Source organism: Brevibacillus panacihumi W25 (assembly GCF_000503775.1).
GTDB lineage: Bacteria > Bacillota > Bacilli > Brevibacillales > Brevibacillaceae > Brevibacillus > Brevibacillus panacihumi_A.
In genome coordinates, this window is sequence record NZ_KI629785.1 from 1,155,858 (window position 1) to 1,213,528 (window position 57,671).

Sequence of the window (57,671 nt, forward strand, 5' to 3'; positions counted from 1 at the left end):
CTGTTTTAGCAGCGTGCAGGACGGTTTCCAGAGGAATTTCCAGCTGCAGCAGCACTGCGTCCGCTGCGGCAATCTTCGCTGTTTGCGCTTCCAGATCCATCGGTAGACATGCGGCATTGGCACCGGGAACGACAATGATCTGATTATCACCCTCGGCTAAGACGATGGACGCGACACCTGTATGGCCGTCTTGCACCGTCTTGACTCCTGCCACATCAATCCCTTCGCGGTTCATGGCACGCAAAAGATCTTCCCCGAAGCTGTCGTTGCCAACAGTACCAATCATGGCGGTCTTGGCGCCAAGGCGTGCCAGGGCAACAGCTTGGTTGGCACCTTTTCCCCCGGGGATAAAATGAATCTGTTCACCCATGACGGTCTCTCCGAGAGCAGGCGGGCGATTGGCTTCTACGACGATGTCCATATTTAAACTGCCGATGACGACAATATGTGGCGAGCGATTCATGAATCTCTCCCTTTCTATGAAAACGTCTCTATCTTGGCGGATGTGGATAAACGCCGTTCTACCCGCCAAAAGACGAAACTAACGACGATCAGTAAACGGTTACATATATTAACAAAAGAGTAGACAAACTCTGTATGAATTTATCTGTAACCGGTTACATATATTCATGCGTATAATATACTCCTGGGACAAAAAACTTGTCAAGAAAATTCCCGCTGGAGAACTTCGGAATATAAAAGGAGCCAAGGGATATTCCCTCGACTCCTTATGTCTATGAATGAACAAGCAGCTTATTCTGGCGCGCGATACACTTCTTTTCCTGCTACGATGGTCTGTCTGCAGGTAAAGTTCGAAGCCAGCACGATAAGATCTGCATCGTATCCGCTTTCCAGCTTGCCTTTTTTCGCATCCAATCCCAGCAAGGAAGCTGGGGTCTGGGAAGCCATTTGCACTGCTTCCGGAAGAGGTACCCGGCTTAGCTTCACCATGTTCTCCACTGCCCGGTTCAGCGTCAGTATGCTGCCCGCAAGCGTTCCGTCCGCCAGCTTGGCTTCCTCGCCTTTTACGGTGACTTCTTGTCCCCCGAGATCGTACTTGCCCTCTCCCATGGCTGCGGCACGCATCGAGTCGCTGATCAGAGCCAGTCGGTCCGCTTTCTTCACCCGATACAGAATCCGCATTACCGCAGGGTGGACGTGAATTCCGTCCGCAATCAGTTCGGTGCTGAGGTGTTCGTGGTACATCGCGGCCCCGACAACACCTGGCTCGCGATGATGCAGCCCGGTCATGGCATTAAAGCAGTGGGTAAAATGACCGACACCTGCCTGCACAGCCTGCGCAGCCTCATCGAAGCTGGCCCCGGTATGGCCCGCCGAGACGAGGACTCCTTGCCCGTTCAGCCAACGAATCGCTTCAGCGGCGCCGGGCTGTTCAGGTGCAATGGTCACGACTTTCAGCATCCCGTCCGCCAATTCGTGCATATGGCGCACCTCTGCAAGCGTTGGGAACGAAATGTCCTGTTCATTTTGCGCTCCCTTGTAGCGCGGATTGATCCAAGGGCCTTCCAGATGGATGCCGACTGCTTCTGCTCCTTCCAGTCCCTGCCTGCTTGTAGCGACGATATTTTTCAGGGCCTGCTCCAGCTTTTCATAGGAAGCTGTCATGGTCGTGGCGAGAAAGGAAGTGACACCGTAACGCGCCAAGGCTGTCGAGATCGCTTGCAAGGATTCCGGTGTCGCATCCATCGTATCGTACCCTGCGATGCCGTGCATGTGTATATCGAGAAAACCCGGGCATATCCAGCCATCTCCCACGTCAGTGACGCGCTCCGGCAGCCCTTGATGCCAATTGGCGGCCGGGCCGGCATACAGGATCTTGCTTCCCTCGACGATCACCAGCCCATCAGGCAGCTCCTCTCCGTGCGTGATGACTGTTCCCCTTAAAGCAAATGATTCCTTCAATCTGTTCCCCTCCGTCTTGCGTGTCCGCCTGTGTCATGGAATGTGGCTACAAACGACGCCGTACCTCCTCTGCCTCTTCGACCAGTCGGTGCAGCAGTTCTGCAGCCGACACATCCTGGCTCAGCGAAGCCGCCTGTCCCGCCCATAGCGACAGATACTCCTTGTTTTGCTGTTTGGCTGCTGCCGCGCGGATATCCCTTGTCAAACCATTTTGAACCGGATAAGTCGGCAGCTCCTGCTCCATTGGCTCGAGCAGGCTGATGAACGCATTGGTCACCCCTCGTGCTGGTTTTCCCGAAAAAGCGCGGGTCAACACCACCGACTCGTCGCTTGCTTCCCGCACAGCTTTTTTGTGCAAGGGATGCGCGCCGCTCTCCACGCAAGTCAGGAATGCCGTACCCAGCTGCACGCCTGCAGCGCCCAGGGCAAATGCTGCTGCGATTCCCCGGCCGTCCATGATGCCCCCGGCAGCGATCACCGGAATCCGAACCCGATCCACTACTTGCGGCACCAAAGCCATCGTCCCGATCAGATTGCTTGGCGAATCCGGCAAAAAGGAGCCGCGATGCCCTCCTGCCTCGCTGCCCTGTGCCGTCAGCATGTCGACACCGCTCTCCTCCAACGCTGCGGCCTCGCGCACGGTCGTCGCCGTACCGATTACGGTGGCTCCCTGCTGTTTCAATGCCCGGATCCACTTTTGATCGAGCATGCCAAAAGTAAAGCTGAAAACGGGCACCTTCTCTTCCAATACCACGGTGATCTGCTCTTCGAACGATTCTGTATATCGGTTCACTGCTGGATCAGGGGGAAGCTGCAAGCTCTTGCGCACGTCGTTCATCGCCTGACGCACGGCTTCGGATACAGGCTGGTCAGGATCAAAAGGCTCGGGAATAAACAAATTGACTCCAAACGGCTTGTCTGTTTGTTTACGGAACGCCCCAAACGCTGTCCGAATCTGTTCTGCTCCCATGTAGGCCGCCCCCAGCGTTCCCAGCCCGCCTGCCTGAGAAACGGCCGCAACCAGCTCAGGCGTGGTCGTTCCACCTGCCATTCCGGCCTGTATAATCGGCCATTCGATCTGCAATCGCTTCGCCACTTCTTTCTTGGTCCACATGCTGATTCCCCGCTTTCTCTCCTATTTCGGTTCGATGCCCAACTCATCAAGCAATGCGATAAAATGGGCGAGCACTCGAGCTGTCAAGCCCCAGATGACCCACCCGTCAATTTCATAGAAGAGGTGCTCCATCTGTCCGGTACGCCATGGAGATTGTCTGCCGCCCGGTATCAAGTGAAACGGAAAATCCTCATCGGCCTCCGAATACATCGAGACCTTGTGACGGGACGGCGGTGTATTCCGCAGGGTGTCGAGCGGAATGATGAACACTTCTCCGACTTCATCCGGATTGGGATTCATTTCGCTGATGTCATGCAAGTAGCCGACGAAGGGGTAGATACAGGAAAAACCTGGTCCAAGCAAAATATCCAACGCCCCTATGTAGTCAATCTGCGACTCTGGAATCCCCAGCTCTTCGCTCGTCTCCCGCCGGGCGGTCGCCCAATGCGTAGGATCGTCCTCTTCCCTGCGTCCTCCGGGGAAACAGACTTCTCCGGCTTGCCGCCGCATCGTAATCGCCCGTTTTTCAAACAGGACGCCCAAACGTCCGTCCTCCATGGTGACCAACGGCAGCATCACGCTGTAAAAGCCAAGGCGCTGCTCGCCCATAATCCCCTGTTTTCTCTGGTGAAATGCTTCGGCTACTGCTGCAACACCCGGGTTAGGCGTTGTCAATGCGGGCAGTTGATTGGAGATTTCGATCAGATTGTCGTCAGGGTCTCGCAAGTAGATGGAAAGCAAGGGGCCGACCGCTCCAGTCCGCTGTACGGGACCTTCCACGATCTCTACTCCGCAGTTTTTCATATGCCGGATCAATTGTTCCATCGGCCAGGAGGAGAGCAGGCACAGATCTGCTGAACCGGGGACGGGATGCTTTGCTTTTGGCTCCCACTCGCGCCCTGCTTGATGGAGGTTGATTTTCTGTCTGCCGAACTGCAAAGCGCGTCTGTTCTCACCAAACGTGATTACGGTCATCCCGAGGACGCGTTCGTAAAATTGGCAGGTTGCTTCCATATCTCGGACCGTTAACACCAGATGATCCAGACTGTCGATCATGCCCATCATCTCCCCTAACTGCTGCTTCTTCTATTATAGCAAAGTCGCAGGGAGCTTGGTTCGACTGGAGTGCAGGAGTATGAAAAATGCGGGGTAGAAATTTGGTGGTCTTCCAACTGTAGAGGCGGTGAGGAAACCAGCTAATATTTTGTCAAGAGTATCCTTATTATTTTCTTTGAAGTTGTGCTATATTGTTGAAAAGCATGCAAAATAACCTCTCTAAAGGGAGAGGTTATGGAAATTCATTCCATTACGCTGACTGAAAGTCAGCCTTATAAGGTTCGCTTCTCGTTAAAATGCAGTATATCCAGCGGATTAGCTTATTCACACAAGCAATCACAACCTGTTTGTGGGGCTTTCCTTCCCCCTTTTTCACGTCATAATACTCACGTAATCGCTGATTTACTGAGCTTTGTAAGAGACACCCCTTTCGTCTTCTTACTCCGCATTGTACAGCTTGGTACAGCGCTCTTCGCAAGCGTTTGGAACCCCGTTTGGTAATTCGGTTTGTGCTTGCTGTGAACTTTCCGGAGGATGTGACACTTGGGTCAACCCCAGCGAATGCGACCAATTTCTTTGCGTGGTCAAACCGTTCGATTTCCCCAATTTCGGCCAGGATTGTGGCAGCAATCTTGTTTCCCACGCCGGGAATCGAACGGAGTAGATCATATTCTTTTTTTTCTTCAGCCAGGGCATCTATTTGTTTTTCAAGCTTGGATAGATGCTCCTGGTATTGAAGTAGCAACGTGATGAACATACGTAAACTAAGCACATAACTCTCATGGACCCCTTCTTGAAAGGGGCTTTTTTCTGCCGCTGCCATCATATCTATTGCCTTTTCCTTTGCCCACTTCGGTGACCGTCCACGAACAAGCTTTGTGTTCATACACTCCGCTAGCTTGTCCACTCCTGCCGTTTTTACCGCCCCTGGTGTTGAATACATTTCCAACACTCCCAATGATACCGTTGAATACAAATCCCCAAACACACCTTCATACGTGGGAAAGACCTGGTCTAGGACAGCCCGAAATTGCAATTTTGTCTGAACATACATATCCGTCATTGCCTCATGTTGTCTCGTGAGATGACGTAAATGAAGCCAGTGCGTTTCCTGCTTTTGGTACGGTTCAAACTCCTCTTTGTAATAAAGTTCTCCTAAATGAACCGCGTCCAATTTATCGGTCTTCACTTTTCTTAGGTGCGTTTTCTTAGCCCGCTGGGCTAATAAGGGATTAAGGATATACAGGTCATAATTTTTCTCCTCTGCCCACTCTACAATGGGAAGGTGGTAGTGACCTGTAGCCTCAAGAATAATTGCTGGACGACAACCGCTGTCCTTTTCTACTTCCTTTAGCCTTCCATGAAGCCATTCCAAATCTGTTATGGTATGCGAAAAACGAAATCCTTTTCCGTATAATTTGTTCCGATCCAGAAAGATCTGTGCTTGGCTTTCTCCTTTTGCCACATCGATTCCTACAACTGGATTCACGTTCTTCCTTCCCCTCACTTCTTTTACCGGCAGCCCCTTTAGCACTTGTATGCCATAGCTTCGCATGTGATACGGGATCTTGTCCCAACCAGCCCAAACATAGTTGTACAAGTAGGGGGTGAACAGTTTCCTCCACGGGTTTTTCCCAAAAAGGGGATCGTTCTACCCGGCTACCAATAGAGTAAAGCCATTTCCATGAAAAATGGCCAGCCAGTTTTTTCTGGCTGACCTCATAATACGAAAAAGGGAAGAACGCTCAGGCGGGTTGGGATCTTCGCTGGGGGTCATCCCTGGCCGCCTTCATTGCAAAGGCGGAACCGCGGCCAAAAGCAGCCCACTTCGAAGAAGTGATTCAGGGTTGCCCGCTAAATGCGTGTTCCGCCTTTTCCATTACGGCTTGGTCAAGATCCCAAATGCCTTCGCTTTTCTTCCCTTTTTCCTCGACCAGCTTCGCTCGATCTCCATGCTAATGGGGTGTGGGTTTCTCAGGATGTAGTGGAGAACGCTCAGGCGGGTTGGGATCTTCGCTGGGGGTCATCCCTGGCCGCCTTCATTGCAAAGGCGGAACCGCGACCAAAAGTAGCCCACTTCGAAGAAGTGATTCAGGGTGTAGAGTAGAGAACTGACGCTTTCTGGCGACCGTTTGGTCGCCTTACTCCTTTCAGTTCCCCCTCATCAAACCGTACGTGAGGTTCTCCCTCATACGGCTTTCCGATGTTCTTCTTTCCTTGGCATTCGGTTATCGCGTACGGCAAGCTTCACAAGAATTCCTCTTGTAGCTTTTGCTATCTCTCTCATCCGCGCATGTCTCGCTTGTTTATTCCTTTTCTTGTTGTTAAAGAGCACAAGTCTTGTCAGAACATACCAGTCGATGCGACATAACCACTTAGCTCCTATGGGTGAAAGTGAATAATAATTCTTGAAACCTTGAAGTTTTCGATTCAGCCCTTGTATCAGCTCGTCTAGTGACCAGTACAACTTGTTGCGCGGTTTGGTATACTCTTTGATTTTCCTTCTCATTTCCTTCATAGCCTTCTTGCTCGGAATGTGTGACATGACGTACATTTTCTTTCCACCCTTGAGAAGAATGGGAAATTTTCGATGGTGTAAACCAAGGAAGTCAAAGCCCGTCGTATTGTCCCAGATATTAACCAGTCGAGACTTTTCTTTACTAAGTGTAAGGTCCAGTTTGTTTAGTACCGCTTTTATGACTTGTATACTTTCCAAAGCGTCTTGTTTCGATCTACACATGATTACAAAATCATCCGCATATCGGATCAGCTTCCCAAGATGAGTGAATTGCTTCTCCCAAATCGTGTCCATGTAGTCCAAATAAATATTTGCCAACAGTGGAGAGATTACCCCTCCTTGCGGAGTGCCCCATTCGGTTTCATGAAACTGTACATCTTCCATGACGCCCGCACGGAGCCAGTTCCGAATCAGCTTTAGTATCCTGCGATCAGAAATCCTTTTCTCTACTAGCTTCATGAGCTTTTCCTGATTAATGTTGTCAAAGTATCCTTTGATGTCTACATCGACTACCCAGGAGGCCGTCCTGCTGGTTTTCTTGATTTGTGTAATCGCCTGGTGGGCATTTCGTTTGGGACGGAATCCGTATGAGCAATCTTTGAAATCGGCTTCAAAGATAGGCTCAATAACCATCTTGGTTGCCATCTGAACAACACGATCTCGGATGGTCGGGATACCAAGCGGTCTTTGTTTCCCATCCGCTTTCGGGATGTACGTGCGCCGCACAGGAGATGGATGATATTGCTTACCCTTCAGGTCGAGATAAATTTCGTTGAGAAATTTACTTTCCCCATACTCCTGAACGATTCTTTCAATTGTCTGTCCATCTATCCCGCCGCTACCTTTATTGGCTCGAACTCTACGCCACGCTTCCGCAAGAATATCTGGCCGGTACACTTTGTCATACAGAGCATGAAATCGCCGTTTTGGATTTTCCTTGGCACAAAGATATAGGGTTGTCCAAAGTTGTCGAGCTTTTACATTGGTGTAGTTAGCAAGTTTACTTGCATTCACTCACTCTTACCTCCTTTCAACCCAAGAACAAAGCAGGGTTCCTTCCCTCCACAAGGTTGTGTTGTCCTTATGTTCAACGGTACTATAAACCCCTCCGACTCCCTCTCTGCCGTCCACCCTTTCGCATGTGCTTATAGGTTTTCGCTTTACACCCCAACGGGGTGTGCAGAGTAGGGTCTCCCCAGTTCCGTTAACTACTTTCTCAGCGTACCGCTCCCCATACTCCGGGAGGTTCCCTGATGCTGTCTCCAAGTTCTACACATCGTCCATGGACTTCGCCTGCGGCCACCGGGCTCGTCTCCTCCTTGTCCATCCACTGATGGTCCCTTTAACGAAGCGGCAGGATTCACTTTATGTTACGGTCCGCTGATTTGCTCGCTCCCTTACGGGATACTTTGTCACAGGGCTTCAACCTTAGGATCTCTCCACCAGTTGCCTGTCAGCTACGAGGCGACTTGGCTCTTACCTCGGTTGGACTTTCACCAACTAGCAATTAACGGCTTGCTGGGCGCGCTGGCCGCTGAAACCGTGTTCCGCCTTTTCCGTTCCAGCTTGGTCAAGATCCCAAAAGCCATTCGCTGGTTTTCCCCTTTTTCCTCGACCGACTTTTTCTGTTCCCCTCCACTTCTTTTGTGGGATTCTCAGGGTGGATCTGATAAAACAGCGGCGATTCTAAGACTTTATTTCAGTCTTAGGTCGCCGCTGTTTCCAGTCTAGTACTTATTTTCTTGGATTCCTTATTCGACTTTGAAGCGTTTTACCATTTCGTCAAAATCGTTGATCATCTGATCCAGCTCGGTCACCGACTGCGCCAGTCTGTCCATATCCAGAAGCGTCGTCTCCGCTGTCGCACGGACCTGTTGGGAGCCGGCCGATGTTTCTTCCGAGAGTGCCGTTACTTCCAGGACGGAATCAACCATCTTTCTGGACAATTGCGTTTGATCATCCATCCGCTGTTTAATGCTGTCAATTGAACCAACGGTATCTTTCACTCGCTCTACGAATTCTTCGAGAATTTCTCCCGTTTTACCGACAATATCGACTCCCTCGGCAATAATCGCTTGTCCTTCCTGCGATGTGTACACAAATTGGTTGATTTGTGACTGGATGTTGCCGATAATTCCTCCGATCTCTTCTGTCGAATGAGCAGTCTGTTCCGCTAATTTGCGGATCTCATCCGCGACCACGGCAAATCCTCGCCCTGCTTCCCCCGCTCTTGCCGCTTCGATCGCCGCATTCAGCGCGAGAAGATTGGTCTGGCTGGAAATCGTGGAAATCATGTTTGATATCTCGCCGATTTTTTCGGATTGAATATGGAGCTCGTTCATCGAATCCATACTTTGATTCATGAACCCCTGAACGGTATTCATCTTTTCGGAGGCTTCGGCTACCGCTCCTTTTCCTTCCTGCGATGCTTCCATCATGACCAGAGATGCCGATCTGGTCTGTTCCGTAAAACGATGGATCTCTTCCGTCAAGTTGTTCAGATCGTTGATGCCGTTTGTAATTTGATCCATATTGCTGCTCGTTTCTTCGGAGCCCTTTGAAATTTCCACAATTGTCGCCGCCACTTCATTCATGGCACTGCTGGTAATGGAAGTTGACTGTCTGAGCGAGCTGGAAAATTGCTGCAACGATTGGCTGGACACCTTCAATTGGTTGACCATCTGCCGCAAGCTGCCCGTCATGATACCGTAAGCATTGCTCAACGTCCCCAGTTCATCCGCCCGCTTTAATTGGACTTCGTAAGTCAGATCTCCTTTGGACGTTTGATCGAGCGCCGCCACGATGGTGCGAATCGGTTTGATCAGCGAACGGGCCAAAAGGATGCTGAGCACGACTGCGGCAGCTAGGCTGAGCAGCGCAGTAACAAGGGTTGTATTGCGGCTTTTATTGATCGTAGCCAAAATGTCGCTGTAATCTTCTTCCACGATCAATCCCCAGCCCAACTCTTCAAGATAGGCATATGCTGAGATACTGTCCGCTTGGTTATAGCTTTGATACGGTTCCATGATCAAACCTTTGGCTTTTGTCTGAACCGCTTCCGCTACAGGCGGGGAATGCATCATCGATAACTGCGGGAAAAGCTCCACTTCCTTAAGGGCATTTTCCGCTGCTTCGATTTGCTTGGGATCGCCGCCCTGTTTCGCCTTGTTCAACTCCTCTTCCAGAGGAGCCAGCTTTGCTTGCAACTGTGCTTGATACCACTCGCTGCTCAGCAAATCTGTAGAACCGGCAAGCAGATTCCCTTGTTCGTCTACGAGGTACGCTCTGCCTGACGTACCGATTTTGAACGTACTGATAAACTCGGTAATCGCATCGAGGAATACGGCCTGCTGGACGACGCCTGACAAGTTTTTGTTCTCGTCATATACAGGAGTGGAGAAAGGCAGCTTTACTTTCCCGTCTCCCGTTGAGACAAATGGCGAGCCGATAATCGATTTTTGTTCTTCAATCGCCTTGTAGAAATAATCGCGGCCAGACAAGTCCTGAAAGCGAAATCCTCTGGATGGATTGATAATGGCCTTCCCGTCATTGCGCAAGAGCGCTGTCGTTGTATTCGGATTTGCTTCCGCCAGCCCTTTGCTAACCTGAATCCAATACTCGATTTCCGGAGCTAACGGTTCATCTGCTGTCTGTGGAAACGGAATCTTATTTATGTTTGGAAGGGAAGCAACCTGTGCCAATGAAACCTGCCGTTCCTTCACCCAGGTGTCAATCTTCTCCTCCGCATTTTGCAGGGAGTAGTTGAGCAACGTGGTATGATCCTCCATTACGAGCTGTTGCGTGTAATAATAATTGGTTCCGGCAATACCGCCTACAATCATCAGCGTAATGGCCAGTAACGCGGTAAGAAAACGGGTAAACAAATTCATGGGAGCACCTCTGTTCCTTTCTAAAAATATTATACATTAATTTATACAATGTTTATTTACCCGGGAATTTATGTTACAAACATACTTTTTATGAAAATTTTGTAATGGAAATGAATGGAGAGGATGCTTCCAAAAGCACCCTCATCATGTAGCTTGATTATTGTGAAATGGACTGGTCGGACTTTTCCTTTTTCCGGGAGAAGTATTTTGCCAGCAACGGGTAAAAAATCGCCAGGACTGCCAGCAAAAGAATGGTAGCCGATATCGGTTTTGTAATAAACGACATGTAGTCGCCGTTCGTAATGAGCAGCTGTCTGCGGAACGTTTCTTCCATCAATTTGCCCAAAACTAGTCCCAATACCAATGAAGCTGGGGAGAAGTGATACTTTTTCATATAGTATCCGATGACGCCGAAAGCCAGCATGACCCAGACGTTAAACATACTGTTGGAAACGGCGTACGACCCGATGATGGACAGTCCGATGATGAACATGGCCAGGGTGGAATAAGGGAGATTAAGCAATAAGCTGAAGCTCTTTACACCTATACGTCCGCCGATAAATGTAACGATGCTGGCGATCAGCATGGAAAAGAAAATGCAGTAGAGCAGCAATGGTTGCTCGGACATCAACTGCGGTCCAGGCTGCAATCCTTGCAAGGTCAGCGCAGCGAGAATGACAGCGGTCGTAGGGCTTCCGGGAATACCCAGGACCAAAGTGGGGATCATCGCTCCTCCAGCCGCAGCATTGTTCGCCGATTCCGGCGCGACAACCCCTTCTTCCGCTCCGTGGCCGAATTTTTCCTTGTTTTTGCTGGAGCGCAACGCTTCGCCATAACTGACGATGGAGGCGATGGATCCGCCTGTTCCAGGCAAAATCCCGATCGCTGTCCCGATCGCAGATGCTTTTAACGCAACCCATTTGTACTTCAATATATCTTTCAGCTTGTAGCCTTCCAGCTTGATTTTTTCTGATGTTGAGAAATTTTGCGCTTCCGACCGCTCGGTGATCTGATTCAGCACTTCGCCCAAAGCAAAGGCGCCGATCATGATCGGAATAAACTCGATTCCGTTCATCAGCTCAATATGGTCGAATGTAAAACGTTCTGCAGCAGAAATCGGGTCAATTCCAATCATGGCGATGGTGATCCCAAGCATACCTGAGATGACCGCTTTCGTTACATTCTTTGTGCCGACTGCGGAGATGACTGTAATTCCCAACAGCGCGAGCGCGAAATATTCCGCACTTTGAATTTTCAAGGCTACTTCAGAGAGAGGAGGGGACAGAAAAAGCATCACAAATACGGAGAAGATACCGCCGAATGCTGAGGCGCTGATCGCCAACCCCAAAGCTCGTCCTGCTTTCCCTTGCTTTGTCATCGGGTAACCGTCAAAAGTCGTAGCCACCGCTTCCGGCGTACCCGGCGTATTGAACAAAATCGCTGTAATCGATCCGCCGTATGCTGCCCCTGCATAAATCGCCACCAGCAATATAATAGAAGGAATGACTCCCATATAATAGGTAAATGGAAGCATCAGAACAATGGCCATCGAGGAACTGATGCCGGGTAATGAGCCGAACAGAACACCCAACAGCATCCCGAGAAAGACAAGCACCAGGTTGCCGGGCGACAGTGTAGTCAACAGCCCGTCAAGTAACAGATTGAAGTCCATGTGCAATCCCCCCCTTTAATAGAGATAGTAACTAAGCAGTTTTAGGATCTCGACACCTCTTGGCAACGGTACGCTGAGCAAGTTGCCGAACAGCAGCGCGAACCCGAATGAAACAGCCACCGATATGCCGGCCATCTTGCCGTATTTTCGCTCGCCTAGAAGCAAGAGCAAGCCGAACGTAAACAGAATAAATGCGACGATAAACCCGAGCGTATCGACCAGCAAAACAAACAGAATGATGCTGGCGAGCAAACCGATAAACTCCTTCGTTAATTCATTGGGTTTATGTGGCGTATCGGCAGCGGGCTCCGCTTTTCGCTTCCGGATCGTCTGAAAGAGGGAGATGACCGTTAACACGATCGTGATGATCATGATTCCTTGTGGAAAGCCAGCAGGACCTATCGGATCAGTCGTACGTTCCATATCAATCAGCAAAGACTCTTTGAAAAATACACCCAACACTACGAGAAGCAGTACGTGAAAAATAATATCACCCATGATGTCACCTCCATTCAGGCAGCGGTCGATCTGCTGCCCGAATTTTTTTGCATTCCATCGTTTTTGTAATTTTAAACGGTTTACTTGAGGCCAATTTGCGTTGAGATTTTATCGAAAATCTCGTATTGATCTTGCCACTCTTTGCGGAACTGTTCCGGATCCTGGTAGCCTTCTACGAGATCGGCCAAGTTCTGCTCAGCAAATTGCTTGTATTCTTCCGTCTCGTATACAGCCTTCATTTTATCGACCAAATATTGCCTCACTTCTTCAGGCGTATCTTTTTTGACAGCAAAACCGCGCCATGAACCAATCGTGACATTTACGCCTTTTTCCACAGTAGTAGGGACATCCTTCATTTCATCGATTTTGGTGATGCGCTCGTCATTAAGCACGACGATTGGCTTCACTTTGCCATCCTTGATAAAGCTGATGGCTGAAATCATCTTGTCGAGATAGACGTCAACCTCGCCACCCAGCACAGCAGCTTTCACCTCAGAACCGGACTTGTACGGAATGAATTTAATTTTGATGCCTGCCGCATCAGCGATTGCATTCAGCGTAAGATCATCCAAACCGCCAGGGCTTACACCGGCAAAGGAAATTTCTTTTTCCTTCCCTTGTTTGAGCAAATCATCAAAATCGGCAATGCTGCTGCCGCTCGGAACGGACAAGACATAAATATCGCTCTGAACACGGATCAGCGGATCGAAGTTTTCCATCAATTTTACGTTTTTCGATTTGCCCAGGACATCTGCGATGACGTGCGATGGGGTGATTTCCAAAATGGTGTAGCCGTCATTTTTTTGCTGATAGGCGTGCATCATCCCGACCAATCCGCCGCTGCCGTCTTTATTGACCGGCTGGACTGGCTGACCTGTTTCCTTGCTCAACATCTCGGCGAACTTGCGGGCGAATGTGTCGCTGGCGCTTCCTTCACCGAATGGAACGACCATTTCGATCGGCTGCTTCGGGTAATCGATTGCCGACTCACCGGAACCTGTCGACTGTTGGCCACAGCCAACGACTCCTAATGCCAGTGTCAAAGCCAATGCAGCAAATACAACTGCTTTTCTTTTCATGTTGGTACCTCCTGTTTATACTGTGAAATTTTGTGAAATATTTTAGAAATCGCTTACAAAAGGCAGAAAACATATCGTTGTCATTCTTGCAGGGGAGCGCCATTACTAGCCACTCCACTGCAATCTGGCAACTTGATGTCCCTATGCCATTCTGTTATGAAGCATCCGTTGCTCGCTTACGAGAGGACGGATGTAGGTACCAATGTGTAGCCTTCCATCAATCTTCTTGCCGTGCGGCCAATGGCGGCGCGGTTCGCCTTCCACTCCGACTCTTTCTTGTCTACCTGCACTTCAACATACAGCGTTCCGCTTGGATGCCCGATCCGCAATTGCGATTTTTTCATCGCAACAACTTGATTCGGCAATGTTCCATCAATATTGGAAGCCGCTCCAAGGGCAATCGCGCCGCTTACAGCGAGGGCTCTATGTAATGTCCCCATGGAAATGTAGCGGCAAATCATATCCGTGTCCGCCTTTTCGACCTTTATCCCATTCTCGTTTTCATATTCCTGGGGGGGAGCAATCATCGCGATTTTCGGCAGTGCGTGTGTAGTCGGGGTTACTTGGCTTTCATCTGTAATAATCCCAATCAGCACACCTGCCTTGACGCGAATCTTCTCCAACGTATCCAGCAGCGCCTTATTCCCGTTTACGGAACTAGAAAGCTCCGTTCCGGTTGCCCCGACATCCTCCGCCTTGACAAACACAAGAATATTGGCAGCGTCGATAATCGTAACGGCGAATTCTCTGCCGTCGTCGAGCTTTACGGTATCCACAGGATTTCCGGTAGGCAGAATGTTTCCGGTAAAGGTACCGCCAGAATCCAGAAAGTTTACCATGATACGGGAAGCGGTGCCAGAGACTCCGGCGATAGAAAAGTCCCCCTCGTACTGGATTTGTCCGTCAAGTACCGGGATTTCAACCTCAATAATCTTGTTAATGTTCGTATTGTAGATTCGAACCGGAGTGATCGGCTCTTGCAGCTCTACGTAGCCTTCTTCGGCTGCGTACAAACCAACGGCGGTCGCCATGTTGCCACAGGTAACCTTGTAGTCGATCACCTTTTTTTCCAGACTTACCTGGCCAAACGTGTAGTTAATGTGCGCATCTGCCTGCGTCGCTGGTCCCACCAGAGCCAGTTTGCTGGTCAAAGGAGTACCGCCGCCAACTCCATCTATTTGATTATTTCCGGGGCTTCCGAATATTCTCAAAATCACTTGATCTCTCAAGGCCGGGTCTTTCGGCAGATCGACAGTACGTAAAATCAAGCCTTTACTGGTACCGCCGCGCATTAATGTACTGGGTACACGGTAGTTCTGTCCATAAACGTACATTTCTGTATTCTACTCCTTTCATGAAAAAGTAGGAATATATTCATAACTTCATCGTAATTGTAGTCAAATCACAGAAATAAAAAAAATACTATTTTTTTATAGAATTAAATCAATTTTTTTGATGTCTAAGGACCTGAGTGTTTTAATCGTTTCCCTAGAGGGTAAATTAGGAATAGTGATAATTTAATTTATATAGTACAATTTAAAATAATTTTTTTCTTTCATAAAACGAAAAGAACATATAATTTTTCTATTGCAAAGGAGTTGAAATTTTTGATTGATCGCGACTGGCAAATCCTTCATATTCTTTTTGAGGAGAAAAATATAACCAAAACAGCCGACAAGTTACGCATGTCGCAACCGGCCTTGACCTATCGCATTCAGCAATTGGAGCAAGAGTTTGGAATCAAAATTGTCCATCGCGGAAGAAGGGGCGTTACCTTCACCCCCCAAGGGGAGCATCTGGTGAAGTATGCGCAAGAGATGATGTTGCAGCTGCGCAGAACAAAGGAGCATCTGCAAAATATGGACAGCAAGGTGCAGGGGACGCTGCGGCTCGGTGTTTCCAGCATTTTTGCCCGTTACAAGCTTCCCGCCATCCTTAAAAATTTTCATAATTTGTATCCGGATGTGGAATATAACGTGACATCCGGGTGGAGTGAAGAAGTAATCAACTCCGTCTATAAACAAAAGGTTCACATCGGCATCATTCGCGGAGATTACAACTCGCCATTCCAGCGAAAACTGATTATGGAAGAAGGCCTATGCATTGTATCCAAGGAAGAAATCGACATAGACGAATTGCCAAAAAAGCCGCGCATTTATTACAACACCGACACTTCGCTGAAAAAATTGATCGACGATTGGTGGCAAGAACGCTATTCGGAACCTGCCTCGATCAATATGGAAGTAGACAAAATGGAAACCTGTAAAGAGATGGTGCTGAATGGCTTGGGCTATGCCATACTGCCAAGCATTTTGCTCGATGAAAACGAAGACCTGTACGTCGCTCGTTGCACAACGAGCGACGGTCTGCCGATCATCCGCCGCACATGGATGATTTTTCGCAACGAGTCCTTGGAAATTTCGCTTATCCAAGCTTTTGTCAATTTCTTGGAAAGCTCCTATCAGAACAAATAGCATGCATGCTTACGGTCAATATCGTGAAGGACAAAAAAACAGCGGTTCCCAGTCTCTCTCGACCAGGAACCGCTGTTATCTTATACTCGATTTCTACCTGCCAGATATCGCATCTCCTTCCTCGAGCGCAGCCTCCACTGCCGCTCGGGCATGCAGCAAAGCAGTATCAAACACCGGAACCCTGCAATCCTCCTGTGAAATCAGCAAGCCGATCTCGGTGCATCCGAGAATGATCGCCTGCGCTCCTGCTTCGACCAATCGTTCGATGATCTCGATATAGCGCCGCTTCGATTCTTCCCGAACTTCCCCGACGCAAAGTTCATTGTAGATGATCTCGTGTACAACCTGTCTGTCTTCCTCATTTGGCACCAGTACATCCAGCCCATGCATATCCCTCATTCTGCCCGCGTAAAAATCCTGCTCCATGGTAAAGCGGGTAGCAAGCAAGCCGACTCGTTGCAGCCCTCTTGTTCGGATCGCCACTGCTGTCGCGTCGCCAATATGTAAAAAAGGCAAAGTGGTAGCATTCTCAATATGCGAAGCCAGCTTATGCATGGTATTGGTGCATAATACGATCAAGTCCGCCCCAGCTGCTTCCAGACTGCTGGCCGCCTGGGCCATCCGCTCTCCTGCTTCTTCCCATCTGCCTTCTTTTTGCAAGACTTCAATCTCCGCAAAGTCGACTGAGTATAGAATGCACTTCGCCGAGTGAAGCCCGCCCAATCTGTCCCTAACCTCGCGATTGATGAACTGATAGTACATTTGTGAAGATTCCCAACTCATGCCGCCGATCATACCGATTGTTTTCATTGATTCTCCTCCTGACTATTTACCTAAACTGGTTCCCTCTTATTATTTCCTGTATTATCCAGTAGAATGAATCATGATGACAACCACGATTCGATTGGCCTAGACCATCCTGTAGCAAACATTTGCTCAGATCAGAAAAGAGGGGAAATCATGAGAAAAAAGGTTGTTCTGGCCGGGGGCTCCGGGTTCTTGGGAAATGCATTGGCATCTGCACTCATCCAAAGAGACTATGATGTCGTGATTTTGACCAGAGGAGGGGAACAGGTAAAAAACCAAATCCGTTACGTGCATTGGGACGGAGCCAGCATGGGCGATTGGAGCCGTGAGATAGACGGTTCCACGGCAATCGTCAACTTTACCGGAAAAAGCGTCAACTGCATTTACACGAAGAAAAACAGAGAGGAAATCATCCGCTCCCGCATTGATTCCGTCCGCGTGTTGACGGATGCTGTCCTGCAATGCTCCCACCCTCCACAGGCTTTCATCCAGGCAGGCTCACTAGCTATTTTCGGCGATACCCGGGAAGAATGCGATGAGCAAGCGCCGCATGGGACCGGATTCTCGGTCGACGTGTGCGAGCAATGGGAGCATGCCTTCTTCTCCCGCGAGCTGCCCCATACCCGTAAAGTGCTGTTGCGCATCGGATTTGCTTTGGGCAAAAACGGCGGAGCCCTGGAACCGCTCGCCAAGCTGGCCTCGTACCACCTTGGCGGGACGGTGGGCTCGGGCAATCAGTACATCAGTTGGCTGCATATCGACGATCTGAACGCGATGTTTCTCGCATCCATCGAGGACCAACGCATGCAAGGCATTTACAATGCGACCGGTCCTGCTCCCGTGACGAATAAAGTTTTTATGCAAACCCTGCGCCGTGTCTTGAACAAAGGCTGGGCGCCGCCTACCCCTACCCCGATGGTTTGGCTGGGCGCATACTTGATCATGCGGACCGATCCGGGGTTGGCTTTGGGAGGTAGATATTGCGTGCCCAAACGATTTTTGGAGCATGGTTTTACCTTTGCCCATACCGATCTGGAGGCTGCACTTCGCGACATCTTGGTAGAAAGCCGCGCCACCAGTCACGTGGACTAGCTGCTGAACTGCGCTTCATTCAATCGGCTGTAGATCCCACCTGCTGCGATCAGCTCTTGATGCTTGCCCTCTTCGGCGATGCCGTCCTTGTCGACGACGATAATGCGGTCAGCGTTTTTGATCGTCGTCAGCCGGTGGGCGATGACCAGCGTCGTACGTCCGACCGACAGTTCAGCCAGCGATTGCTGAATCAGGGCCTCCGTCTCGGTATCCAAGGCGGAGGTCGCTTCATCCAGGATGAGGATCGGCGGATTTTTCAAAAACATGCGGGCGATGGACAATCTCTGTTTCTGACCGCCGGACAGCTTCACCCCGCGTTCGCCGATAACTGTATCCATGCCATCCGGAAGACTGCGGATAATCTCTTCCAGGGACGCCCGTCTAGCCGCCTCCCAGATCTGCTCATCCGTCGCATCCAGATTGCCGTACGCGATATTTTCCCGGATTGTGCCGAAAAACAGAAACACATCCTGCTGCACGATGCCGATATGCTTGCGCAGCGAACTCAGCTTTATATCGCGGATGTCGATGCCATCGATGGTAATGCGCCCCGCACTCACATCGTAAAAGCGCGGCAACAAGCTGCACAGTGTAGTCTTCCCTGCACCAGAGGGACCGACAAAGGCGACTGTTTCGCCTGCACGAATATTCAGATTGATGCCGTGTAAAATCTCCCTGCCTGTCTCATAGCAGAAGGAGACGTCTTCATACGCGATATTTCCCTTCACTGCCGGTACCTCGATTGCGTCCGGCGCATCCGTGATTTCCGGCTTGGTGTCGATAATTTCCAGATAGCGTTTGAAACCAGCGATGCCCTTGGGATAGCTCTCGATCACGGCGTTGATTTTTTCAATCGGGCGGAAGAAGATGTTGGACAACAGCAAGAAGGCCATGAACTCTCCCATTTCAATCTTGCCCTGGATGAAAAACCAGGCCCCGCAAATCATCACAAATACCGTGATCAGCCGCATCATCATGTAGCTTACTGATGCGCTTTTTGCCATGAGCTTGTAGGCCATCAGCTTGGTTTGGCGGAACTGCTGGTTGTCCGTCGCGAACAGCTTGGCTTCATGCGCTTCATTGGCAAAGGATTGCACAACGCGAATCCCCCCTACGTTGTCCTCGATCCGCGCATTGAAGTTCCCGATGTTGTCAAACAGTCTTCTGTAGGTTTTGGTCATCCGGCCGCCGAAAAAGATGATCATCCAGCCCATGACCGGGACGATGATGAACGTCAGCAAAGCCAGCTCCAGATTGATATACGCCATCAACGAGAACGAACCGATCAAGGTCATGACCGCGATGAACACATCCTCCGGGCCATGGTGCGCCAATTCGCCTATGTCGTTCAGGTCATTCGTCATCCGTCCGATCAGATGGCCTGTCTTGTTGTTGTCAAAAAAACGAAAGTCGAGCTTCTGGATATGAGCGAACAGCTTTCGCCGCATATCCGTCTCGATATTGACACCCAGCATATGGCCCCAATAGGTCACGATGTAATTCAAGGCGGTATTGAAAGCGTAGATCGCCAGCAAACCAAGACAAGCCAGTACGATCAGAGGCCAGTCCTGCCCCGGCAGCAGTTGATCGATAAACGTGCTAACAGCGATCGGAAAGGCCAATTCCAGCAATCCCGCTATAATCGCACAGCAGAAATCCAGCAAAAATAATCCCTTATACGGCTTGTAATACGCAAAAAAACGGCGCATCATGTTGCCATCACTCCCTTATTCGCTCCTAGCTGCCCTCACTCTTGCGCTGCAGCTTTCAAGATGTTTGCCTCGCTTGTCTGCGGGTCCCATTCCACGCGCATCCCGAGAGATTCCGCTATGGCGCGAAGCAGCCGTTAGTACAACGGCATGCCATTCTTCCGCAAGTAGGCTTCCTTCACTTGTATCAACAGATCGAATTGAGGCTCGCGAGCCGCATAAATGCTCTCCAGCAAATGCTGGCTGTAACGCAAATCTTTCAGCGTAAGCAGCGGGTAGTCCGTGAGTCCGTATGTTCCGTTTACCAAATACGCATAGTGCAGATCGCCTGTTTTTTTGTTTTCCCACGCGGGCGCGGTATCGACAACCCCCTGCCGCAGCTTTTCTGCCAACGAAAGGTACTCTTCATTGGCGGTCGTTTTGTACAGTTCATAGAGAAAGTTCATTTCCGCGAGCTGATGATTCAAGGATACATGGGTTTTCGTCTTCGGATTGGCTTCATGCGCGTAGTCTGCTACCAGATACCCTCCATTTTTCGTTACGAAATGCTTGGTCATGGCATGCTTGCTGAAATACTCGGCGTATCTCTCCACACTGGCCAACAGCAACGGATCCTGGTACTTTTTGTAGCCATTCAGTAAAAACATCGCGGTATCGGTGTTAAACCGCGTATCAAAAAAATACCGATCGATGCCGTATTCCTTCGACAGCCACGTCGATTTGGGAGAAGTAAACCAGTACCCGTGGCTGTTCTGCCATGACAGGGGAGCATAGAGCGATACGAGCGCAAAATCCTCGAAAAACGCACTTCCTGATGTCCGCAAAAACTTTTCCCCGACTGCATTATAGGGATTCAGCCAAAAGCTTATCTGGGAGCTGGGAGAATAGGTAGAAGGCGTTGGCAGGAGCAATCCTTCCCTTGTCCACTTTCGGACTCGATAAAAATCCCCCATTCGCAGATCGACCATCTCTGGTGTAGACCACGAAATCAACGGCTTCGTCCCCACAAAACCCCATGCCTCCGAGATCGTTCCAGGCACTGGTGACAAGGCAAGCTCCATCCCCGCCGGTGTCAGATGGATCCCTTTTGCGAGGTCATAGCGCTCTTTGCGGACTTCATTCGGCTGCTTCTCGTAGACGTCCACATACCCGAGAATCAAGGAGCGTGAAGAATCGTCGGCAAAAACGGGTTCCTTGTGCAGCGTCGTATGTAATTGCGCTTCTTGTGGTTCAGACCAGGTGGAAGTCTGGTAATGGAGTGATTTTGGATCAGGATAGACTATCGTCCGATAAGAAAAGGCCTCCAGTGAAAAGGGCAAGGTCACGACAACCGGCTCACCTTTGGACAGAGATTCGTAGCGGAGAAAGTAATAAAATGTTCCGCTCGGCAGTGTGGATGTTGTAATCGAAAGCGACCCGATTTTCGTGGATTGCCGATACAGCGTCCAGGCGGTTTTCACTTCCGAAAAAGGTGAATAAGCGTGGGTTGTCGTGAAATCTTCCACAACCGTAACAGATGGCGGAAATATGGGCCGCCACGCCGATTCTTGCTGTACACTCTCTGTCGAATTGGCGAGTACGGGATTGGCCTCTTCCCGAAAAGGGACAGCCAGCAGCAGCGCCATCATCGTGATGCGCAACCATTTCCTTTCATAAAACCTCTTTTTCTTTCCTCTCACGCAGTTCTCTCCTCTAAAACGGTCAGAATCGTAGCTGTATTTTGCAAAAACGGAAAAGATGATCCATTATACCATCTTTCACCAATTGTTAGCGAGATGAGGCGCGACTATCTCCCCATTAACAAAACCTTACATTTTTGATACTCTGAAGGAAAGGAGTAGAAGGAGGGAAAGCGATGCCTTTGTGGGTATTCCTCGCTCTTGTCATCGGCGGAATTCTGCTTTTCGGCATGATCTACGACCTGTACACGCGCCGCTCCAAAAAACGGCCACCGTCGCATCACATGAAATACGATCAGGTGTATGCGGAGCAGATGCTGCAGGATACCCGGGATCGGGTGAATGATGTGAAGAATTGGTAATCTGATCAGAACTTGCTGTCATGCATGCAAACGGCTGCCCGCTACTAACGCTGGGCAGCCGTTCTTTTCGCTTTGCGGCTCGGTATGTCTAGGAGAAAATAGCCTGCTGTGCCTTGTGCTCATCCTCCCGTTTCACGTAGATGTCGTATTGGACGTGGTCCTCGAGAGGAAAAAATTCACGGTTGTGCCTGCCCCAATCGCTGTGGGTACGGGTACGAAACGATACACCCGCCCCCTCAAGACGATACGCTACACGAAAGTACGCTTCGCTCCCCATCGCCGTGTAGACCAGACATTTATAAGGAGAGAAAAGGCGATCAAACAGGTTCATCCCTAAGACCTCCCTAAAAGTCAATCACTGGAATGCTGGCTGGCCTTTTGGGAACGACAGGCTGCCCTGCTGTTCGGACGAGCGTGTAATACTCGTAGCTCCCAATGACGCTGTAATCGCCCTCGATGACACCCGGATAGGCCCGGTTGACGGAATATTCCTGACTGAGATGAGCGCGCAACGCTTCCCCTTTTTGCTGGCGAAAACGCGTGATGTCCACCTTCCCCGTGATCGGGACAGCAGGCTTCGGCCCTTTATCCGGACAATGATCGTAATAATGGGGAATAGATACGTAGTAGAGATCGGGCAGTTCGTCTGCGCCCAAAGCCTGCTCGGCCCGCTCCACCGCCAGCGTGACTGCATGGCAGGTGGCGATATGATCGGGGTGGCCCGTCACACCGTCCGGGGGAAAAGTAATGACGACGCCAGGCTTCCAGTCGAGGATTACCTCCAAGATCTTCTGCGTCAGCTCTTCCTCATCAACCTCCGCCAGTGTGCCATCCGGATAGCGCAGCATCTCCAGCCTGGTAATCCCCAGCACCTTGGCCGCGGCGGCCAGCTCCTGCTCACGATGACGCGCCAACTTCTGGCGGCAGGTAATATCATATGCCCCCGAACGCCCCTTGCAGCCTGACGTGATGCAGACCAGGCAGGTCTTTTGCCCGCGCTCCCCGCATAACGCGATCGTTCCGCCGCAAGCAAAGGATTCATCGTCAGGATGCGGAAACACCATCATTACTTTTTTCAAAGCAGACATCTTTAGCACCTCTCACCTGTCATGATCGGCGATCCAGGTATGCCCAGCCTTTGGCAATCACACCGTAAATCGGATCGTTTTGTGCGCCCTCGTAGACGACGCCTGGCGCATAGCGGCTCACCTGTTCCATGACGCTGTTGCGCACACGTTCGTCATTTTGCAGAACACCGCCTTGAAGAATCATTTGAAAGGATTTGTCGCGCATCCCGAGCTGCTCGATCACCGCCCTGGCAGCCAGGTACAGCTCCTCTGCGGCCCGCTGCAAGATAGCCGCGGCCACCTCATCTCCGGAATCCGCCGCCTGACTGACAAGCGGAGACAGCTCGCCGACCTTTTCGATGGAATAATGCGGTCCGTACGTCCAATTGAACAATTCATCCACCTGCCGCAATCCTACGTGGGGAAGCAGCATATCCGTAAGAAGCGTTTGCTCCCCTCTGCCATCGGCGGCCTTCAGCACTGCCGTGATCGCCTGTTTGCCGATCCAGTAGCCGCTTCCTTCGTCCCCGACGCGATGACCCCAGCCTCCTGCACGAGCCGACTCCTGGGCTTCGTTGACGCCATAGGCGATAGAGCCTGTTCCTGCAATCACCAGAACGCCCGGTTTGCCACTAGTCGCACCCAGCAAGGCGGCAAATCCGTCATTCTCTACGAGCAAGTGACGGACACGGATGGACAGATTGGCCAATACCTCGCGGACGATGCCCGTAATCACCTGGCGATCGTATTCCGTGTCCAGTCCGGCGATTCCCATCACGGCACATTCCACTTCCCATACGGTCGGTGAATCAGCTTCGGCTGCCTGTACCTGGGACAAAGCCTGATGAATCGCCGCTGCCAACTCCCGCGATGCCGCCTCCACGCCGATCCCCTGATAATTGCAGGATCCGGCTCTGCCACTCCCCAGCTCCCGTCTGGATTCGTCCAGCAGGACAGCCAGGCATTTGGTACCCCCGCCATCGACGGCGAGAAGAGGAATCCGTACCGCTCTCATCCCCCCACGCTCCATTCGGCTGAGATCTGATCCAACAGCTGCATGGCATCCGCGATCTTTTGTCTCGACTGATTCAGCCAAGCAGCCTCTTCCTGCAAGCTCGACCTGCGCGCGGCAATTCCCCGTCTGCTCTCATCTGGATTGGGGCCTCCCGGCAAGCTGCGTATGCGTACAAAATGGACAGGATCGAGTGCTTGCCGCAGTTCTTCTTCGGTGATCAGCAATTCTTTGCCCAGGAGGTCTTTCGCCGCCCGATTTACCAGCTCGAGGCTGATTTGATTCGCGGCCAGCCCCGCCTGCGAGGCCTCCTTGACCACACGGCTGACAATGTGATGGGAGTTGCGGAACGAAAGGCGATCTGTGCGCACCAGCGTGTCCGCCAATTCGGTCACAGTAGCAAAGCTGCCGTAAGCCCGCTCCAAAAGCCCGTCCTTGTTTACCTCCATCGTACCGACCACGCAGGCCATCAGCCTGTACATCTGCTCCAGGACGGACATGCTGCGCCATGCGTATGGCTGCATGTCATCCTCGGTATCGACGATGTCGCCAAACGGCGTATTGTGCATCATCGTCAATACAGTCGTCGCATTGCCCGCACTGCTGGACAACAGCGATCGCATATGCTCGAACGAGACCGGATTGCGCTTCTGCGGCATGATGGAACTGATCTGTACATAGGGCGGCGCCACCTTCAGCACGCCGAACTCCTGTGTACACCACTGCAGCATGTCCTGAACAACGCGTCCCATATTGATGGCGGCTAGTTGAACGGCTGTCGCCACTTCCCCCAGGTAATCGGCGCCGCAGACTGCATCATAGGAATTTTCTACCAATTCATCAAATCCCAGCAATTCAGTCATCCGATTCCGGCTGATGGAAAAACCGGATGTCGTCAGAGCGGCTGCCCCCATCGGGTTGCGGTTGCACGTCCGGTACGCTTGTCTTAGCCGCTGGATGTCACGGCCCAAAAGATCAGTTGCAGCCAGGATGTAATGGGCCATGGTTGTCGGCTGGGCTTGCTGTGTGTGAGTATAGCCGATCATGATCGTCTCGGCATGTTCTTCTGCGAACAACAGCAAATGTTCTTTCAGATAGAGGGCCGAGGCCAGGGTTACCAAGAGCTTCTCCCGCAGCACCATGCGATAGATGGTAATGCCCATGTCATTGCGGCTTCTCGCCAGATGCAGGTTACCCGCCACATCCGGGGCCAACTCCAAAAGGCGGCTCTCTACCTGAAAGAACAAGTCCTCAAACTGCCCCGTATACGCACTGCGGCGCAATTCCTCCAGATCAAGCCCGTTCAGCGCCCGAGCGATTCTTTTCGCTTCATCGTCCGTGATCAGCTCCTGTTCGCGCAGCATGATCAAATGCGCCTTGTTGATCGCCATCATCGGGTCAAGCAAATGGTTTTTCGCTTCGTTAAAGGCTGGCTCCAGCACCGCTTCCACGTAGGTTTTTCCCGGGAAGCCTGTTCCCTCTTGCCCAAAAATGAGCGCTTTGTAGTCCATGTTCTCGCATCTCCTCTCCTGCATGTCGACAGCTTGCAAGCCGGGGGAAGGCAATCCGGCTCGATCGCCTCCCACTCCCGAACTCGCTTTGCTGTACCGTTCCAGCAGGATTCTATCGTTGGTATATTATTGGTGCAGACTTACCATATTGACAAACATCCGGATCGCCCCCGGCACCAGGGCGGGAATCTCGCGGTACCAGACCAGCGAGCTGTAGGTATAGGTTCCTTTTCCATAGTTGGCTGTCAGGAAGGTTCCGGTATACTCCTTCTCTCCCGGATCGCCGTTGCTGATCAGCTCCGTGTAGTCCTTGCCCCACTCAGCCGGATTGTAGGCCGAGCGATCCTGGACCCAATGATTCCAGTCTTCTGCCGTAATCTTGTTCGGGATGTTGAAAATGGGATGATCAGGCGCCAGCATGGTCACCGGAGAATTCTCGTCCGTCACCCGCCATTGGATTAACGGAGTGCCGATCTTGATCGGATAAGGAGCAAGCTCCGGCTTCCACTTGTCCTCCGGCTTATGGTATTGAACGACGAGATTGCCGCCGTTTTCCACGTATTTGAGCAGGCGGTCATTGCTTGCCAGCAGTTCCGGACGGAAGCCGTAAGCGCGAATCCCCATGACGATGGTATCGTACTGACTCAAGTCGCCGGATTCAATGTCTTTGGCAGACAGATTGGTCACGTCGACGCCGAATTGCCGCAGATACTGATCGATGTTGTCAAAACCGCTGGAGACGTAGCCGACCTTCAAGCCCTCCGGCACTTGCAGATCAAACGCCTGGATCTTCAACTCCGCAGGCTTGACGAAATAAGTGGTGCCGATATGCGGGTAGCGGATGACCTGCGCCCCGTGACGGCTCTCTTTGCCATTTCCTCGGGCAACAGCAGTAACCGTGTAGGTGTCCGGCTTGACTGATGCGGACGCCGTCACCGTAAAGGCGACAGACTGTGTCTCACCCTTGGAAGCAAAATCAAGCGACGCTGCATTCGGTACAACGCTCCAGCCAGCGGGCACCTGCAGCGAGATATTTGTCTTCGCGGCACCCGGCGTATAATTGCGCACGGTGACCTTGACCGGAATCGATTCCTTTGGTTTCAACGTATTCAGGACCGTAGCTCCTGGACTAAGCTCCATGGCATAAGGAGGAAGGACCGCTACGGGTTCCGCCGGAGCAACTCGACTGGTCGCAGCAGAATTGGCAAAGGTGTACGTTACGTCCGCGCTGACCAGGCTGGCAGCATACGGCTGGAAGAGTTCAGCATTGGCCGGAACAGTCACCTCGTATGTCGCTGTAGACGTCTGATTGTAGCCCACTGTCTTGAAGCTCGTTTCGCCTTTTGCTTTTGCCTGCCAGCCTTTTGGCAGATTCAGCTTGACGTCTACCTCGTTCACTGGCGACTGTCCGCCATTGTAGACGGTGACACTCATGTTCGTCTTCTGCCCTGCCACCAGTTCATTCGTCTCCGCCCTTACCTTGATGACGAGTGACAGCGCTTCTGCACTTGCTTTGTTCAACTGCCCTTCCTTGACCTGAAGCCGATGCAGCAGGTCCTGCTTCACAGCATCGCTCAGCTTGGAATTTTGGAGATCTGCTATTGTCTGCTGCAAATCAGCTTTCATAGCATGCACAGCTACGGCCACATCCGCAAAACGCGGATAGGCGGCAATCACGTTGTCAGCGTCCTTCTGCAGCTTTTTCAAGCCGGCAATGATCGGCCCCGAGCCTGGCTGTGTGGTCACTTCCCGTGCGAGGTCGTCAAACGTGAAGGCGATTCCGTCAAAAAAGCCGGATTCCTGTCCCGTGCCAACGGGTGCTGCCGCGGCTGCTTCCAGCTTGTAGTAGCTGTAGCGCTCCCCCTCGTCGTAGTGGCGTCCCATGCCCTGGCTCTTGTGCATAAAGCGGGACTCTTCGCCCAATTGCAGGTAGGACGCGCCGTACAGCTCGTCATAGTCCCCGACCGGAATCCGGACGGAATACGCGTCCTCCTTGGCTGGCACATAGAGCTTTTTCACCTGCCAGGGAGCAATCCCCTCGCGTGCATGCTGCGGGAAAACATCGGGATTGGCAGCGTCGGCAAAAGCTTTGACTGTTATGACATTGATGGCGCGATGATGGCCGTGTGTAGAAGGTTCATTCAGGAATGCGGGAATGACGACATCAGGACGCAAGGTGCGGATCGTGCGGATCAGCCTTTCATACGCTTCCTGCTCTCCCCATTTTTCCAGGGTTTCATCCGGGCTTTTGGAGAAGCCGAAGTCGTAAATCGGGTCATTGATCTTTTGGCTCAGCATTTCCAGATGGACATTTGTGACCTTGGAAGCCTCTTGCAGCTCCCGTGTGCGGATGATTCCCAATGCGTTGTCCAGCTCGCTGCCGATCTCGTTTTGTCCCCCTTCGCCGCGATTGGCGATGACACTGTACGTGTCTACCCCCTGACCCAGAGACAAATACGCCAGCATGGCGCTATGCTCGTCGTCGGGGTGGGCTCCCGTGTTCATCGCACTGGCGATGGTGGTCAGCGGTTTGATCGCCTTCCACAAATCCATGACCCCGCGATCGGCATGCGCGGTCTGCGGTGCTGCCGGCCATACCAGACTCCCGGCGAGCGCCGCCGCTGTCGCAAGCGAACACAGCTTGGCAAATTTCCCATTCCTCATGAACTCTCCTCCATTCCCTTTTCAGATTGGATGTATCTCAATCACGGCACGTATGTTGCGGTTCTTGGCTGCCGCCGAGGATTGACCGATGCAAAGGGGGATGAAGCCATTCGTTACATTGCCGCACTTGCCTTGTCGCCCGTCAATTTGCGCGAGAGGAACAAGACTACGATGATGACGACAATTTGCAGTACGCCATAGGCGCAGGCAGTGCCGAATTCAAAATTGTACATGCGTTGATAGACCGCTACGGACAAGGGAATCGTCCGCGGTGTAAAGATCAGGATGGAAGCGACGAACTCACCGATACACTGGACAAAAGCGAGCAGCGTACCAGCAAGAATTCCGCCCCATGCCATCGGGAAAACCACGCGGCGGAAGCTGTACCACCAGGAGGCCCCGAGATTGCGTGCCGCTTCCTCCACGGATGGGTCCATCTGCATCAAGGTAGCCGAGGTAGAGCGGAATACCAGCGGCAGATGGCGGACGAAGTAGGCGAGCGGTATGATCCAGAACGTCCCGATCAGCACTTGATTGAAGCTGAATACGGTCGGTTCGCTGAAGGCAGCGATCAGGTTGACAGCTACGACGGTGCCGGGCAATGCCCATGGCAGCATGATCAGCACATCCATCAAGGTCTTGCCCTTGAAATTGAGGCGCACCATCGCATAGGCGGCGGCTACCCCAAACAGCACGATCCCGATCGAAGCGACAGCGGACAGCTGCAAGCTGTTGGCGATCGGACGCCATGTCTTGCTGTCTGTAAACAAATCGATATAATGCTCCAGCGTGTACTGCGGAGGCAATATCTGCACCGTCCAGGTCCCGTCGACAGAGAACGAGATGAGGATAAGGACGAGAATCGGCAGCATCAGAATGATCGTCGCAATAAAGGAGAGGATCATGGTGAGCGTGCGGCCCGTCTTGCTTTTGATCTCAGTCCGGTGCACGCTGACTCCCTTGCTCAGGTTCTGGTAGTTGCGCGCTCCCTGATACCAGCGCATCAGCAGCAGGAACGCAACGGAGACTACAGAGAGAATCGTCGATTGCGCTGCTGCCATATCCAGATCCCCGTTGGTCCGGGACAGGTAGATCTGCATGGTCATGGTCCGGTCGATGCCGAAGATGAGCGGCGCGGTGTAGGACGCCATCGAAATCATGAAGACGAGCAACGACGAGGCGACCATCGCCGGCGTCAGCATCGGCAGGATGACACGTCTCCAAACCGTAAAGCGATTCGCTCCGAGATTGGCGGCGGCCTCTTCCAGCGAAGGGTCAAGTCCCTTGATCGCTGCGGTCGCCGTCATGAAAAAGTAGGTATACATGGTAAAAGTATGGACGACCACGACGCCCCAAAAACCTTTGAGCGAAAACGGCACCTGCGCCAGCCCGAACAGCTCCTTGATCGCCCGGGGGAAGATCCCGCTCTCCCCGTAGAGGAACGTAAAGGACAAGACCCCGATCAAAGGCGGCAAGGCCATCGGAACCAAGGCCAGGACGGAGAGAATCTTGCGTCCGGGAAACTCGTAGCGCTCCAGCAAAAACGCCATGGTCACTCCGACGATGCCGCAGGTGATGACGCTTAAAACCGATATGTAGATGCTGGTCCACAGAGCCTCCAGATTGGCCGTGTGCTCCAGACTGAAAAAGCGGATATAGTTCTTCCAGGTAATCTCTTCATCTACGTTGACGCTGGCAAGAAAGGTCTCGTACAGCGGGTAGATGACATAGGCAAGCAAAATGATAAAGAGCGGCGAAACCAGTACATAGACGAAATAGGGTGAAGCGGTGATCGACCTTCGTCTCGCTGGTGCGGATGCCGGCTGTATCTGCGTGCTCATCGCTTCTCCTCCCTACTCTGTAAAGTAAATGCTTTCTTTGGGGATCTGCAGACGGATCGTCTCTCCCCGCTGTTTGATAGGTCTCCCGAGATTGATCGACATGCTGCGAAGAGACTCTTCGCCGACACGTGTGACATAGTTGACGCATGCGCCGGTAAACTCCGCCATCTCGACCGATCCCGTCACGACATTCTCCCCTTCTGTCACCAGACTCTCCTGGATGGATTCCGGGCGAATGGACATCAGGACGCTCTCCCCAGCCGCGATCCGGGCTTTGGGCGAGGCATTTTGGCGCAATCCGGTCAAAACCTGGCCGGATGCCGTACGGACCTTTACTTCGTCCCCTTCCACGCCGACAATGGTACCGTTCCATAGATTGGTCTCCCCGATGAAGGACGCAACAAAGCGATTGACAGGGAAGTGGTAGATTTCATGCGGTGTGCCTACCTGCTGCACCTCTCCGCCCTGCATGACCATGATGCGGTCTGACATGGACATCGCTTCGGACTGGTCATGCGTAACGTATATCGTCGTGATGCCCAGCTCCAACTGCAGGCGCTTGATCTCAAATCGAGTCTCTTCTCGCAGCTTGGCATCCAAATTGGACAGCGGCTCATCCAACAGCAGAATCTGCGGCTCGATGACCAGCGCCCTGGCTAAAGCAACCCGTTGCTGCTGGCCGCCTGAGAGCTGATCGATCCGGCGCTCTCCATAACCAGTCAACCGAACCAGATCCATGATCCGCTCGACGCGTTCCTTAGCTTCTCCCTTGGCGACCCTGCGCACTTGCAAACCAAACGCGATGTTTTCAAAAACGGTCATATGCGGAAACAGCGCATAGTTCTGAAACACCATCCCGGTATTTCGCTTATGTGGCGGCACAGCCGTCACTTCCTGACTGCCGAAGCGGATGCTGCCTTCTGTCGGGTAATAAAACCCTGCGATCATCCGCAGTGTCGTCGTTTTTCCGCAGCCACTCGGACCAAGGAACGTGAAAAATTCGCCTGATTCGATGTGAATGTGGACATCCTCGACCCCTTTTGCCGTGCCAAATCGTTTATGTACATGATCCAGTGTTACGCTGCTCATCCGATCCTGTCTCCTCCTTCGTGCAAGTCATGGCCAGCCAGACAAGCGACGAGACGGAAAGGAATGTTCCTTCCCGCCTGCTGCTCGTCTTTTTTCTTCTTACTTCTTGCCTTTGCCCTTGATGTTCTCATCCCAGTACTGCATCCACTCTTTTTCCTTCTCCGCCATAACATCCCAGTCGATGTCCAATGGCTTGAGCTCCAGCGTTTGCATAAATTCCGGAAGCTGATCCTTGCTGATGTCGCTGCGCGCCGGGAATTGGAAGCGTTCTTTCGCCAACTGGGAAGCGATCTCAGGACTCATCAAAAATTCCATGAATTTTTTGGCAGCCTCGGTGTTTGGCGCGTTTTTGACGATGGCGATACCATCAACGAGGATAGGAGCACCGCTCTTCGGATAGATAAAGTCGTATGGATGGTTGTTTTTCAGGCCCTGGAGGAGGACGTCCTGCAGGTTCCACAGGGAGATGACGCCTTCCTGACGGTCAAGCTTAAGGTACAGATTCGTCGGGTCTTGCGTGTATTCTTTGGTGTTGGCATCCAGCTTGAGCAGCCACTCATAGCCTTTCTCCGGCGTGTCAGGTCCCTGACGGTAAATCATTGCGGAGTAAATCGTACGCATGGTTCCGGATGGAAGGACGTTGCGGATGACGATCTTGTCTTTGTATTTCGGATCAAGCAGTTCATCCCAATCCTGCGGCGCTTCTTCTTTTTTCAGAGCATCCTTGTTGTACATGATGACTTCTGGCAAAAGCATCTCGCCAATCCAGCGGTACTCCTTGTCTTTGTAGAGATCTGGAATCTGGTCCGCAAACGTAGGCTTGTAGGATTCCAGAAGCCCTTCATTGGCAGCCGTGCTCAGAGCAGACTGTGTGCCGCCCCACCAGAAGTCCGCCTGCGGGTTCGCTTTCTCGGCACGGACGCGCTCCAGGATTTGCTGGGCACCCATTTCCAGCGTTTCGACCTCGATATTCGGATATTTTTCGTTAAATTGCGGCAGGACCACCTCGAAAATGTTTTTGTCCCGCCCGGTGTAGATAACCAGTCTTTCCGGCTCGTTGGACGGTGCTGGCTGTTCACTTGGCTGCGCGGCAGTCTGTCCGCCGCCTTGTGAGCCTGTGTTGTTCTCGGCAGGCTTTTGTTCCTGTCCGCCGCCCGAGCACGCCGCTACGGCAAGTGCCAGGGAACTGGCGAACAGACCCTGCATCCATTTTTTCATCTTTCCTTTTGCTTTGCTCAACGCTTACTCCCCCTTCAGCTTTTCACGCTTTGTCCAGCAATCTTGTCGATGGAAATGCTTCCAAAACGGAATGCACGGCACCGATCAAGCCCGCTTGCTCACCGAGTGTCGCCTTTTTCAGACAAGGCACCTTGGGCACCCACTCGGTCAGCCATTCTTGAATCTTCTTCACCCCTTCGTCGTCAATATGGACCATCTCTCCACTCAGGATTAAGAGCTCCGGATTCAAGATGCTGACGATGTTGGCCATTCCATACGCCCAGTGCCGGTATACGTCGTCAAGCAAGGTTTGGGCTTGGACGCTGCCTGCCCTGGCGTGTAGGATGAGCTCTTCTATGACACTCGACCCTTCCTGAAGGTCAGAGAGGACTCCCTCGGCCTGTTGCATGATACCGGGTACAGAATAATGGGTCTCAAATACCCCGGAGGCACCGTTGCGGCGATGCTGCTCGGGACCGATCATCATGAAGCCGATCTCCCCCGCCGCTTCTCTGCTGCCGCGATAGAATTGACCGTCTAAAATAACGCCTGCGCCAATCCCAGTACCGACGTACATGTAGACAACATGCGAATGTCCGACTCCAACCCCGCGCACATACTCGCCGAGCGTCATCAGATTCACGTCGTTGTCAATGATCACCGGAACGCCCAATCGCGCTTCCAAGGCTTCCTGGATCGGCGAATCCATCCAGCCCGTACTCGGTGAAAAGCTGACGGTGCCCTGGCCCCGCTGGGTGACGCCTTGCAACCCTACGCCCATCCCAAGCAACTGGTCATGTGACATGCCGCTGTCGGCCAATAGTCGCGTCAGACCGGCCACAAGGTCCTCGATGACTCGCTCCCCGTTGGCAGGCTGATCTAGCCGCTTGCGACATCGCGCCATAAACTCGCCCTTGAGGTTGGCAATGGTCATGTCAAGCGTAGAGCCTTCAAAAATCGCCCCTGCAATCGCGTACGCCTGGTAATTGTACTCCAGCAGGATCGGCTTTCTTCCGCCTCTGGAGTCGCCCATCCCTACCTCCTGCAAAAGTCCCTCCTGAATCATTTCGTCGACCAGGGCAGAGACACATGGACGGCTGAGCTGCGTCTGTTTGGAAATGTCGGCGCGGGATATTTGACCGTGTTGGATCACCTGTTGCAGGACCTCTTCTTTGTTTAGCTTTTTCACCAGTTTGCTGTTTCCGGTCTTCCTAGGAACTCGCACGCCTGTTCTTTCACCACCAAACTGTTAGTTAAACTTACTAACAAAGTTATCCAGATTATACCTACTGCTACCAGAATAGTCAAACTATTTATAACTATTACTTTTTTGGCAGTACGCTGTGAATAAAAAAAGACTGAGCGTTATCGTCAACGTCTCAGTCTGCACTGTTTTTGGCCATCGCTTCCGGTTTTTTGCTGGTACGATGCCCGTCCCTGTTCTTGCCTAGCTCGTGCTTGATGTACAAGTAATTCTCCATCTCCCGCAAGAGATAAAACAGAGATGCCCGCGTCTCAAATTCTTCGCGCGACTTGGGCAGCGGCGTTTCCTTGATCTCCTCGTGCATCAGCCGCAATTGGTCCAGGAAGCGGTAGGCCGTGTTGCCAGGGTGTACGGAATCGCTCAGCTTGTCCAGAAAATCCGCCATCTGCAAGCCTTGCGGAACTTGCGAGTTCAACGTCGAGACGATCGGCATCATGCGCTCCAGCAGCTCGAACTGTTTTTCTCGCATGACGAAGTACGAGGTGTACGTATCGTCGCCGCGTCCCAGGCGGTTTTCCACGTCACGCGAAGCCAGCTTGATCGCCTGAGCCAGCAGGCTGGGCGTCTCAATCAGCTCGTGTCCGTCCCAGTCGCTTTCCCCATTGCGAAGATAGAAGCTGAATTCCTTGAGAATCTTGCTGAAGTTGCGCTCCACCTTTTCCTGCATTGCCTTCAGTTCTTTTTCCAGACTTGGCATGTAGAGATTGACCACCAGCGCAACTCCGACCCCGATTACCAAAAGGGCAAACTCATTGGCGATCAAGGCCAGATCCATCCGCTCCTCTGCGTACAGATGCATCATCACGACCATGCAGGTGACAAAGCCTTCCTGAATACGCATACGCACAGCCAGCGGCATGAAAACAAGAATGGTGAACATCAGCGCCAACGGGGTAAAGCCAAAGATCCAAAATCCAGCGAAGCCGATGCCGATCCCCAGCAGGGTGGCGAGAATCCGGTTGATCGCTGTACGGACGGATTTCTTCACCGTGACTTGAATACAAAGGATGGTGATGATCCCCGCAGCCGCATAGTACATCAGCCCAAGCTGTTGCGCGATAAAAATCGAGATGGCCGTCCCAATCGCTGTCTTGATGGTACGATTTCCTATGCGAAAAGATAAAAAGCTCAGTTCGTTCCCCTCCAAAGATGAATTCTGTTATCACTGTACCAAAAACCGGAGGGGAACCAAAGCGAAGAGTTTGTTAATTCTTCTGTTTGCTTTGTTGCAGCTCCAGCATGTCTTTGAGCAACTGGGCCATTTCAGCACGGGTGACAGATGCTTCCGGAGCGAATTTGCCGGCAGTGGCACCGACGAATTCAATGCCCTCTGCGTGCAGCAACGTCACTGCAGGGACCTGGATTTTTTGCAGATCCGGGTATGCCGGGACAAAAATCTCCGGCTTGTTCAAAATATCTCCATACCCCAGCAAACGGGCAGCCATATCCGCCAGTTGGGCACGAGTGATCGGCTTGTCGGGCTCAAAGCGTCTTCCTTCTTTGGCAATCAAGCCTTCCTGGAGGCTTTTCTGGATTACGCCATACAGCGGATGCTTGCTGTCGATGTCATCAAAGCTATAGGGTTTGACCTGCTCCTCACTAAAACTGTAGTAGCTTCTGCGGTGAAACTCCATGCGATCCATGGCCCGGGCCATAATTTGCGCCGCTTCCCCGCGCGTCAAAGGCTTGTCCGGCTCCAGCTTGCCGTCTGTCACGGTCAGCCAGCCGTAGCGCACAGCCAGCTCCAACGCCTCTTTTTGCGGATGATCGCCCACATCCTGCGGTCCTTGGGCTTTGCTTACCTCCTCAAAGCTGATCCACTTGCCTGACAGCGCATCGACGACCCCCGCATCTCCCACCATGCGGTATACAAGAAATGGCTGCGAGCTCTGCTCCTCCTGGTTAGCATAGTAGGGGTCAGGCAGGAAGTAGGTCAGAGTCAGCGTTTGGTTTTCCTCTTCCAATTTTTTGGCTGCTTCCTGATCGATCTTTGCTTTTGCCGGTTGTATTCCTTCCAGCTCGTAAGCATCCGTCCGGATATTCTCCACTTCACCGGTCGTGGCCGATACCTCCACTCGGAAATAGGAGTCTTCCACCGGCACACCGTCCTTCAGCCAGCCAAACAACAGCGTATACGCTCCATCTTGTTCCAAGCGCTGCTTGATGTTCATTTCGGACCGCTGCTCCGGATTATAAGCAATCTCCCCCAATCGGTCAGCGAACAGAGCTTTGACAAGCTGGATGGCGTTCTGCTCGGCTTTCTCCCAAGAGACGGTCTGATCGCTGCTGCCTGCTCCGCCTCTTCGGATGGGCTGGTAATCGTCTTTTCGATACTCTACCAGTTCGCCGCGATCACCGATGTAAATCCGGAATGACTCCTGGTCTTTTCCTTGGCCCTGCACAGGCGTATATTCAAAGCCCCAACGCCGTCTTTCCACACCATCCGGACCGCTGGTCGCTCCGCTTCCGCGATTTCCATTCGAGCGATAGCTGCCGGGCAATTTTTTCACCACCTGATCGGCGATGACCTGTGCCTCCTCTTTGGTGATCAGCTTGTCCGCACTTGCTTTGGCAATGGTATTCCCCAACGGCTGAAGCTTCGCTTTTTTTGTCGGCTTGCCTGTGTAATTGAGCAATTCGCCACTCATCGCATCGACGAATTGGGGATCGCCAATCTGGTATTTGTAGACGAGCTGATAGTTGGGGTCATTGTTATAGTTGCCCGTAATCGATGACGTCCTTGTGTAGACCAGCGAAGGCAGCGCCTCTGCGATTTTTTCCTGCGCCTCTTCAAGGCTCAGAGCCGGTTTGGCCGCTGGCAAAGATCCTTCATACCAAGTCCGGGAGAATTGCAGCACCTCTCCCTTTTCATCCACTACGATATGAAAACCATTTCCAATAAAAGGAATATCATCTTCTACGCGGGTAAAGGTAAAGGGATGGTGGACAAATGTACTGGAGTAAGCCCGAGAAGCCATTTTGTATTCATTGGCTTCCGACAGCTTGGCCCGCTCGTCGGCGCTTACGGTTTTCTCGAGGAATTTTGTGGCTGCCTCCAGTGCCGCCTCTTCGCTTACCTTTTGGTCCGCAGAGGCGGTTTCATTTCCATAGCGTGAATATTGCAGCAATTTCCCTGTCGCCGCATCGAGTGTTACATAGATGCCAGCGTCATTTTTCCCGGTCCAGGACAGGCTCCAGGCAGCGTTAGGGATGAAGGGGTTGCGTTCAGGCCCTTGATAGGAGGCCCGCTCCAGCTTGAAATCAGCAGGGATGGAAATGTAGTTCTGGACACGGCGGATTGCCTCTTCCTTGGACAGTTCTTTTCCTTGGCTCTCGGCAGCAAATGCAGCAGGCAAGGCAACTCCGGGCACGCCGGCTGACGGGATCGCAGGTACCAGCAACATGGCGGTTGCCAGGCCTGCTGTCAGCCTCCACGATTTTTTCCGCATACTCACGGAACGATCACTCCTCTCCAATTTTGGGAATTCCACCCATCTTACCACTTATGTGAATGTGATTTCAAATTTTCAAAAGAGAGCTACTATCCTAGAGGAAGCTGGACGATCGGTTTGATATGGCGAAGGATGTTCTCTTGTGCTCTCAAAACGGCTCTTTGCTCTGCTGCCAGGAAGACCGTCATCGCGTCTGGCAGTCCGAAGAGAACAAATGCCACACTCATCGAGACAATCGTGATCTTGCGAGATGGAGGCTTCCAGGACGTATATCGCTGTTCCACATGCACTGCGCTCCTTTCGGCAGGACAAGCGCCTGTAATAAAAAATCTGCCATACGGACCCTTCCGCAGGCAGACTTTTCTTCGTTAGTATCAGCTTGTTTTCTCTTACACTTCCAGCAAGGTTGCCAAAGACGCTTGATTCAGCACATTCCCCACCAGGAAGTTGCCGAACTCGCCGAAGCGCGCGCTCACTTCGTCAAAGCGCATTTCGTAGACGATATGCTTGAATTCCAGTGGATCGTTGGAGAACAGGGTAACGCCCCACTCCCAATCGTCAAAACCAACGGAGCCGCCGATGATCTGCTTGACTCTTCCGGCGTACTTGCGGCCGATCAAACCGTGGGAGCGCATCATTTCCTGACGCTCCTGCATGGTCAGCATGTACCAGTTGTCTTGCAGATCCCGTTTTTTGTTCATCGGATAGAAGCAGATATGCTCCCATTTCGGCAGGATCGGATAAAGGCGTTCACGTACATGCGGGTTCGCCTTCGGATCTTCTCCCGGATTGTTGACGTAGTTGCTCAGTTCTACGACGGATACGTAAGAATATGGCGCTTCTGTATAAGCGGCAAAACGCGTTTTATTGAACGCTGTTTTGATCGCATCCAGCTCTTGCAGGGTCGGGCGCAGGAACATGAACACGAGGTCAGCCTTGTGGCCCAGAATGGAGTAGACAGCCGTGCTTCCTTCCTTCTGCTCCTCGTTTGCCTCCCATGTACTCATCAGGCTTTGCAGCTCGTCCAACGCAGCTTTGCGCTCCTGTTCGGACGCTGCTTTCCACTTCTCCCAATTGATGGTGCGGAAATTATGATACGTATACCAACCTTCCAATGTAAGCAACGCTTCGTTCGCGCTCATTGAAAATCAGCTCCTTTGAAAAATCTGGATTCCAGATTGCGTCTTTCCCAGTATAGCATAAGGGATTGACAGATATTCGAAACAGATTGGTGAACAAGCGTACCCGTCCGTCGATTTATTCCGTTTTGGCACGGCCTATTGTAACAGCAGACAAGAGGGAGGCCGCCGGAGCATCCACGATGACTGTCACATCATCGTGCATTTGCAGTAACGATGCCGGGACATCCGGTGTCATCTCACCCTCTAGCATGTCTCTTACAGCCTGAGCCTTGGCCTCGCCGCTTGCCAGCAAGACGATTTTTTTCGCACCGAGAATCGTGGCAATCCCCATCGAAACCGCTTGTGTCGGCACTTCTTCTACCGATTCAAAAAAACGCGCATTGGCCTCGATCGTGCTGGGAGTCAGTTGGACCACACGGGTCTTCGATGAGGCAGAAGAGCCGGGTTCATTGAAACCGATGTGACCGTTGGTGCCGATCCCCAACACCTGGATGTCGATCCCCCCCGCTTCCGCAATGGCCTGCTCGTAGCGTGCACATTCCTGCTCGAGGTCCTGTGCGTCCCCTCGTGGGATGTTCGTACGCTCGGCAGCCATGTCAATCTGCGCGAAGAGATGCTCCTGCATATACGTCCGGTAGCTCTGCGGGTGTTGGGCGTCCAGCCCTACATATTCATCCAGATTGAAACTCGTCGCCTGCGAAAAGCTGAGACCTTCTGTACGATGCATCCGAATCAATTCCTCGTACATGCCAACAGGCGTGCCACCAGTGGCTAACCCGAGCACCAGATCGGGTTTTCTTTTTACCTCCTGGGCAAAAAGCTGCGCTGCCACCTTGCTCATTTCCTGATACCCTTCAACCAATAACAGCTTCACGTTGCTCATTCACTCCCGCTCTATTTTTCTCTTCCGATAATCTCCCGTAAAAGCCCAGATGTGAACAGACGGCTTCATCCTCCAGCGATGAAGCCGTCTGCAAAAAGTGGATATGAAAACCAATTGTCTTCCGCCATTATACACCAATGGAAGGAAAAACTCCTGTCCGTTTTTCCTACTCCATAACAGCGGACCGGCCGATCCCTTCACCGTATGGGCAAAAGTCTCTTTAGCGTTCATCATTGCTATCTTGGAATCTCGATGTCTCCCTTGCCTACTGTCATCAAATAGTCCAAGTCAATTTTACTATTTACATACATTGTTCCATTTACAGAGCTCCAGGGAAAGGTTTCATCATTTGTCTGATCATATGAAGTCCAACCCAAAAATATATTTTGTTCGGGAAATTGTTTTGCTGATTCTACTTTGCTGTATGCATTCATCAATGTTACCCATTCGTCGGACAGTTGCATCGTTCCATAAGATTTTTCTTGAATGGGGACTCTCTTCTCCATTTGTATTCTTGGATAGTAGCGCTGGATCCCTTCTGCGATACGATATCCTCTGTTTCTAATTAAGTAAAAATGAATAGAACTTAATTGATCTTTCGGGTCAATATTCCACACGAAATAAAACGATGAAGGATCGTTTCCATTAAGCTTCCATATCATGGGTTCCCCCTTTGTATCAATCGAGGCAACCTGCCATTTATGATGTTTCCATACCCAATAGCTAAGACCGTAGTCATCCTTTTTGGATATGAAAGGAACGAATACGTGCCGCTCGTCAATCGGAATTGTATCTTGAATGATACTTGCGGTCGCCTTTGGAAAGATTCTATTCATCTCTTCAATCAATTGTTGATTAGGTGGAAAAGGAGCAGGCCTCGAAAAATAGAACCAGTATACAATAATGGATAGCAATATAATGAAAAATCCAAGAGACCCTATCTTTTTCTTCGTCATTTATTCTCCCTCCTCTAATAGTGAATCTTTGGAGCGAAAATAAAGGTCCTTTTTCGGTGTTGATAACAATATTCCTTTTCCATCGTCTTCAATATAAATCAATGCATGAAGACCACTACCCCATTTTGATGAGGTACCAATGAGTAGATATGGAAACCGTTCGTTTCTTTTACTCGATAAAGAATCCATATAGGTCTCTTTGTACCACTGATCACTATAAATCGCTTCCTGTCTCATTGTATCGAGTTGCTTGCGAAGGCTATCTTTATTTAGTGACCTGTCTTTCGCTGATGGGTGAATATTGATAATGGAAGCATTCTCAACATTTGAGATATAGACTGATAGGTCGTCTTTGGGGTATATCACATGATGGACTGGTAATGTTAGTATGGTTGATGCCAAGAAAATAAAATTCGCCCCAAAGCCTAACCAAGCAAAAGATCGGCAAGTCTGCCACCTTTGGTCTTTCCTTTTAAAAACAAGATACAAGATCCATACACCAAGAGGTAAAATGGGAAGCTGAACAATTACATCAAACATCCTCCAATTTATTGAAAAGGAAAAAAGACCAACGAGTATTATGAGTGGAATCTCCCATACTTTCGGTTTCACCATTTGTTTTTGATAAATTGTATAGGCAAAAAAAATAATAGCAAGCCAGCCTAAAATTACAGTAAATATTTCTATGACATTATAATTTGAATGCATCTCCATATGAATCCTCCTTTCTAGGTCTAACCATTTCAATGAGGACTGCCCCATACAGCCCAGCTTGTCGAACAACGAATCCCGATAGGATTCACAAAACATCTGAATTTCCCTATTTTACCATTTATCTCACTTTTCTCCTATCCCTCAGAGTGAATTCCCTGAACCGCGCAAAAAAAGGCTTTCCTCCACCGGAATCAGTGGAAGAAAGCCTTTTACCATTACTGCAATCTATGAAGGACTAGGCGATAACCCGATAGCCAAGCAGAATGACCAAGACCATGACGACAAGCGCTCCGACGAAAAAGCCGGTGCTCGGCTGATTCCTGGAGGCCCGTCCCATCGACATCTCCATGAGCCCGAAGACCACGATAGCCAGAATCGCCTTCACGTAGTAAAAGACGTCGCTCGCGTGATACCCGAAGAGCAGCCCCGCTCCAGACAAGAGGATAATGACCATCATCAATCTTAAAACCATATGTACGATTTTGCCTGCTTTTGCTTTACCCGCCCGGTACAATATGTAGCCAATGATCAACAGAACAAATGCTACTTCCCAACCGCCAACATGCGATTCTTTTAACATGTTGTACATTGCGCATTCAACTCCTACATTCAAGATGGCATGACCCTTTTATTATAGCAGAAGAGGGACTGAAATCCATTCACACGAACTCTTGTCATATTTGTGAACCATGATTCATGTGATTCGTTCCCCTTCCCTTCCAACACCTTCATATTCTGGGATATTTTTAGTGACAACAAAAATATATTATGATTTTTAGTATGATTGTAGTTTAGGAGGTTTAAAATCAGGGTACTTATTTTCCATCAGCGACAAATTCACATCTGGGAGGAAACAAACTTGAACGTCCAAAAAAAGATTTTGCTCGGATTCCTTGTCCTTTTGGGCTTCGTCATCGTCAGCGGGGGCTTATCGATTTTTCAAATGAAGCAAATGGGCGTGAAAGCGGAAGATATTCAGGACAATTGGCTGCCCAGCGTCGTGATGCTGGGTCAGATTAACAAGCTATCTTCAGATACTCCCCGTCTTTTGAACAGCATGGGATTGGAAAATGACTCCCGGGAAATGGAGCAAAGAGAGAAGGAAATCCTTCAAACGCTTGAGGAAATCGACAAGCTTTTGCAAGAGTATGAAATGACCATCACGGATGAAGAAGCGCAGGAGCGGCAATACTTCGAGGAATTTTCTAAATCTTGGGAAGTGTATAAAAATCAGGTCCCAGCCATGATTACCACTGCCAAAGGCTCTGACTCCGCCTACATCATCTCCGAACTGAAAAAGACGGTCGCCTCCTGGGAAACCGCGCAAGAAGATCTCGTGAGATTGATTGAGTTCAACAAGCAGAGCGCACTTGCTGCGACAGATGAATCCGTCAATGTCTATACAACATCCCTGTACATCCTGATTACGGTGATGTCCATTGCCACTTTGGCCGGGGTTGCCTTGATCCTCCTCATCATTCGCGATATTCGAAGAGTAGCGAGCAATATTGTGCAATCCTCCCATACCGTAGCCAGCTCGTCCGAAGAAATTACTGCAAGCATTCAGGAAGTTGCGTCTGGGAGCCAGCATCAAGCCAGCATGGTCAACTCTATCACGGAAATGATCGAGCAGATGGATATCGCGATCAGCCAGATCTCCGCCAACATCGAAGAAACCAGTACATTGGTCAACCAGACCTCGTCTGCTGCCGAGAATGGCGGACATCTGATGAACAACGCGATGGAGGGCATGCAGGACATCTCGAAAAAGGTCCATTACCTGCTGGAAAACTCGCGGAAAATCGACGTGATCGTCACGACGATCAAAGACATTGCCGATCAAACCAAACTGCTGGCTCTCAACGCTTCGATTGAAGCAGCGCGCGCCGGTGAACATGGGCGCGGTTTTGCCGTCGTAGCAGATTCCGTAGGGAAGCTCGCCAACCAAAGCGGCGAAGCAACCAAGGAAATCATCCACTTGGTGCAGAGGATGCAGGAAAGTACCCAGGATACCGTGGAAACGGTGCGTTCAGGCAACGAGTTGATCCTGCACGCAGGCCAATCCTTCACGGAAATTATCGAGTATGTCAAAAACTCTGCTGCGAGAATCACGGAAGTTGCCGCCAGTTGCGAAGAGCAGGCAGCCCAGACAAATGAAATTCTCCAATCTGCCCAAAATATCGCAGCCGTTACAGAACAAACCTCTGCCAGCACAGAAGAGACGGCTTCCGCCACCGAGGAGCTCTCCAGTATGGCAGAAAATTTAAATCAGCTCGTCAGCAAATTGTAGCCCGCTCACCTCAGGAAGAAGGCATCTTGCCTCCTTCCTGTTTTTTAGGCGTTCTCTACACAGCGCGAAAGCCCTCTCCAATCACCTCATGCGCAGGACATAAAATGATGAACGAATCCGGATCAACCGAGCGCACCATCATTTTCAGCTTGCTCACTTCACTTTGGCTGACTACGGCCATCAACACTTTTCGCTGATCTCCCGTATACCCGCCCGCTGCATCCAGCAAGGTGACTCCTCGATCCAGATCATACAAAATCGTCTCTCTCAAGGTTTCTGTTTCGTTCGAAATGATGTAGGCGACCTTGGTGGTATTCCAGCCCATCTGGACAATATCAATGGTCTTGCTGGTTACAAACAGAGCTATCAAGGCAAAGAGAGCCTTTTCCGCATCGAAAACAATCCCTGCCAGTGCGATCACCATGCCATCAAAAACGGCTACGCTGGCTCCCAGGCTCAGCCCCGAATGCTTATGCAAGATTTGCGAAGCGATGGCAAAACCGCCTGTCGAGCCCCTGCCGCGAAACACAATGCCAATCCCCAGCCCGACGCCGATCCCCCCGTATATGCTGGCGAGCAGCGTGTTGTTCGTCAGCGGCTGCAAATGGCTCGTCAGCATCACGCACAGCGGCAAAACGACAGAGCCAACTGCTGCTTTCATGGCTGTCTGCTTGTCCAGCATTTTGATTCCCAGCAGCAGCAAGGGAATATTGATGGCCCACTGGAAGATGGCCGGGGACCAGCCGAACAGGTTGAACAGAATGGTCGAAAGCCCGGAGACGCCGCCAGAGGCAATCTGGTTGGGATTGAGGAACACATTGAAGCTGGTTGCGAGAACCAGTGAGCCGATTACCAGCATCAGGTACTCAAGTCCTTTTCTTCGCGGACTGTCGATCGGGATGATTGCTCGTTTTTTTCGTGACACACACTCCACTCCTGCCTGTTACAAAATCGCCCATAACGTACCATATCCTGCTTCAAAAGAAAAGGATTGACGCAGCTCATAAAGAAGATGATAATTAAAATTACATAATAATAATTTTAAATAAGAGGTGAGCTGCGATGGAACCACAAATCACCAGTGTCACGCAGCAAGTCAAATATTTGGGCAAGCGACTTACTGTACAGCGGAGGGCAGTCTTGCTGCATATGCTCTCCACTCTCGACTCCCCGACCGCCAAGGATGTCTACATCTCCCTGAAACGGGAAATGCCCAATATCACACTCTCCACGGTCTACACGGCTTTGCGGTTTTTTGTCAAAATGGGAATCCTCAAGGAGCATCCTGCCGGACATGCCGCAACGCGCTTTCAATGTATCATTCCCCGATCGGCTCCGATGCTAAAGGAAGTCATGTAAAACGCGACAACAGGTCGTCACTACTCCTTTGGTATGAGTGATGCCTGTTCTGAATAGGGTATAACAGGAAAGCCAATGTCGCGGAATGTCGTATGAGGGAAATTCTTCAAAACAGTTTGCTGGTTGCAAAAGCCCAGATACTAAATTATAATAATTATCATATTAAAATAATTATAAATTAGGTTCGCGCGATGAGAAAGGGGAAGAGGAGTATGACAGAAAAGAAAAAACTCACAACAGCGGCCGGTGCGCCGGTCGCCAACAACCAGAATTCCATGACGGCTGGCCCTAGAGGCCCGATGCTGCTGCAGGATGTCTGGTTCTTGGAAAAGCTCGCCCATTTCGACAGGGAAGTCATTCCGGAAAGACGGATGCACGCCAAAGGCTCCGCCGCATACGGTACGTTTACGGTAACGCATGATATTACAAAATATTCAAAAGCAAAAATCTTTTCCGAAATCGGAAAGCAGACGGAAATGATCGTGCGCTTCTCCACCGTAGCCGGTGAACGCGGTGCGGCCGATGCGGAACGGGATATTCGCGGATTTGCTATGAAATTTTATACGGAAGAAGGAAACTGGGATCTCGTCGGCAACAATACGCCTGTCTTTTTCATCCGCGACCCGCTGAAATTCCCTGACTTGAACAGAGCCGTCAAACGCGATCCACGCACCAATATGCGCAGCGCGAAGAACAACTGGGACTTCTGGACATCGTTGCCTGAAGCGCTCCACCAGGTGACGATCGTCATGAGTGATCGCGGAATCCCGGCGTCCTACAGACATATGCACGGATTTGGCAGCCATACATTCAGCATGATCAACGATAAAAATGAACGCTTCTGGGTGAAATTCCACCTGAAATCCCAGCAAGGCATCAAAAACCTGACTGATGAAGAAGCAGCAGAGCTGATCGGCCAAGACAGGGAGAGCCATCAGGCAGACCTCTACAACAGCATCGAAAAGGGCGATTTCCCGAAATGGACCATGTATATCCAGGTGATGCCGGAAGCAGATGCGGCGAAAATGCCGTATAACCCGTTTGACCTGACCAAAGTGTGGTACAAAAAGGACTATCCGCTGATCGAAGTCGGTTATTTTGAATTGAACCGCAATCCGAACAACTATTTTGCCGAAGTGGAGCAGCTCGCCTTCTCCCCTGCGAACATCGTTCCGGGAATCGGCTTCTCGCCAGACAAAATGCTGCAGGGCCGCCTGTTCTCCTACGGCGATGCGCAGCGTTACAGACTGGGAGTGAATCATCACCAAATCCCGGTAAACGCGCCGAAGTGTCCATTCCACAGCTATCATCGCGACGGCCAAATGCGCGTGGACAACAACGCTGGCTCCACGATTGGCTATGAACCAAACAGCTACGGCGAATGGCAGGACCAGCCTGACTTCAGCGAGCCGCCACTCGCTCTCGAAGGCGCCGCTGCCCATTGGGATTTCCGTGAAGATGACAACGACTACTACACGCAGCCAGGGCGATTGTTCAATCTGATGAGCCCTGCGCAGCAGCAGGTATTGTTTGAAAATACGGCTCGTGCCATGGGCGATGCGCCGAAGGAAATCAAGATCAGACATATCAGCAATTGCCTGAAGGCAGACCCTGCTTATGGCAAGGGTGTTGCGGCTGCGCTTGGGATTGAGCTGAGTGAAGTGGAATAAGAGAAATGCCGTTTGATCGGACTAAAGTGGCAGGGAGGAAAAAGGAGAAAACGCTCTAGGATAGTTGGGATCTTCACTTTGGGTCATCCCTGGTCGGCTACACTCCAAAGGCGGAACCGCGGCCAAAAGCAGCCGACTTCGAAGAAGTCATTCAAGGTGTAGAGTAGAGAACTGACGTTTTCTGGCGACCGTTTGGTCGCCTTACTCCTTTCAGTTCCCCCTCATCAAACCGTACGTGAGGTTCTCCCTCATACGGCTTTCCGATGTTCTTCTTTCCTTGGCATTCGGTTATCGCGTACGGCAAGCTTCACAAGAATTCCTCTTGTAGCTTTTGCTATCTCTCTCATCCGCGCATGTCTCGCTTGTTTATTCCTTTTCTTGTTGTTAAAGAGCACAAGTCTTGTCAGAACATACCAGTCGATGCGACATAACCACTTAGCTCCTATGGGTGAAAGTGAATAATAATTCTTGAAACCTTGAAGTTTTCGATTCAGCCCTTGTATCAGCTCGTCTAGTGACCAGTACAACTTGTTGCGCGGTTTGGTATACTCTTTGATTTTCCTTCTCATTTCCTTCATAGCCTTCTTGCTCGGAATGTGTGACATGACGTACATTTTCTTTCCACCCTTGAGAAGAATGGGAAATTTTCGATGGTGTAAACCAAGGAAGTCAAAGCCCGTCGTATTGTCCCAGATATTAACCAGTCGAGACTTTTCTTTACTAAGTGTAAGGTCCAGTTTGTTTAGTACCGCTTTTATGACTTGTATACTTTCCAAAGCGTCTTGTTTCGATCTACACATGATTACAAAATCATCCGCATATCGGATCAGCTTCCCAAGATGAGTGAATTGCTTCTCCCAAATCGTGTCCATGTAGTCCAAATAAATATTTGCCAACAGTGGAGAGATTACCCCTCCTTGCGGAGTGCCCCATTCGGTTTCATGAAACTGTACATCTTCCATGACGCCCGCACGGAGCCAGTTCCGAATCAGCTTTAGTATCCTGCGATCAGAAATCCTTTTCTCTACTAGCTTCATGAGCTTTTCCTGATTAATGTTGTCAAAGTATCCTTTGATGTCTACATCGACTACCCAGGAGGCCGTCCTGCTGGTTTTCTTGATTTGTGTAATCGCCTGGTGGGCATTTCGTTTGGGACGGAATCCGTATGAGCAATCTTTGAAATCGGCTTCAAAGATAGGCTCAATAACCATCTTGGTTGCCATCTGAACAACACGATCTCGGATGGTCGGGATACCAAGCGGTCTTTGTTTCCCATCCGCTTTCGGGATGTACGTGCGCCGCACAGGAGATGGATGATATTGCTTACCCTTCAGGTCGAGATAAATTTCGTTGAGAAATTTACTTTCCCCATACTCCTGAACGATTCTTTCAATTGTCTGTCCATCTATCCCGCCGCTACCTTTATTGGCTCGAACTCTACGCCACGCTTCCGCAAGAATATCTGGCCGGTACACTTTGTCATACAGAGCATGAAATCGCCGTTTTGGATTTTCCTTGGCACAAAGATATAGGGTTGTCCAAAGTTGTCGAGCTTTTACATTGGTGTAGTTAGCAAGTTTACTTGCATTCACTCACTCTTACCTCCTTTCAACCCAAGAACAAAGCAGGGTTCCTTCCCTCCACAAGGTTGTGTTGTCCTTATGTTCAACGGTACTATAAACCCCTCCGACTCCCTCTCTGCCGTCCACCCTTTCGCATGTGCTTATAGGCTTTCGCTTTACACCCCAACGGGGTGTGCAGAGTAGGGTCTCCCCAGTTCCGTTAACTACTTTCTCAGCGTACCGCTCCCCATACTCCGGGAGGTTCCTTGATGCTGTCTCCAAGTTCTACACATCGTCCATGGACTTCGCCTGCGGCCACCGGGCTCGTCTCCTCCTTGTCCATCCACTGATGGTCCCTTTAACGAAGCGGCAGGATTCACTTTATGTTACGGTCCGCTGATTTGCTCGCTCCCTTACGGGATACTTTGTCACAGGGCTTCAACCTTAGGATCTCTCCACCAGTTGCCTGTCAGCTACGAGGCGACTTGGCTCTTACCTCGGTTGGACTTTCACCAACTAGCAATTAACGGCTTGCTGGGCGCGCTGGCCGCTGAGAGCGTGTTCCGCCTTTTCCATTACGCCTGGGTCAAGATCCCAAATACCTTCGCTTATTTCTCCTTTTTCCTCGACCAGCTTTGTCTGGTCATCATGGTTGCATTTTCTGGTTTCTCAAGAAGACAATTAAGGGCACTCAAGAAGATATACTTCCTGAGTGCCCTCTTTCATATTTCAATGGAAATCAAGTGTGCTGTTCGAGAAAAGAAAGCAACACACGGTTGAAGAGCTCCGGCTGGTCCATCGGCGGGATATGGGCAGAGCCTTCGATGACGATTTTTTGTGCTCCTGGAATCCTTTCAGCCAGGACATCGGCAATCTGCAAGAAATCGGGATAATCCCGATCTCCGGCGATGACGAGGGTTGGGACGTGAATTTCCTCCAGACGCTCGTTTGGCGGAGGTGAAAGTACAGAAAGTCCTTTTCCGAACTCCGGCAAGGAAAAGGCGTGCTCCGTCATGACTCGGTACCGCTCCCTCGCTTTCCCAGCAGCTTCATTCGCAGGGTACCCAGGACCGTCGAACCACATCTGGATGGTCATCTCCACCGCTTCCTCGCGTGTCCCCTTTTGGCAGATCTCCTGAAAGCGCTCCGTATCGCGAATCCGTTGCTCGCTGCGCGGATGCCCCATCAAGCCTGACGAGACCAGAGACAGGCTCTTCACCATTTCGGGATAGGCGAGTGCAAACTCTACCGCTACCATGCCGCCAAACGATAATCCGACCACATGTGCCTGTTCGACTCCCAAGGCTTGCAAAACTGCTTGCGTATCGTCATACAGGGTGAAGGGGATCTCGGTTGCAGGCGTTCGCCCAAAGCCTCGGATGTCAAAGCGGATTACCTTGTACGTCTGTGAGAAGTCCTCCACCTGATCGTCCCACAGGCGGGTGTCGAGATTGAAGCCGTGAATCAACAGCAGCGGCTCTCCTTTGCCCGTCACTTCATAATAAAAACGGGTTCCATTCACATCCAGAAAACCTGACTCTACCGATGGACTGATTTCCATTTTTTATCACCTCTTCACCACTATGTCATGCCTTTCTTCCCGCGTCCAGACGGTTCACAAAATTGAAAAAAATCTACCCAAGCTTCGCGTATTCATAAACTGCTTTGCCGATGCTGCCGAGCGTATGCAAGGCTTCTTCCGCCTCCACGTCCTGCGACAAAGCGGTGATCGCAAAACAGCGGCCCTGTACGTACAACAGACCTGCGTCATGCTGCCTTCCCGTATCCCAGCCTGACTTGCAGGCTATCTCCCAGTCTGTCGCAAGCATTTCCTTGCCTATTCCATCATCAGCCACCGGTAAAAGCGAAGGCAAACCGTTGCGGAATTGCTGCTTTTTCATGATGTCGACCATCTCTTCACAGGCCTTTGCCGAAAGAAAGCGTCCTGCTCCGAGCCGACTCAGCATGGTTGTGACATCTCGAGCCGTGATCGTATTGTTCCCCGGATTGTCGGCCGGGTAGATCATCAGCTTGCGGACGTATCGACTTTCCTTCATCCCCAACTCGCGCATCGTTTGCTCGATCCGCTCTTTCCCAACCAGATCGATCAGAATATTGGTAGCGGTGTTGTCGCTTTGGATAATCATCAGGGTTGCCAGCTCGCGAATCGAGAGTCGCAGTCCGGGAGACAGAGCGAAGAGCATCCCGGAGCCGTGCACCATATCCTCCCGTCTGAGCGCCAGCCGATCTTCGAGGGAAAATTCGCCCTGCCAAGCAGCAGCAAACACCGCTGCCATAATCGGAACCTTAATGACGCTCTCTGCGATAAAAGACTGATCGGGAAGATGCTCAAAGCAGATGCCTTGTCCTATTTCCTCGACTACAATTCCCCACGTTCCCTTCGCATCTTCGACAATCTGTGATAGCTGCTTTTTCAATCCCTCTGCCTGTTGCATGAAGCCCCCCTCTTTCTATATGAATTTTTTACCTAGATCGTCGGGAGATCCGACACCGTCCGTTCATTTACCTGGTTTCCGGTATTCAGCGTCGTTTTCGGCTCCAGCAGCAGGACATGAGCTTCTTCCTCTGCGACTGGCATATGCTCCACACCTTTTGGAACGATGAGAAACTCGCCTTCTTCCAACCAGACATCGCGGTCCCGAAATTTGATCAGCAGTCTGCCTTTGACTACCAGAAACAGCTCATCTTCATGCTCATGGTGGTGCCAGACGAATTCCCCTTTGAATTTAGCGAGTTTTACATAGGAATCATTGATCTCCCCGGCAATTCGCGGGCTCCAGTATTCGTGAAACAGCGAAAATTTTTGCTTCAGATTTACCTTTTCCAACATTCGTCACCCTTTCTTACTATTCTTCCATTATAAACGGACAGCCCATAAAAAAAAGGAACCCTTTGGAAAAAGAGTTCCTTTACATGTAAGCTTGTTCATGCGATGAAATTCTTCGCAAACCAGGCAGCGGACGCCCGCACTTCTCCCTCTGTAAGCTGATGTCCGTACATCTCCCAATGCAGATTTACGGAAGCACCAGCCTCTTCCAAGAGACGCGACAGCTCCTCTGTCTCTGGCAATGGACAAATCGGGTCGTTTTTGCCTGCTCCGATAAAGATCGGGATTCCAGACAGATCCGGCAAGGAAATTCCTCTGCGCGGGACCATCGGATGATAGAGGATCGCTCCTCTCAACGCGTTTTCATAGTGGAAGAGCAGGCTCCCGGCGATATTGGCGCCATTGGAGTAGCCGACCGCCACGATATTCTCCCGGTCAAACTCGTATTCGGCAGCCGCCTGGTCGAGAAAAGCCTGCAGCTCCTCGGTCCGAAAAATCAGGTCCTGCTCGTCAAATACCCCTTCCGCCAAGCGTCTGAAGAAACGCGACATCCCATTCTCCAGAACATTTCCACGGACGCTGAGAACGGATGAACCGGGATGAATCATCGGGGCGAGAGACAGCATATCGCGTTCGTTGCCGCCCGTTCCATGCAACAGCAGCAAGACGGGAGCTTTTGCATCGCTCCCCTTTTGAAAAAGGTGAATCATGCCCGATCCTCCTCCAAGACACGTACTTCAAACGGCAGCAAGCCTTGCTCGATACGGGTCCGATACGGTTCATACCATTCGGGGAGCATCAGTTTTTCTCCCAGGCTCTCCATCGGTTCATCCAAAGCAAATCCTGGAGGATCTGTAGCGATCTCAAACAAGATTCCGCCGTTCTCACGGAAGTATACCGCATTGAAATACTGGCGGTCGACGATATCCGTAGGATGCAGACCGTAGCGGCCAACATTCTCCTGCCATTGTCGGTGATCCTGATCATCCTTTGCCCGCCAAGCGATGTGATGAACGGTTCCGGCCCCTTCCTGCCCGCGTGGCATGGGAGCTGCATTGATATCAATCACATTGCCCAAATCGCCAACGGCACGGAAACGGACCAATCCTTCCTCTTCTGCCACTCTTTCCATCCCCATCAGATTCTCCAGCACATGCATCGTCTTCTCCGGCTGCAGGCTGTACAGAATGGCTCCGCCAAAGCCTTTGATCGCCTTGTCGGCAGGCACGCCACCGAACGACCACTTGCTTGCCGGCCCCTCCTCGCGCTCTACGATTTCCAGCTGCAAGCCGTCTTTGTCTTGGAATTGCAAATACGTTTCACCAAACCGCTGAATGCGGTAGTAAGACATCTTGAACTTGCGCAAGCGCTCTTCCCAAAAGGATAATGCCCCCATGGGAACGACAAAGGTGGTATACCCGACCTGCCCTCCGCCGACCTTGCCCAAGCGTGCCTCCGGCCAAGGAAAGAAGGTCATCGCAGTACCTGGGCTGCCAGCTTCGTTGCCGAAGTACAAGTGATAAACATCCGGCGCATCAAAATTGATTGTTTTTTTCACCAGACGCAAGCCGAGAAATCCGGCGTAAAAGTCGACGTTTTTTTGCGGATGCGTTACAAAAGCCGTAATGTGATGTATTCCTGAAGTCTGTTGTTTCATCTTAGTACCAACCTTTCACTATGATTTTCACTGAAATGCGTTGTAGCTGACGAACTCTCCTATCGGTTTGCGATAGCCCCTCACTCGTTGGGAGGAGAGATCCTCCTTGCCGATGGTGATCATCAATACCGGCTCATACGTATCCGGGATGTTTAGGTGTTTGCTTACCTCTACGGGATCAAACCCGATCATCGGGCAGGTATCCCACCCTTTGTCCTTCGCCGCCAGCATGAACAGCATGGCAGACAAACTGGCATTGCGGATTGCCTCGTCGTGCAGAAACGATTCGCCTCTGCTTTCATAAAAAGAGGTGACAGAGGATACGGTATGATCATATTCCTGTTTACTGAGAATCCCTAGCTGCAAAAGCCCCTCGTTCACCTTGCCAACATTCTGATAGGCCATTTTGTTGCCTAATACAAGGATGACAGCAGATGCCGTTTTGACCTTATATTGCCTGTTCGCCGCTTCAAACATGCGCTCTTTCATCTCCGGAGAATCGACTACAAGATAATGAGTATGCTGGAGATTAAAGGCGGTCGGGGCGAACTTGACATCCGAGAAGATTGCGTCCAGGTCCTCGCGTGAAATCTTCACATCAGGCAAAAATTTATTCGCTGATCTTCGCATGCGGATGAGGCCGGAAAAGTCGTTCATAGACTGCACTTCCTCTCAAACCAATTCGTTGTTAATATCTCTAATTTGTGATTTCTAACAAAAAACATCTCAAATTTAAGATAATTGTATGCCAGACTCTTCCGGTTGTCAACACCTGAAGACATGACGATGCCTGCAAAATAAGAAGAAAAAACTCTCAGCCGCGACATAACAGGCAGGCTGAGAGTTTTTCATTACATGATTTTATTTCATTTCATGATTCTTTACGACTGGCCGACCCAGCAGTTCATTGACGTGAACCATCGCCTGCTCGAGACGTTCTTGGTAGTTTCCTGAAATGCTGTGATAACGCACTCCAAACTCCTCCAGCAATTCCTTGAGCAGGCGATTGTTCTCTTGCCGCACCTGCTCTTCGCCAAAGGAACGGGTGCCGTCATCGACCCATTCCACATCCGGCTCCAGAAACAGCCAAAAATCGTATTGCTGCAACCGCGCAATCTCATCCAGAATCGGCTGTCTTTTGCCCACATAGAGCTTGGAAAAATACTGCGTCACAATCGCTTCCGTATCGATGAACAGGACCTTGTTGGCTTTGGCCCCCTGGACCTTTTCGTGATATTTGTGTTCAAACGCAATCTCGGGATAATCCTCTGGAAGCGTAATATCTTCACAGTTGCCCAACCGCTCGTAGTACGTTCGTCCCCACTCCTCCACGTAAGTCGTGTTGTACAGGTTGGCGAGATTGCGTACCAGCGTGGACTTTCCGCAGCTCTCCGTCCCTACCACGACCACTTTTTTCACAAAGTGGGGCTGGACGATCGCGGGCAGCATGTTCCAATGCTTCAGGACGCCTTCCTTGCGCAGCATGGAGCCGGAGATGGGGTAGACTTCGCGTTTCGGGTCGATCAGGATGTGCTGTGCATCTGGATATAACTCCCCAAAAATAGGCGTGTACGCCGTCTCGGAGCTGAATACCGCATCCAGTGGCTTGCCAATCGCAGCCAGAATTCCTTGGGCGCCGATATGCCAATCTGCCATCTCGCCCGTCTCGGGCTGGTGGACTGCATGGACGTGAACATGCGGCATGTCTTTCGTCAATTGCGTCCACCAGCGCAAGCGGACCCGCACCGGAATATAAGGGATGCAGCCGTCTTCACACAGCTTTTGCTCATAGGCTTCGTCATACGTCACGATGACATGCAGTTCATCCACCATGGTCGACGCTCGTATCATCGCATACACATGCCCCATGTGCGGGCAGGGAAGGAATTTCCCTCCGTACATGCCAACCGTGCCGGGTTTCATTGGGAGTGCACCTCTTCCTGTTTCTGGACCTTGCTCAATTTAATCCAGTTGTAATAGCCGTAGATCGAGTTCACGAGGAAAGCGGACCACATGACGACCATGTTCATGTCATTGCCGCCCTGCTTGATCAGTGTCACAACCCACAGCGAAATGGAGAGGACATTGACCGCGATCCAGAGTGCCCATTGCTCGGCGTATCGCTTCAGCATCAGAATCTGCGCAAGCACCGACAGCACAACAGCGGCTGAATCCAATCGAACCTCCTGACCGCCGATGACATGCAACAGCTCAGCGTAGAGAATGCTGCCGACAACCGCGATGAGGATAAGGATCATCCAGCCTTTTTTAGTCAGGCGCTTGACCGCGACATCTTCTCCCTGAATGCTGGTTTGGGTGCGATGGCGGGACCACATGTACAAGCCGACGAATTGGGCGGGAAAATAAAACAGACCGTTGAGCATCGCTTCTCCATACAGCGAATAACCGAACGAAATGTATGCGTACGTGCCCGTCTGTATGATCCCGAAGTAGTAATTGGAGATTTTTCCCTTGGCGACCAAGACCACGCAAAGCATTCCAGATAAAGAAGAAATCAGACCAAGCAACGAATCTTCAAAGGCAAAGAACAGATAAATATTTACGATGGTGAACAGTACGAGCCAAATCTTTTCAAACAAAGTCCAATCCTTCAACATCGAAACAACCTCCCCGTTGTTTGCAAATATCGTTACAATTCATCGTCCCATGTCGGATTGTAGCGGTACAGCTTTGACGGACGATGCCCTGCATTGCGGCGGATGTGATTGGTTTCCAGCACCTTATCCGCTACTTTGCGGCGGAAGGCAGCCGCCAGCAGTTCTTTGCCCAGGATCACTTCAAACACCTGCTGCAAATCAGACAATGTGAAATACTCGGGCAGCAGGTGAAACGCGATGTCGGTGTAATCCACCTTGTTGCGCAGCCTTTCCAGCGCATACACAATCATTTTGGCATGGTCGAAAGCGAGGTTGTGCGCTTCCTCGATTTCCTGCACGACCTTGGAGTGTCCATGCTCCACGATTTTGGTCGTTTTCACTGTCGCGGTCGCCGCATCCGCGCCGCTGCCCAGGCGCAGCTCCACCCACTTTTCGATCATGAAGCCATTTTCCGTAACTGTGGTCTTCTTTTGTGTCCAGTGGTCTGAGACGTGGAACCATTTCGCATCCTCCGTCCCTTCTCCCGACTGCAAGGGATAGAGGTCGCTGTTGATCAGGGCCATGTAGGAACAGCTGATCACGCGCGTTCGCGGATCTCTGCCAATATCTCCCCACGTGTACAGCTGCTCCAGGTAGACATCCCGAAGACCCGTCTCTTTTTCCAACACCCGGATCGCAGCTTCATCAATGCTCTCGTGCGCGGAGACAAATCCCCCCGGCAATGCCCACTGCCCCAAAAATGGATGCTCCTTGCGCTTGATCAAAAGAATTTTCAGCGATTTGTCTGAACGTTTGCGGTAGTTCTCAGACTCCTCCTCCGTGACAGTGAAGAGCAGCATATCCACGGACACGGAAGGACGTACGTATTGATTGACATCATACTCCTTGAGGAACATTTGCTCCGCAGAATGGTTTTCACTCATGTTATTACTCCTTTGTTATTATCATATTGTTAATAACATTTTGTTAAAATGTTACTGCATGAATTTTCCTTTGTCAATCCGCTTTATGAAAAAAATTCCCCGGAACTTTCCCGGGGAATGAATGATCGATGTTAAAACGGATATTCTCTTGGCTTGGTCTGGACGGAGATCCACTTGACGGTCGTGAACTCATGCAAGGCCCATTCCCCGCCGTAACGGCCCAATCCAGAAGCTTTTTCGCCGCCAAAGGCAACGATTGGCTCATCATTGACTCCCTGGTCGTTGACGTGGATCATGCCTGTCTCGATCTGTTGCGCTACCTCGACGCCATGCTCGATGGACCCTGCATGCACCGCACCGCTCAAGCCGTATTCGCTGTCATTAGCCACCCGAATCGCCTCTTCCTCGCTGTCCACGGCGATGACACCGACCACTGGTCCGAAGATTTCCTCCTGGGCGATCGGCATATCGTTGGTTACATGAGAGAGAATCGTTGGCGCGAATACATTTCCTTCCACCTTCCCTTGCAAGGCGAACTTCGCCCCTGCGGCGATGCTGTCATCGATCAACTTTTGAATCCGCACCACTTGCTTGTTGTTGATCAGCGGGCCGACCACGACATCTGGATTGCGCGGATCGCCGTAGCGCAGACGGGAAGCCCGCTCTACAAACGCCTGCAGGAATGCGTCGTACACAGGACGTTCGACGATGATCCGGTTTAGCGACATGCAGATCTGGCCGCTGTTGAGAAATTTGCCGAACGCAGCTGAACCCGCCGCTCTGTCGATGTCTGCATCCTTGAGGACGATCATCACGTTGTTGCCGCCAAGCTCCAGCGCCACGCGCTTCAGGTGTTTACCACACAGCTCCCCGATGTGGCGTCCTACTGGCGTCGAGCCGGTAAAGGAGATGATGCGCGGGATCGGATGTTCCACGAAGGCATCTCCGATCTCGGAGCTTTTGCATACGGTCACATTGAGCAGTCCTTTGGGAATCCCGGCATCCTCGAAAAGTTTCCCTAAGAATAGCCCTCCCGAAATCATGGTTTGCAGATCCGGCTTCAAAACTACTCCATTTCCTGCTCCCAGCGCCGGAGCCAGCGAGCGCATGGTCAAATGAAAGGGAAAGTTGAACGGACTGATGATCCCGACGACACCTGCAGGTTTGTGGTAGATGCGGTTTTCTTTTCCCGGGATGACCGAAGGCATGATCTTGCCTTGCATGCGGATCGGAAAGGTAGCGGCTTCCTTGAGAATCCCCAATGCGGCATCCGCCTCGATATTGGCCTTCAACTGGGAGGCGCCGTTTTCCTCGACAAGAATCCGGACGATCTCCTCCCGCCTTTCTTTCAGAAGCTCCGCAGCCCGCTCCATGACGGCGGACCGCTGATAGGCATTTACCTGTTCCCATTCCTTCTGCGCTTCCTTGGCTGCTCTGTACGCTTCGTCGATGTCTTCTTGATTGGCGAGACGAATCTGCGTCAAAACGCTTTGATCGTACGGGTTTTCATCGGTCGCGACTGTCTCGCTTTTCCCCTCCCGCCACTGTCCAGCGATAAACTGCTTGTTCCATTTTTCAAATGCCATGTGCAAGAAACACCCCGTCTATTGAATGTAAATGCGTGCTGTAGCTGCAAACTTCATCTACATTATGGTGCTTATCGCCTTTTTTATCCGCCCCACACGCCCGCCGATTGTAGTATAATGACGAAGGGCAAGCAGACGCCTGCTCCACCACACGAAATCCATGCCTAGGCATGGGAGAGGTTCGCGAACTCCCTCTATAAAAAACTATTGTGGTAACAGTACCCAAACGGGGTATTGTTTTATTTGTTTTTTATGAGCTTGTTCAAGAACTCTCTTTCTTCCACTTAACCAAAAGGAGATGGAGAGCATGAAAAAGGAGAAAGCCGTCGTTGTATTCAGCGGGGGTCAGGACAGTACGACCTGCCTCTTCTGGGCCAAACAACAATTCGGCGAAGTAGAAACGATCACGTTCGACTATGGGCAGCGCCACAAGCTGGAGATCGAATGCGCCCAGCAGATTGCCCAGGAGCTC

Annotated in this window: 51 protein-coding genes and 1 riboswitch (2 of these 52 cut by a window edge); of the genes, 8 read left to right on the top strand and 43 right to left on the bottom strand. The window is 51.1% G+C overall.

What is annotated here, in order from left to right:
- The 11 genes from rbsK to T458_RS46650 form a co-directional block, all read right to left on the bottom strand.
- On the bottom strand, positions 1-463 hold the 5' portion of the coding sequence (rbsK, locus tag T458_RS46600; protein WP_023557970.1) for a ribokinase. Its footprint begins 446 nt before the window's first position; the window shows 463 of its 909 coding nt (coding positions 1-463); its start codon is at positions 461-463; the stop codon falls past the left edge of the window.
- Between the two features lie 290 nt (positions 464-753).
- Positions 754-1,923, bottom strand: coding sequence for an N-acetylglucosamine-6-phosphate deacetylase (nagA, locus tag T458_RS46605; protein WP_023557971.1), 1,170 nt, complete (start codon positions 1,921-1,923; stop codon positions 754-756).
- A 46-nt stretch (positions 1,924-1,969) separates the two neighbouring features.
- On the bottom strand, positions 1,970-3,037 hold the full coding sequence (locus T458_RS46610; protein WP_023557972.1) for an NAD(P)H-dependent flavin oxidoreductase: 1,068 nt from the start codon (positions 3,035-3,037) through the stop codon (positions 1,970-1,972).
- A 21-nt stretch (positions 3,038-3,058) separates the two neighbouring features.
- Entirely contained in the window at positions 3,059-4,093 is a 1,035-nt protein-coding gene (locus T458_RS56605; RefSeq protein ID WP_023557973.1) for a VOC family protein, read from the bottom strand.
- 250 nt (positions 4,094-4,343) lie between these two features.
- Positions 4,344-5,582 (bottom strand): IS110 family RNA-guided transposase, encoded by a 1,239-nt coding sequence (locus T458_RS46620; RefSeq protein WP_031305278.1) that lies wholly within the window; start codon positions 5,580-5,582, stop codon positions 4,344-4,346.
- 699 nt (positions 5,583-6,281) lie between these two features.
- A complete protein-coding gene (gene ltrA, locus T458_RS46625) occupies positions 6,282-7,625 on the bottom strand; it encodes a group II intron reverse transcriptase/maturase (RefSeq protein WP_023555181.1) in 1,344 nt (447 codons plus the stop codon).
- 737 nt (positions 7,626-8,362) lie between these two features.
- Positions 8,363-10,501 (bottom strand): methyl-accepting chemotaxis protein, encoded by a 2,139-nt coding sequence (locus T458_RS46630; RefSeq protein WP_023557974.1) that lies wholly within the window; start codon positions 10,499-10,501, stop codon positions 8,363-8,365.
- A 157-nt stretch (positions 10,502-10,658) separates the two neighbouring features.
- The gene (locus T458_RS46635) at positions 10,659-12,173 is read right to left on the bottom strand and encodes a tripartite tricarboxylate transporter permease (RefSeq protein ID WP_023557975.1); all 1,515 of its coding nucleotides are present in this window, start codon (positions 12,171-12,173) and stop codon (positions 10,659-10,661) included.
- A gap of 15 nt (positions 12,174-12,188) precedes the next feature.
- The gene (locus tag T458_RS46640) at positions 12,189-12,671 is read right to left on the bottom strand and encodes a tripartite tricarboxylate transporter TctB family protein (RefSeq protein WP_023557976.1); all 483 of its coding nucleotides are present in this window, start codon (positions 12,669-12,671) and stop codon (positions 12,189-12,191) included.
- 80 nt (positions 12,672-12,751) lie between these two features.
- On the bottom strand, positions 12,752-13,750 hold the full coding sequence (locus T458_RS46645) for a tripartite tricarboxylate transporter substrate binding protein (protein WP_023557977.1): 999 nt from the start codon (positions 13,748-13,750) through the stop codon (positions 12,752-12,754).
- 176 nt (positions 13,751-13,926) lie between these two features.
- Positions 13,927-15,084: a 2-methylaconitate cis-trans isomerase PrpF family protein gene (locus T458_RS46650; RefSeq protein WP_023557978.1), complete on the bottom strand. Its 1,158-nt coding sequence runs from the start codon at positions 15,082-15,084 to the stop codon at positions 13,927-13,929.
- A gap of 273 nt (positions 15,085-15,357) precedes the next feature.
- Here T458_RS46650 and T458_RS46655 point away from each other — a divergent pair, with 273 nt between their 5' ends.
- The gene (locus T458_RS46655) at positions 15,358-16,224 is read left to right on the top strand and encodes a LysR family transcriptional regulator (protein WP_023557979.1); all 867 of its coding nucleotides are present in this window, start codon (positions 15,358-15,360) and stop codon (positions 16,222-16,224) included.
- A gap of 93 nt (positions 16,225-16,317) precedes the next feature.
- On the opposite strand, the gene T458_RS46660 is transcribed toward T458_RS46655, so the two are convergent.
- Entirely contained in the window at positions 16,318-17,034 is a 717-nt protein-coding gene (locus tag T458_RS46660; RefSeq protein ID WP_023557980.1) for an aspartate/glutamate racemase family protein, read from the bottom strand.
- 150 nt (positions 17,035-17,184) lie between these two features.
- Here T458_RS46660 and T458_RS46665 point away from each other — a divergent pair, with 150 nt between their 5' ends.
- Positions 17,185-18,123, top strand: a complete 939-nt coding sequence (locus T458_RS46665; RefSeq protein WP_023557981.1) for a TIGR01777 family oxidoreductase — start codon at positions 17,185-17,187, stop codon at positions 18,121-18,123.
- On the opposite strand, the gene T458_RS46670 is transcribed toward T458_RS46665, so the two are convergent.
- Both T458_RS46670 and T458_RS56120 read right to left on the bottom strand, forming a co-directional pair.
- On the bottom strand, positions 18,120-19,835 hold the full coding sequence (locus T458_RS46670) for an ABC transporter ATP-binding protein (protein ID WP_023557982.1): 1,716 nt from the start codon (positions 19,833-19,835) through the stop codon (positions 18,120-18,122). The two genes, T458_RS46665 and T458_RS46670, sit on opposite strands and share 4 nt — an antisense overlap.
- Positions 19,836-19,969: 134 nt before the next feature.
- Positions 19,970-21,511: a glycoside hydrolase family protein gene (locus T458_RS56120; protein ID WP_051410091.1), complete on the bottom strand. Its 1,542-nt coding sequence runs from the start codon at positions 21,509-21,511 to the stop codon at positions 19,970-19,972.
- A 176-nt stretch (positions 21,512-21,687) separates the two neighbouring features.
- On the opposite strand from T458_RS56120, the gene T458_RS46675 reads away from it, so the two are divergent.
- Positions 21,688-21,873 carry a hypothetical protein gene (locus tag T458_RS46675; RefSeq protein ID WP_023557983.1) on the top strand — a complete coding sequence of 62 codons (186 nt, stop codon included), beginning with the start codon at positions 21,688-21,690 and terminating at the stop codon, positions 21,871-21,873.
- Between the two features lie 88 nt (positions 21,874-21,961).
- Here T458_RS46675 and T458_RS46680 read toward each other — a convergent pair whose 3' ends face one another.
- The 17 genes from T458_RS46680 to T458_RS46765 form a co-directional block, all read right to left on the bottom strand.
- Entirely contained in the window at positions 21,962-22,204 is a 243-nt protein-coding gene (locus tag T458_RS46680) for a hypothetical protein (RefSeq protein ID WP_023557984.1), read from the bottom strand.
- 13 nt (positions 22,205-22,217) lie between these two features.
- A complete protein-coding gene (locus T458_RS46685) occupies positions 22,218-22,952 on the bottom strand; it encodes a PIG-L deacetylase family protein (protein WP_035316264.1) in 735 nt (244 codons plus the stop codon).
- 28 nt (positions 22,953-22,980) lie between these two features.
- The gene (locus T458_RS46690; protein ID WP_023557986.1) at positions 22,981-23,955 is read right to left on the bottom strand and encodes an N-acetylglucosamine kinase; all 975 of its coding nucleotides are present in this window, start codon (positions 23,953-23,955) and stop codon (positions 22,981-22,983) included.
- A complete protein-coding gene (argH, locus tag T458_RS46695; protein ID WP_023557987.1) occupies positions 23,952-25,463 on the bottom strand; it encodes an argininosuccinate lyase in 1,512 nt (503 codons plus the stop codon). The genes T458_RS46690 and argH overlap by 4 nt, the downstream gene beginning before the upstream one ends.
- Positions 25,464-25,589: 126 nt before the next feature.
- Positions 25,590-28,127, bottom strand: coding sequence for a PIG-L family deacetylase (locus tag T458_RS46700; RefSeq protein ID WP_023557988.1), 2,538 nt, complete (start codon positions 28,125-28,127; stop codon positions 25,590-25,592).
- Between the two features lie 113 nt (positions 28,128-28,240).
- Complete coding sequence (locus T458_RS46705) at positions 28,241-29,968, bottom strand: ABC transporter permease (protein WP_023557989.1); 1,728 nt, start codon at positions 29,966-29,968, stop codon at positions 28,241-28,243.
- A 12-nt stretch (positions 29,969-29,980) separates the two neighbouring features.
- Positions 29,981-31,057, bottom strand: coding sequence for an ABC transporter ATP-binding protein (locus T458_RS46710; RefSeq protein WP_023557990.1), 1,077 nt, complete (start codon positions 31,055-31,057; stop codon positions 29,981-29,983).
- 99 nt (positions 31,058-31,156) lie between these two features.
- Positions 31,157-32,263, bottom strand: coding sequence for an extracellular solute-binding protein (locus T458_RS46715; protein ID WP_084568045.1), 1,107 nt, complete (start codon positions 32,261-32,263; stop codon positions 31,157-31,159).
- Between the two features lie 55 nt (positions 32,264-32,318).
- Positions 32,319-33,500 carry an ROK family protein gene (locus T458_RS46720; protein WP_023557992.1) on the bottom strand — a complete coding sequence of 394 codons (1,182 nt, stop codon included), beginning with the start codon at positions 33,498-33,500 and terminating at the stop codon, positions 32,319-32,321.
- A 154-nt stretch (positions 33,501-33,654) separates the two neighbouring features.
- The gene (locus T458_RS46725; RefSeq protein ID WP_023557993.1) at positions 33,655-34,686 is read right to left on the bottom strand and encodes an aromatic acid exporter family protein; all 1,032 of its coding nucleotides are present in this window, start codon (positions 34,684-34,686) and stop codon (positions 33,655-33,657) included.
- Between the two features lie 58 nt (positions 34,687-34,744).
- Positions 34,745-36,988, bottom strand: coding sequence for a YcdB/YcdC domain-containing protein (locus tag T458_RS46730; RefSeq protein ID WP_031306025.1), 2,244 nt, complete (start codon positions 36,986-36,988; stop codon positions 34,745-34,747).
- A gap of 92 nt (positions 36,989-37,080) precedes the next feature.
- Positions 37,081-37,275 (bottom strand): hypothetical protein, encoded by a 195-nt coding sequence (locus tag T458_RS46735; RefSeq protein ID WP_023557995.1) that lies wholly within the window; start codon positions 37,273-37,275, stop codon positions 37,081-37,083.
- Positions 37,276-37,380: 105 nt separating this feature from the next.
- Positions 37,381-38,133: a hydrogen peroxide-dependent heme synthase gene (hemQ, locus tag T458_RS46740; protein WP_023557996.1), complete on the bottom strand. Its 753-nt coding sequence runs from the start codon at positions 38,131-38,133 to the stop codon at positions 37,381-37,383.
- A gap of 115 nt (positions 38,134-38,248) precedes the next feature.
- The gene (gene nagB, locus T458_RS46745; protein WP_031306027.1) at positions 38,249-39,007 is read right to left on the bottom strand and encodes a glucosamine-6-phosphate deaminase; all 759 of its coding nucleotides are present in this window, start codon (positions 39,005-39,007) and stop codon (positions 38,249-38,251) included.
- Positions 39,008-39,252: 245 nt separating this feature from the next.
- Complete coding sequence (locus tag T458_RS46755) at positions 39,253-39,972, bottom strand: hypothetical protein (RefSeq protein WP_023557999.1); 720 nt, start codon at positions 39,970-39,972, stop codon at positions 39,253-39,255.
- A complete protein-coding gene (locus tag T458_RS46760) occupies positions 39,973-40,686 on the bottom strand; it encodes a hypothetical protein (RefSeq protein ID WP_023558000.1) in 714 nt (237 codons plus the stop codon).
- A gap of 235 nt (positions 40,687-40,921) precedes the next feature.
- The gene (locus T458_RS46765; protein ID WP_023558001.1) at positions 40,922-41,275 is read right to left on the bottom strand and encodes a YisL family protein; all 354 of its coding nucleotides are present in this window, start codon (positions 41,273-41,275) and stop codon (positions 40,922-40,924) included.
- A gap of 270 nt (positions 41,276-41,545) precedes the next feature.
- Between T458_RS46765 and T458_RS56125 the strand changes: the two genes are divergently transcribed.
- A complete protein-coding gene (locus T458_RS56125; protein WP_023558002.1) occupies positions 41,546-42,976 on the top strand; it encodes a HAMP domain-containing methyl-accepting chemotaxis protein in 1,431 nt (476 codons plus the stop codon).
- Between the two features lie 55 nt (positions 42,977-43,031).
- Here T458_RS56125 and T458_RS46770 read toward each other — a convergent pair whose 3' ends face one another.
- Positions 43,032-43,901, bottom strand: a complete 870-nt coding sequence (locus tag T458_RS46770) for a YitT family protein (RefSeq protein ID WP_023558003.1) — start codon at positions 43,899-43,901, stop codon at positions 43,032-43,034.
- A 137-nt stretch (positions 43,902-44,038) separates the two neighbouring features.
- Here T458_RS46770 and T458_RS46775 point away from each other — a divergent pair, with 137 nt between their 5' ends.
- Both T458_RS46775 and T458_RS46780 read left to right on the top strand, forming a co-directional pair.
- Entirely contained in the window at positions 44,039-44,335 is a 297-nt protein-coding gene (locus T458_RS46775; protein ID WP_023558004.1) for a Fur family transcriptional regulator, read from the top strand.
- Positions 44,336-44,547: 212 nt separating this feature from the next.
- On the top strand, positions 44,548-46,005 hold the full coding sequence (locus tag T458_RS46780) for a catalase (RefSeq protein ID WP_023558005.1): 1,458 nt from the start codon (positions 44,548-44,550) through the stop codon (positions 46,003-46,005).
- A 248-nt stretch (positions 46,006-46,253) separates the two neighbouring features.
- Here T458_RS46780 and ltrA (T458_RS46785) read toward each other — a convergent pair whose 3' ends face one another.
- Positions 46,254-47,597, bottom strand: a complete 1,344-nt coding sequence (gene ltrA / locus T458_RS46785) for a group II intron reverse transcriptase/maturase (RefSeq protein ID WP_023555181.1) — start codon at positions 47,595-47,597, stop codon at positions 46,254-46,256.
- Between the two features lie 432 nt (positions 47,598-48,029).
- Between ltrA (T458_RS46785) and T458_RS0129115 the strand changes: the two genes are divergently transcribed.
- The gene (locus T458_RS0129115) at positions 48,030-48,347 is read left to right on the top strand and encodes a hypothetical protein (RefSeq protein ID WP_031306031.1); all 318 of its coding nucleotides are present in this window, start codon (positions 48,030-48,032) and stop codon (positions 48,345-48,347) included.
- Here the strand turns inward: T458_RS0129115 and T458_RS46790 are convergent.
- The 10 genes from T458_RS46790 to T458_RS46835 all read right to left on the bottom strand — a co-directional run bounded on the left by T458_RS46790 (position 48,307) and on the right by T458_RS46835 (position 57,199).
- Positions 48,307-49,128: an alpha/beta fold hydrolase gene (locus T458_RS46790; protein WP_023558006.1), complete on the bottom strand. Its 822-nt coding sequence runs from the start codon at positions 49,126-49,128 to the stop codon at positions 48,307-48,309. The genes T458_RS0129115 and T458_RS46790 overlap by 41 nt on opposite strands.
- A 73-nt stretch (positions 49,129-49,201) precedes the next feature.
- Positions 49,202-50,023 carry a serine hydrolase gene (locus T458_RS46795; RefSeq protein WP_023558007.1) on the bottom strand — a complete coding sequence of 274 codons (822 nt, stop codon included), beginning with the start codon at positions 50,021-50,023 and terminating at the stop codon, positions 49,202-49,204.
- A gap of 32 nt (positions 50,024-50,055) precedes the next feature.
- Positions 50,056-50,418 (bottom strand): cupin domain-containing protein, encoded by a 363-nt coding sequence (locus T458_RS46800; protein WP_023558008.1) that lies wholly within the window; start codon positions 50,416-50,418, stop codon positions 50,056-50,058.
- Positions 50,419-50,513: 95 nt separating this feature from the next.
- Positions 50,514-51,125, bottom strand: coding sequence for an alpha/beta hydrolase (locus tag T458_RS46805; RefSeq protein WP_023558009.1), 612 nt, complete (start codon positions 51,123-51,125; stop codon positions 50,514-50,516).
- Entirely contained in the window at positions 51,122-52,072 is a 951-nt protein-coding gene (locus T458_RS46810) for a ring-cleaving dioxygenase (protein ID WP_023558010.1), read from the bottom strand. The genes T458_RS46805 and T458_RS46810 overlap by 4 nt, the downstream gene beginning before the upstream one ends.
- A 27-nt stretch (positions 52,073-52,099) precedes the next feature.
- A complete protein-coding gene (locus T458_RS46815) occupies positions 52,100-52,729 on the bottom strand; it encodes a nitroreductase family protein (RefSeq protein WP_023558011.1) in 630 nt (209 codons plus the stop codon).
- Between the two features lie 204 nt (positions 52,730-52,933).
- Positions 52,934-53,995 (bottom strand): multifunctional transcriptional regulator/nicotinamide-nucleotide adenylyltransferase/ribosylnicotinamide kinase NadR, encoded by a 1,062-nt coding sequence (nadR, locus tag T458_RS46820; RefSeq protein WP_023558012.1) that lies wholly within the window; start codon positions 53,993-53,995, stop codon positions 52,934-52,936.
- Positions 53,992-54,690 (bottom strand): nicotinamide riboside transporter PnuC, encoded by a 699-nt coding sequence (gene pnuC / locus T458_RS46825; RefSeq protein WP_023558013.1) that lies wholly within the window; start codon positions 54,688-54,690, stop codon positions 53,992-53,994. Before pnuC ends, nadR begins: the two co-directional genes overlap by 4 nt.
- A 32-nt stretch (positions 54,691-54,722) precedes the next feature.
- Positions 54,723-55,613, bottom strand: coding sequence for an NUDIX hydrolase (locus tag T458_RS46830; RefSeq protein ID WP_023558014.1), 891 nt, complete (start codon positions 55,611-55,613; stop codon positions 54,723-54,725).
- 131 nt (positions 55,614-55,744) lie between these two features.
- Positions 55,745-57,199: an aldehyde dehydrogenase family protein gene (locus T458_RS46835; RefSeq protein WP_023558015.1), complete on the bottom strand. Its 1,455-nt coding sequence runs from the start codon at positions 57,197-57,199 to the stop codon at positions 55,745-55,747.
- Between the two features lie 170 nt (positions 57,200-57,369).
- Positions 57,370-57,407: riboswitch (PreQ1 riboswitch) on the top strand.
- A gap of 90 nt (positions 57,408-57,497) precedes the next feature.
- Between T458_RS46835 and queC the strand changes: the two genes are divergently transcribed.
- Positions 57,498-57,671: the start of a 7-cyano-7-deazaguanine synthase QueC gene (queC, locus tag T458_RS46840; protein WP_290367277.1), read on the top strand. It continues 504 nt past the right edge of the window; 174 of the gene's 678 nt are visible here — the first part of the coding sequence; the start codon lies at positions 57,498-57,500; its stop codon lies beyond the right edge, outside the window.

Bases quoted from the DNA above. Each gene is read 5' to 3' on its own strand.
- T458_RS46610 (WP_023557972.1), bottom strand. From the start codon at position 3,037: ATGTGGACCAAGAAAGAAGTGGCGAAGCGATTGCAGATCGAATGGCCG.
- T458_RS56605 (WP_023557973.1), bottom strand. From the start codon at position 4,093: ATGATCGACAGTCTGGATCATCTGGTGTTAACGGTCCGAGATATGGAA.
- T458_RS46630 (WP_023557974.1), bottom strand. From the start codon at position 10,501: ATGAATTTGTTTACCCGTTTTCTTACCGCGTTACTGGCCATTACGCTG.
- T458_RS46635 (WP_023557975.1), bottom strand. From the start codon at position 12,173: ATGGACTTCAATCTGTTACTTGACGGGCTGTTGACTACACTGTCGCCC.
- T458_RS46640 (WP_023557976.1), bottom strand. From the start codon at position 12,671: ATGGGTGATATTATTTTTCACGTACTGCTTCTCGTAGTGTTGGGTGTA.
- T458_RS46645 (WP_023557977.1), bottom strand. From the start codon at position 13,750: ATGAAAAGAAAAGCAGTTGTATTTGCTGCATTGGCTTTGACACTGGCA.
- T458_RS46650 (WP_023557978.1), bottom strand. From the start codon at position 15,084: ATGTACGTTTATGGACAGAACTACCGTGTACCCAGTACATTAATGCGC.
- T458_RS46660 (WP_023557980.1), bottom strand. From the start codon at position 17,034: ATGAAAACAATCGGTATGATCGGCGGCATGAGTTGGGAATCTTCACAA.
- T458_RS46665 (WP_023557981.1), top strand. From the start codon at position 17,185: ATGAGAAAAAAGGTTGTTCTGGCCGGGGGCTCCGGGTTCTTGGGAAAT.
- T458_RS46670 (WP_023557982.1), bottom strand. From the start codon at position 19,835: ATGATGCGCCGTTTTTTTGCGTATTACAAGCCGTATAAGGGATTATTT.
- T458_RS46675 (WP_023557983.1), top strand. From the start codon at position 21,688: ATGCCTTTGTGGGTATTCCTCGCTCTTGTCATCGGCGGAATTCTGCTT.
- T458_RS46680 (WP_023557984.1), bottom strand. From the start codon at position 22,204: ATGAACCTGTTTGATCGCCTTTTCTCTCCTTATAAATGTCTGGTCTAC.
- T458_RS46690 (WP_023557986.1), bottom strand. From the start codon at position 23,955: ATGAGAGCGGTACGGATTCCTCTTCTCGCCGTCGATGGCGGGGGTACC.
- argH (WP_023557987.1), bottom strand. From the start codon at position 25,463: ATGGACTACAAAGCGCTCATTTTTGGGCAAGAGGGAACAGGCTTCCCG.
- T458_RS46700 (WP_023557988.1), bottom strand. From the start codon at position 28,127: ATGAGGAATGGGAAATTTGCCAAGCTGTGTTCGCTTGCGACAGCGGCG.
- T458_RS46705 (WP_023557989.1), bottom strand. From the start codon at position 29,968: ATGAGCACGCAGATACAGCCGGCATCCGCACCAGCGAGACGAAGGTCG.
- T458_RS46710 (WP_023557990.1), bottom strand. From the start codon at position 31,057: ATGAGCAGCGTAACACTGGATCATGTACATAAACGATTTGGCACGGCA.
- T458_RS46715 (WP_084568045.1), bottom strand. From the start codon at position 32,263: ATGCAGGGTCTGTTCGCCAGTTCCCTGGCACTTGCCGTAGCGGCGTGC.
- T458_RS46730 (WP_031306025.1), bottom strand. From the start codon at position 36,988: ATGCGGAAAAAATCGTGGAGGCTGACAGCAGGCCTGGCAACCGCCATG.
- hemQ (WP_023557996.1), bottom strand. From the start codon at position 38,133: ATGAGCGCGAACGAAGCGTTGCTTACATTGGAAGGTTGGTATACGTAT.
- T458_RS46755 (WP_023557999.1), bottom strand. From the start codon at position 39,972: ATGACGAAGAAAAAGATAGGGTCTCTTGGATTTTTCATTATATTGCTA.
- T458_RS46760 (WP_023558000.1), bottom strand. From the start codon at position 40,686: ATGGAGATGCATTCAAATTATAATGTCATAGAAATATTTACTGTAATT.
- T458_RS46765 (WP_023558001.1), bottom strand. From the start codon at position 41,275: ATGTACAACATGTTAAAAGAATCGCATGTTGGCGGTTGGGAAGTAGCA.
- T458_RS46775 (WP_023558004.1), top strand. From the start codon at position 44,039: ATGGAACCACAAATCACCAGTGTCACGCAGCAAGTCAAATATTTGGGC.
- T458_RS46780 (WP_023558005.1), top strand. From the start codon at position 44,548: ATGACAGAAAAGAAAAAACTCACAACAGCGGCCGGTGCGCCGGTCGCC.
- T458_RS46790 (WP_023558006.1), bottom strand. From the start codon at position 49,128: ATGGAAATCAGTCCATCGGTAGAGTCAGGTTTTCTGGATGTGAATGGA.
- T458_RS46795 (WP_023558007.1), bottom strand. From the start codon at position 50,023: ATGCAACAGGCAGAGGGATTGAAAAAGCAGCTATCACAGATTGTCGAA.
- T458_RS46800 (WP_023558008.1), bottom strand. From the start codon at position 50,418: ATGTTGGAAAAGGTAAATCTGAAGCAAAAATTTTCGCTGTTTCACGAA.
- T458_RS46805 (WP_023558009.1), bottom strand. From the start codon at position 51,125: ATGATTCACCTTTTTCAAAAGGGGAGCGATGCAAAAGCTCCCGTCTTG.
- T458_RS46810 (WP_023558010.1), bottom strand. From the start codon at position 52,072: ATGAAACAACAGACTTCAGGAATACATCACATTACGGCTTTTGTAACG.
- T458_RS46815 (WP_023558011.1), bottom strand. From the start codon at position 52,729: ATGAACGACTTTTCCGGCCTCATCCGCATGCGAAGATCAGCGAATAAA.
- nadR (WP_023558012.1), bottom strand. From the start codon at position 53,995: ATGAAACCCGGCACGGTTGGCATGTACGGAGGGAAATTCCTTCCCTGC.
- pnuC (WP_023558013.1), bottom strand. From the start codon at position 54,690: ATGTTGAAGGATTGGACTTTGTTTGAAAAGATTTGGCTCGTACTGTTC.
- T458_RS46830 (WP_023558014.1), bottom strand. From the start codon at position 55,613: ATGAGTGAAAACCATTCTGCGGAGCAAATGTTCCTCAAGGAGTATGAT.
- T458_RS46835 (WP_023558015.1), bottom strand. From the start codon at position 57,199: ATGGCATTTGAAAAATGGAACAAGCAGTTTATCGCTGGACAGTGGCGG.